General features: G+C 72.4%; 47 protein-coding genes and 3 pseudogenes. 30 read left to right on the forward strand and 20 right to left on the reverse strand.

What is annotated here, in order from left to right; genetic code table 11:
• Positions 1–44: 44 nt before the first annotated feature.
• Positions 45–1,778, reverse strand: coding sequence for a DEAD/DEAH box helicase family protein (locus A6R01_RS04760; RefSeq protein WP_292604059.1), 1,734 nt, complete (start codon positions 1,776–1,778; stop codon positions 45–47).
• Between the two features lie 110 nt (positions 1,779–1,888).
• Between A6R01_RS04760 and A6R01_RS04765 the strand changes: the two genes are divergently transcribed.
• From A6R01_RS04765 to A6R01_RS04785, 4 genes and pseudogenes are all read left to right on the forward strand, one after another.
• The gene (locus A6R01_RS04765; RefSeq protein WP_292604061.1) at positions 1,889–4,579 is read left to right on the forward strand and encodes a hypothetical protein; all 2,691 of its coding nucleotides are present in this window, start codon (positions 1,889–1,891) and stop codon (positions 4,577–4,579) included.
• Positions 4,576–6,093, forward strand: a complete 1,518-nt coding sequence (locus tag A6R01_RS04770; RefSeq protein ID WP_292604063.1) for a hypothetical protein — start codon at positions 4,576–4,578, stop codon at positions 6,091–6,093. The genes A6R01_RS04765 and A6R01_RS04770 overlap by 4 nt, the downstream gene beginning before the upstream one ends.
• Before the next feature lie 74 nt (positions 6,094–6,167).
• Complete coding sequence (locus tag A6R01_RS04775; protein WP_292604065.1) at positions 6,168–6,659, forward strand: hypothetical protein; 492 nt, start codon at positions 6,168–6,170, stop codon at positions 6,657–6,659.
• Between the two features lie 9 nt (positions 6,660–6,668).
• A pseudogene (locus A6R01_RS04785) lies at positions 6,669–7,538 on the forward strand (hypothetical protein); the annotation flags it as partial.
• 106 nt (positions 7,539–7,644) lie between these two features.
• On the opposite strand, the gene A6R01_RS18245 reads toward A6R01_RS04785, so the two are convergent.
• From A6R01_RS18245 to A6R01_RS04795, 3 genes are all read right to left on the reverse strand, one after another.
• Complete coding sequence (locus A6R01_RS18245) at positions 7,645–7,818, reverse strand: DUF429 domain-containing protein (RefSeq protein ID WP_366925089.1); 174 nt, start codon at positions 7,816–7,818, stop codon at positions 7,645–7,647.
• 114 nt (positions 7,819–7,932) lie between these two features.
• Positions 7,933–8,313: a PIN domain-containing protein gene (locus A6R01_RS04790; protein WP_292604067.1), complete on the reverse strand. Its 381-nt coding sequence runs from the start codon at positions 8,311–8,313 to the stop codon at positions 7,933–7,935.
• Positions 8,310–8,579: a hypothetical protein gene (locus tag A6R01_RS04795; RefSeq protein WP_292604069.1), complete on the reverse strand. Its 270-nt coding sequence runs from the start codon at positions 8,577–8,579 to the stop codon at positions 8,310–8,312. The genes A6R01_RS04790 and A6R01_RS04795 overlap by 4 nt, the downstream gene beginning before the upstream one ends.
• A gap of 282 nt (positions 8,580–8,861) precedes the next feature.
• Between A6R01_RS04795 and paaA the strand changes: the two genes are divergently transcribed.
• Genes paaA through paaE form a run of 5 tightly spaced genes read left to right on the forward strand, consistent with a single transcriptional unit; the run spans position 8,862 to position 12,640 of the window.
• A complete protein-coding gene (paaA, locus tag A6R01_RS04800; protein WP_292604071.1) occupies positions 8,862–9,836 on the forward strand; it encodes a 1,2-phenylacetyl-CoA epoxidase subunit PaaA in 975 nt (324 codons plus the stop codon).
• Complete coding sequence (gene paaB, locus A6R01_RS04805) at positions 9,833–10,126, forward strand: 1,2-phenylacetyl-CoA epoxidase subunit PaaB (protein WP_292604073.1); 294 nt, start codon at positions 9,833–9,835, stop codon at positions 10,124–10,126. The genes paaA and paaB overlap by 4 nt, the downstream gene beginning before the upstream one ends.
• An 8-nt stretch (positions 10,127–10,134) precedes the next feature.
• On the forward strand, positions 10,135–11,046 hold the full coding sequence (gene paaC / locus A6R01_RS04810) for a 1,2-phenylacetyl-CoA epoxidase subunit PaaC (RefSeq protein ID WP_292604075.1): 912 nt from the start codon (positions 10,135–10,137) through the stop codon (positions 11,044–11,046).
• Positions 11,047–11,051: 5 nt separating this feature from the next.
• Complete coding sequence (gene paaD / locus A6R01_RS04815) at positions 11,052–11,552, forward strand: 1,2-phenylacetyl-CoA epoxidase subunit PaaD (RefSeq protein WP_292604076.1); 501 nt, start codon at positions 11,052–11,054, stop codon at positions 11,550–11,552.
• Positions 11,552–12,640 carry a 1,2-phenylacetyl-CoA epoxidase subunit PaaE gene (gene paaE / locus A6R01_RS04820; protein ID WP_292604078.1) on the forward strand — a complete coding sequence of 363 codons (1,089 nt, stop codon included), beginning with the start codon at positions 11,552–11,554 and terminating at the stop codon, positions 12,638–12,640. Before paaD ends, paaE begins: the two co-directional genes overlap by 1 nt.
• 10 nt (positions 12,641–12,650) lie before the next feature.
• On the opposite strand, the gene A6R01_RS04825 is transcribed toward paaE, so the two are convergent.
• Together A6R01_RS04825 and A6R01_RS04830 are read right to left on the reverse strand one after the other, a co-directional pair.
• Positions 12,651–13,493 (reverse strand): TIGR03617 family F420-dependent LLM class oxidoreductase, encoded by an 843-nt coding sequence (locus tag A6R01_RS04825; RefSeq protein ID WP_292604080.1) that lies wholly within the window; start codon positions 13,491–13,493, stop codon positions 12,651–12,653.
• A gap of 72 nt (positions 13,494–13,565) precedes the next feature.
• A complete protein-coding gene (locus A6R01_RS04830; protein WP_292604082.1) occupies positions 13,566–14,147 on the reverse strand; it encodes a TetR/AcrR family transcriptional regulator in 582 nt (193 codons plus the stop codon).
• 39 nt (positions 14,148–14,186) lie between these two features.
• Between A6R01_RS04830 and A6R01_RS04835 the strand changes: the two genes are divergently transcribed.
• The 6 genes and pseudogenes from A6R01_RS04835 to A6R01_RS04855 all read left to right on the forward strand — a co-directional run bounded on the left by A6R01_RS04835 (position 14,187) and on the right by A6R01_RS04855 (position 17,965).
• Complete coding sequence (locus A6R01_RS04835; RefSeq protein ID WP_292604084.1) at positions 14,187–14,453, forward strand: PEP/pyruvate-binding domain-containing protein; 267 nt, start codon at positions 14,187–14,189, stop codon at positions 14,451–14,453.
• 38 nt (positions 14,454–14,491) lie between these two features.
• Positions 14,492–14,566, forward strand: a pseudogene (locus A6R01_RS18250) (hypothetical protein); the annotation flags it as partial.
• Positions 14,567–14,596: 30 nt separating this feature from the next.
• Entirely contained in the window at positions 14,597–14,719 is a 123-nt protein-coding gene (locus A6R01_RS04840) for a hypothetical protein (protein ID WP_292604086.1), read from the forward strand.
• Between the two features lie 47 nt (positions 14,720–14,766).
• Positions 14,767–16,218, forward strand: a complete 1,452-nt coding sequence (locus A6R01_RS04845; RefSeq protein WP_292604088.1) for a hypothetical protein — start codon at positions 14,767–14,769, stop codon at positions 16,216–16,218.
• A gap of 16 nt (positions 16,219–16,234) precedes the next feature.
• On the forward strand, positions 16,235–17,572 hold the full coding sequence (locus tag A6R01_RS04850) for a molybdopterin-dependent oxidoreductase (protein ID WP_292604090.1): 1,338 nt from the start codon (positions 16,235–16,237) through the stop codon (positions 17,570–17,572).
• Positions 17,573–17,581: 9 nt separating this feature from the next.
• Positions 17,582–17,965 carry a nuclear transport factor 2 family protein gene (locus A6R01_RS04855; RefSeq protein ID WP_292604091.1) on the forward strand — a complete coding sequence of 128 codons (384 nt, stop codon included), beginning with the start codon at positions 17,582–17,584 and terminating at the stop codon, positions 17,963–17,965.
• 21 nt (positions 17,966–17,986) lie between these two features.
• On the opposite strand, the gene A6R01_RS04860 is transcribed toward A6R01_RS04855, so the two are convergent.
• Entirely contained in the window at positions 17,987–19,447 is a 1,461-nt protein-coding gene (locus A6R01_RS04860) for a HAMP domain-containing sensor histidine kinase (protein WP_292604093.1), read from the reverse strand.
• A gap of 252 nt (positions 19,448–19,699) precedes the next feature.
• Here A6R01_RS04860 and A6R01_RS04865 point away from each other — a divergent pair, with 252 nt between their 5' ends.
• From A6R01_RS04865 to A6R01_RS04885, 5 genes are all read left to right on the forward strand, one after another.
• Positions 19,700–20,074, forward strand: coding sequence for a hypothetical protein (locus A6R01_RS04865; RefSeq protein ID WP_292604095.1), 375 nt, complete (start codon positions 19,700–19,702; stop codon positions 20,072–20,074).
• Positions 20,071–20,469 (forward strand): response regulator, encoded by a 399-nt coding sequence (locus tag A6R01_RS04870; protein WP_292604097.1) that lies wholly within the window; start codon positions 20,071–20,073, stop codon positions 20,467–20,469. The genes A6R01_RS04865 and A6R01_RS04870 overlap by 4 nt, the downstream gene beginning before the upstream one ends.
• A 144-nt stretch (positions 20,470–20,613) precedes the next feature.
• Positions 20,614–21,222, forward strand: a complete 609-nt coding sequence (locus A6R01_RS04875; RefSeq protein WP_292604099.1) for a DUF4956 domain-containing protein — start codon at positions 20,614–20,616, stop codon at positions 21,220–21,222.
• Entirely contained in the window at positions 21,219–21,992 is a 774-nt protein-coding gene (locus A6R01_RS04880; protein WP_292604101.1) for a polyphosphate polymerase domain-containing protein, read from the forward strand. Before A6R01_RS04875 ends, A6R01_RS04880 begins: the two co-directional genes overlap by 4 nt.
• Positions 21,989–23,545, forward strand: a complete 1,557-nt coding sequence (locus A6R01_RS04885; protein ID WP_292604103.1) for a carbohydrate-binding domain-containing protein — start codon at positions 21,989–21,991, stop codon at positions 23,543–23,545. Before A6R01_RS04880 ends, A6R01_RS04885 begins: the two co-directional genes overlap by 4 nt.
• A gap of 30 nt (positions 23,546–23,575) precedes the next feature.
• Here A6R01_RS04885 and A6R01_RS04890 read toward each other — a convergent pair whose 3' ends face one another.
• Entirely contained in the window at positions 23,576–24,337 is a 762-nt protein-coding gene (locus tag A6R01_RS04890) for an SDR family oxidoreductase (protein WP_292604105.1), read from the reverse strand.
• Positions 24,338–24,398: 61 nt separating this feature from the next.
• Between A6R01_RS04890 and A6R01_RS04895 the strand changes: the two genes are divergently transcribed.
• Positions 24,399–25,490: a diacylglycerol kinase gene (locus A6R01_RS04895; RefSeq protein ID WP_292604107.1), complete on the forward strand. Its 1,092-nt coding sequence runs from the start codon at positions 24,399–24,401 to the stop codon at positions 25,488–25,490.
• 54 nt (positions 25,491–25,544) lie between these two features.
• Here the strand turns inward: A6R01_RS04895 and A6R01_RS04900 are convergent, their stop codons facing one another.
• Positions 25,545–26,714, reverse strand: a complete 1,170-nt coding sequence (locus tag A6R01_RS04900) for an acyl-CoA dehydrogenase family protein (protein WP_292604109.1) — start codon at positions 26,712–26,714, stop codon at positions 25,545–25,547.
• A gap of 58 nt (positions 26,715–26,772) precedes the next feature.
• Here A6R01_RS04900 and A6R01_RS04905 point away from each other — a divergent pair, with 58 nt between their 5' ends.
• Entirely contained in the window at positions 26,773–27,324 is a 552-nt protein-coding gene (locus A6R01_RS04905; protein ID WP_292604111.1) for a TetR/AcrR family transcriptional regulator, read from the forward strand.
• 15 nt (positions 27,325–27,339) lie between these two features.
• Here A6R01_RS04905 and A6R01_RS04910 read toward each other — a convergent pair whose 3' ends face one another.
• Together A6R01_RS04910 and A6R01_RS04915 are read right to left on the reverse strand one after the other, a co-directional pair.
• Positions 27,340–28,131, reverse strand: coding sequence for a siderophore-interacting protein (locus A6R01_RS04910; protein WP_292604113.1), 792 nt, complete (start codon positions 28,129–28,131; stop codon positions 27,340–27,342).
• A gap of 89 nt (positions 28,132–28,220) precedes the next feature.
• The gene (locus tag A6R01_RS04915) at positions 28,221–28,883 is read right to left on the reverse strand and encodes a hypothetical protein (protein ID WP_292604115.1); all 663 of its coding nucleotides are present in this window, start codon (positions 28,881–28,883) and stop codon (positions 28,221–28,223) included.
• A gap of 168 nt (positions 28,884–29,051) precedes the next feature.
• Between A6R01_RS04915 and A6R01_RS04920 the strand changes: the two genes are divergently transcribed.
• Genes A6R01_RS04920 through A6R01_RS04930 form a run of 3 tightly spaced genes read left to right on the forward strand, consistent with a single transcriptional unit; the run spans position 29,052 to position 32,007 of the window.
• Positions 29,052–30,758, forward strand: a complete 1,707-nt coding sequence (locus tag A6R01_RS04920; protein ID WP_292604117.1) for a carbon starvation protein A — start codon at positions 29,052–29,054, stop codon at positions 30,756–30,758.
• On the forward strand, positions 30,755–31,027 hold the full coding sequence (locus A6R01_RS04925) for a cory-CC-star protein (RefSeq protein WP_292604119.1): 273 nt from the start codon (positions 30,755–30,757) through the stop codon (positions 31,025–31,027). Before A6R01_RS04920 ends, A6R01_RS04925 begins: the two co-directional genes overlap by 4 nt.
• Positions 31,018–32,007, forward strand: coding sequence for an ArsA family ATPase (locus A6R01_RS04930; protein ID WP_292604121.1), 990 nt, complete (start codon positions 31,018–31,020; stop codon positions 32,005–32,007). The genes A6R01_RS04925 and A6R01_RS04930 overlap by 10 nt, the downstream gene beginning before the upstream one ends.
• Before the next feature lie 46 nt (positions 32,008–32,053).
• On the opposite strand, the gene A6R01_RS04935 is transcribed toward A6R01_RS04930, so the two are convergent.
• The gene (locus A6R01_RS04935) at positions 32,054–34,219 is read right to left on the reverse strand and encodes an MMPL family transporter (protein WP_292604123.1); all 2,166 of its coding nucleotides are present in this window, start codon (positions 34,217–34,219) and stop codon (positions 32,054–32,056) included.
• Between the two features lie 106 nt (positions 34,220–34,325).
• On the opposite strand from A6R01_RS04935, the gene A6R01_RS04940 reads away from it, so the two are divergent.
• Entirely contained in the window at positions 34,326–34,778 is a 453-nt protein-coding gene (locus A6R01_RS04940) for a DUF302 domain-containing protein (RefSeq protein WP_292604125.1), read from the forward strand.
• Positions 34,778–35,041: a metal-sensitive transcriptional regulator gene (locus A6R01_RS04945; protein WP_292604126.1), complete on the forward strand. Its 264-nt coding sequence runs from the start codon at positions 34,778–34,780 to the stop codon at positions 35,039–35,041. The genes A6R01_RS04940 and A6R01_RS04945 overlap by 1 nt, the downstream gene beginning before the upstream one ends.
• An 81-nt stretch (positions 35,042–35,122) precedes the next feature.
• Here the strand turns inward: A6R01_RS04945 and A6R01_RS04950 are convergent, their stop codons facing one another.
• Positions 35,123–36,634 (reverse strand): aldehyde dehydrogenase family protein, encoded by a 1,512-nt coding sequence (locus tag A6R01_RS04950; protein ID WP_292604128.1) that lies wholly within the window; start codon positions 36,632–36,634, stop codon positions 35,123–35,125.
• The gene (locus A6R01_RS04955; RefSeq protein ID WP_292604130.1) at positions 36,631–38,274 is read right to left on the reverse strand and encodes a GMC family oxidoreductase N-terminal domain-containing protein; all 1,644 of its coding nucleotides are present in this window, start codon (positions 38,272–38,274) and stop codon (positions 36,631–36,633) included. The genes A6R01_RS04950 and A6R01_RS04955 overlap by 4 nt, the downstream gene beginning before the upstream one ends.
• Before the next feature lie 173 nt (positions 38,275–38,447).
• On the opposite strand from A6R01_RS04955, the gene A6R01_RS04960 reads away from it, so the two are divergent.
• Positions 38,448–39,707: a helix-turn-helix domain-containing protein gene (locus tag A6R01_RS04960; protein ID WP_292604132.1), complete on the forward strand. Its 1,260-nt coding sequence runs from the start codon at positions 38,448–38,450 to the stop codon at positions 39,705–39,707.
• A 5-nt stretch (positions 39,708–39,712) separates the two neighbouring features.
• On the opposite strand, the gene A6R01_RS04965 is transcribed toward A6R01_RS04960, so the two are convergent.
• The 5 genes and pseudogenes from A6R01_RS04965 to A6R01_RS04985 form a co-directional block, all read right to left on the reverse strand.
• Positions 39,713–39,853 carry a hypothetical protein gene (locus A6R01_RS04965; RefSeq protein ID WP_292604134.1) on the reverse strand — a complete coding sequence of 47 codons (141 nt, stop codon included), beginning with the start codon at positions 39,851–39,853 and terminating at the stop codon, positions 39,713–39,715.
• Positions 39,854–39,877: 24 nt separating this feature from the next.
• Entirely contained in the window at positions 39,878–40,273 is a 396-nt protein-coding gene (locus A6R01_RS04970; protein WP_292604136.1) for a Fur family transcriptional regulator, read from the reverse strand.
• A 21-nt stretch (positions 40,274–40,294) separates the two neighbouring features.
• The gene (locus A6R01_RS04975; protein ID WP_292604138.1) at positions 40,295–41,035 is read right to left on the reverse strand and encodes a TIGR03943 family protein; all 741 of its coding nucleotides are present in this window, start codon (positions 41,033–41,035) and stop codon (positions 40,295–40,297) included.
• On the reverse strand, positions 41,032–41,175 hold the full coding sequence (locus tag A6R01_RS04980; RefSeq protein WP_292604140.1) for a hypothetical protein: 144 nt from the start codon (positions 41,173–41,175) through the stop codon (positions 41,032–41,034). Before A6R01_RS04980 ends, A6R01_RS04975 begins: the two co-directional genes overlap by 4 nt.
• Before the next feature lie 50 nt (positions 41,176–41,225).
• Positions 41,226–41,309, reverse strand: a pseudogene (locus A6R01_RS04985) (50S ribosomal protein L31); the annotation flags it as partial.
• An 85-nt stretch (positions 41,310–41,394) separates the two neighbouring features.
• On the opposite strand from A6R01_RS04985, the gene A6R01_RS04990 reads away from it, so the two are divergent.
• On the forward strand, positions 41,395–41,688 hold the full coding sequence (locus A6R01_RS04990; protein ID WP_292604142.1) for an HU family DNA-binding protein: 294 nt from the start codon (positions 41,395–41,397) through the stop codon (positions 41,686–41,688).
• A gap of 57 nt (positions 41,689–41,745) precedes the next feature.
• Here the strand turns inward: A6R01_RS04990 and A6R01_RS04995 are convergent, their stop codons facing one another.
• Positions 41,746–42,717 carry a bile acid:sodium symporter gene (locus A6R01_RS04995; RefSeq protein ID WP_292604144.1) on the reverse strand — a complete coding sequence of 324 codons (972 nt, stop codon included), beginning with the start codon at positions 42,715–42,717 and terminating at the stop codon, positions 41,746–41,748.
• Positions 42,718–42,798: 81 nt separating this feature from the next.
• Here A6R01_RS04995 and A6R01_RS05000 point away from each other — a divergent pair, with 81 nt between their 5' ends.
• Positions 42,799–44,034 (forward strand): cytochrome P450, encoded by a 1,236-nt coding sequence (locus A6R01_RS05000; RefSeq protein ID WP_292604146.1) that lies wholly within the window; start codon positions 42,799–42,801, stop codon positions 44,032–44,034.
• The last annotated feature ends 35 nt before the right edge of the window (positions 44,035–44,069 follow it).

Consider the following 44,069-nt stretch of genomic DNA (forward strand, 5'->3'; position numbering starts at 1 on the left):
GTTCCTAGACAGCTCCACTCCACACCGGGGAGGCCTTCGTCCATCTACAGATCAGACCGTGTCGTCGCAGGATCTCGACCAACGTGCCTGGGCATCACATCTAGGGACGGCACGTCCACGCCCTCGGAGAGGCAGCGGGCGTTGGTGAGGATGCGACACGACCCCTCCGCAGGCTCCTCGCGCAGCCAGTCGAGCTTGGTGTTGCGCTCGAGGGCGTTGAACGTGCCGTCGACGTGCTGCACGGTGCACGAGAGCGGCAGCTTCCCGCGGTCGTCCTCCAAACCGGTGCTGCGGGCGTAGTGGCTGGTGATGTCTGTGAACAGCGCCTCGACCCGCTTGGAGTCGGCGATGTTGCCCGCGAACGCCACCGCCCGCCGCATCGGGGCGCTGTCAGGGGCGAAGGAGTGCTCTGCCTTGCCGACCTTGGCCAGACCGTTGTAGCAACCGACCAGCTTGGCGGCGTCGTCCAGCTGGATCTCGCTGCTGGAGATCTGCTGCTGGAACGTCCGCGCCACCGACTCCTCGTCCACGGCCAGGACCAGGACCTTGTAGTCGGTCAGCAGGTCACGCTGGACGGCCTCGCCGAACCCGAGGCGGTGCAGCTCGGGGCCGTAGACCTCCTCGTCATCCATCGAGGCCACGACCGCGTTGAGCTCGCCGGCCTTGGTGCGAGACGCGTCGGTGTAGATCCGCGGAGTCGCGGTCATGTAAAGCCGCCGCGCGGCCGGGAGGAACGCGTTGTCGTGGACCTTCACGAACGCCGACTCATCCGCACCCGCCAGCGTGACGCCGGTGGTGCGGTGCGCCTCGTCGCACACGATCAGGTCGAACGGGTCCCGGCCCTGCATCGCCTTCGCGACGACCTCGATGGACTGGTACGTCGAGAACACCACCGTCATCGCGGTCGTCTCAGCCCGAGCCGCATCGAGACGCTCGCGGATGGTGGCGACGTCGGTGGTCGCGGGCAGCGCCAGGTCGACGGTCGCGATGTCCTCGTCGTTGCTCGACCTCCTAGTCGACTTCGCATCCGAGCACACCGCCAGCGGCCGGATCGGAACCTCGGCCTGGGCCACCCACTCCCGCACCGTCTGCGACAGCAGCGAGATCGAGGGGACCAGGAACAGCACCGCCCCACCCGCGCCGACGTTCTGCTCCGCCAGGCGCAGGGAGGTGAAGGTCTTGCCGGTGCCGCACGCCATGATCAGCCGGCCGCGCTCGTGCGCGCCGAAGCCGGCCACGACCTTCTCGATCGCCGTCACCTGGTGGGGGCGCAGCGGGTTCTTCTCTCGCAGCTCCAGCTCGATGGTGGGCTGGGTGGGGTCGAGGAAGTGCCAGTCGACCCGGGAGTGCTCCAGCTCCGAGAGCCCCAGACGACGTACGGGTTTGGCCTGGTCCTTCAACGCCTGCTCGGCGTTGGCGTTCCACTTCTCCGTGGTCGACACGATGATCCGCTCCGCGAACGCGGTCGTGCCCGACGCGGCCAGGAAGCTGTCGATCATCGGCTTGGAGACCGACGTCGTCGGCGCGAAGAACTTGCACTGGATCGCCACCAAGTCACCGGTCGTCCGGTTCTCCGCCACCAGGTCGATGCCGGTGTCGTGCTTGCCCTGGTTGCCCGGCCACTCACCCCACAACCACACGTGGGAGAACTGGTCGGCCCACAACGGGTCCGTGCGCAGGTAGGACTGCACCAACCGCTCGAACTTCGCGCCCTTGTCAGCCTCCGAGAGCGCCGACGCCCTCAAATGGTCGAGCACCTGGTAGATCGACGTCGTCACCGGTCTGTTTCTACCAGTGGCCAGCGTTCGGTAAAGACATTCGGCCGAAGGCGGGGCGCCTGGGCGTGGCGCGACCTAGGCTGCCGCCCAGGAGTCACGGAGGTGCGGCCATGGGTGCCCTGATCGCGGGTGGCGGCAGCGGTGCCGTGGCCTCCTCGGCGCACGCCGGCTGCACCCGCTTCCGGATGACCGACCCGCTGCTGACGGGTCGGAGCCGGCGTACCCTCGCGTCGGCGCTGGGCCACCCCGACGTCGGCGGGAAGATCCCCGACGCGCGCTGGGTGCGGGCGCTGGCCTTCGAGCGGATGGTCCACGACCAGGCATTCGTCTCCGAGCTCCTGACCCGAGCCGTCGGCCTGCTAGAGCTGGAACGCCCCGCAGCCGTGCGGATCCGCTCGGGCGGCGACTCCGTCGACACGACGGCGACGGAGCTCGCCTCCGCACACTTAGCGGCGAAGCACGCGGGCGAGGCGACCATGCTCTTCGGCCTGCGGGTGCCCTTCGTCGAGCTCGCCGACCAGCGCGCCACCGACGTGCGCCCCGACTTCGCGATCGTCGCCTCGCGCACCGACGCCGCCGGTAACCGGGTCGGGTCGTGGCTGGTGATGGGCGACGCTAAGGACTACGAGCGGGTCCGCTCGCGCATCGACGACGGACGGATGCTCAAGGGCTTCCTCCAGGTCGCACTCGGGGCGGAGTCGGCCGCGGAGTGGAGCCGGCTGCCGGCCGGCATGCAGGTCCACCGGTACGGGGCGCTCGCCGTGCCCCGCAACGCCTACCTGCGACCCGAAGCGGTCGTGGAGGACCTGGCCGACCACCGCCGGGAGGTGCGGGCGCGCGTCCACGAGCGCGTGACGGCCTACCGCGCCGCCGGGGAGCAGGCGTTGACGGATGCGGAGCTCGCCGCCCACGTGGCACACCTCGAGGCGGCGTACGACCCGGGGACCTGCTCGACGTGCTCGCTCTTCCGCTACTGCCGCGCCGAGCTGCGCGGGTCCAGCGACCCGACCGCCGTGCTGGTCGAGATCGGGGTGCCGCCCGCCCAGCGCGCAGCCGTGGCCGGCCTCGTCGACGGGACGGGTGTGGCCCCGCCGGCCTCGACTCCGGCCAGTCTCGTCGCCCGGGTCGAGGCGACCATCACGGGGCTGCCGCAGGACACCGGTCGCGCCCGGGTCGACCCCGTCGGGCTGCCGGGGTGCGTCCATGTCGTCGTGGTCAAGTCCGACGCCGCGGCCCTGGGTGTGCACGGGATCGCGGTCCAGCGGCTCGACGGCAGCGGGACCGAGCCGTGGGAGCACCGCGTCTTCGCCCGGACCAACGCCACCGAGACCAGGCACGAGGTCATGCGCCTGCTCGGAGCGCAGGTGCGGGCCGTCCACGCCGCCGGCCACGGGCCGGTGCACCTGGTCGTCCCCGACGCCGCGACCGCCGACGTGCTGGTCTCAATGGCCGACTCCCTGGCGGGCGTCGAGCTCAGCCGGCTGGGGTGGGAGCGGGACCTGGCCGAGGGTCGCGAGGTGCTGACCTTCGACGGTGAGCCGGCGACCATCCCGGCCCCGCTGGACGAGGACGCGAGGACCGCGGTGAGCCTCCTGCTCGAGGATGACCGGGCCCGGGCCTTCGGGCTGCGCCAGGTCACCGTCGACCTGCGCGCGGTGCTGGCCTGCCACGTGGTGCCGGGTGGGCCGGCGTACGACGCGGGGCGTCTGGACTACCTTGTCGCCTGGGCCGAAGCGGACTCGCCGTTGGACCACCGGGCGGTCTCGGACGCGATCGCCGACGGCGAGCACACGCCTGGGGCGCGGCTGTCGAACGCCGTCTCCGACGAGGTGCACGCGGCCGGTCGCCCGGGGGAGAAGGGTGACCCCGCGACGTACGAGAAGCGGGTGTTGGACGCCCTCGAGTACCGCGTCGATGTGCTGCTGCGCGCCGCCGCCGTGCTCGAACGGCTGCCGGTCTCGCGGCTGCGCGACGCCTACCGCTCGCTGGAGTCCGACGCCCAGGAGGTCTGGGGGCGACGGCTGGCTCTGCAGGCTTCGGACCTGGTCCGCTTCTCGCGGACCTACCGCTACTGGCGCAACGCGCAGGTGGAGATGCTCGAGGCTGACCGCAGGTGCCGGGACCAGCTGGGCGCGCTGCTGGACCGGCAGGTGGCGATGGACCGTGCGGTCGACGCGGGGGTCAAGGAGCTCGCCGTCGCGCGCGTCGTGGCCACCGGACCCCTGCGGCTCGAGGTCGCGTCGCGCCGACTGGTCCACGGTTCGAAGGTCGTGCTGCTGCATGGTCCGGCCGGTGCCGCGGTCGAGCAGCCCGGTGTCTCGCTCACCGTCCAGGCGGGCAGCTTCAAGCTGAGCGGCATGTCCCTGGGCGTGCTGTCCGACTCCGAGGACGGACAGCCGGGGCTGGTGTGGTCGTGCACCGTCGAACCGACTCTGTCGGTCGGGGACACGATCGTGGTGGCCGAGGCGGAGTGGCTCGGCGGGACCTACCGGTCCGGTCATGAGATCGCGGTCAAGCGGCCCGGCCGGGACGCGCTCGCTGCACCCAAGAAGGACTGCGACGCGACCTCCTACGCCGCCGACCCGGCGGGTCACGCGTGGTGCTGCCGACCGCACGAGGCAGCCGAGGCCGAGTGGTCCGACTCCATCGCCGAACGGCGGGCGAAGGGCGAGCTGAACCCTCAGGTGTGGCCGCCGGTCGTCGACGAGGAGCGCTTCGACCCTGCGTCCGGGAACGACGGCACGGCGGACCTCGACCCGCCCGCGGTCCCGGACGGACTGACGATGGACGACCTCGAGTGAGCGCCCCCGTCGTGTTCCGGCCCGGAGCGCCGGTACCTGACGACGCCCGCCACCACGGCCAGGCCGTCGCCGCTAACGTCATCGCCTCGGCCGAGGCGACCGCCGCGCTCATGGGCGTGCTCAACGGGGTCGAGTCCTACGACAAGATCCTGCTGCGAGCGGCCGCCGGCGCGGGGAAGTCGGTGGCCCTGGTGCAGATGGTGGGCGAGGCGTTGGCCAACCCCAACTGTCTGCGGGTGGCCGTCACCGCCTTCGCCAACAAGCAGGTCATCCCGCTCGCGCGACGGCTCGGGGCGACGTACGGCGAGGAGAAGGTGTGCCTCTTCGTCTCCGAGAAGTGGTTGCCGAAGCTGCCCGACGGCATCGACGACGATTGCACCGTCGTCACCAAGTCCAAGAACATCCCCGAGAGCGCGCGTGTCGTGCTCGGCGTCTCGCACAAGTTCAAGGTCTTCAACGAGATGAACCGGATGCTCGAGCGACTGGGGGTGGGCGCCAACGGGGAGCGGATCTTCGACGTGCTCTTCGTCGACGAGGCGTGGCAGCTGCCGCTCCACCTCTTCAGCGGGGTCGAGGGATATGCGCCGGTCGCGGTCGGTGTCGGCGACGTCGGGCAGCTGCCGCCGATCGACCCCTCGGAGAACCCGTGGCGCGGCGACCCCGGGTACAACCCGTACCGAGCCTGGCCGACGGCGTACGAGGGACTTCCGACCACCTGCGCCCGCGACCTGCCCGCCGTGTGGCGGCCGACCGCCGAGCAGCTGCCGCTGTGGCGGGCGTTCTACGGCGACTGGGACCGGCTCGACTGCGTGGCCGGCCCCGGCGACCGGACGATCGAGCTGCCCGACCTCCGCGAACCGGCACGCTCTGTCTGGAGCGCCGTCGCCGGTGGTCATGCCACGCTGCTGGAGGTCGAGGGGTTGGCCGAAGCCGAGGCCCCGGACATCGACCAGCCGTTGCTGGACCACCTCGAGACACTGCTCCTCCCGCTGCTGGAGGAGGGCTTCACCGTCGTCGAGCAGACCTACGACAACGACGGCGAGCCGGAGGGGGAGCGCCGCATGCCGTCCGACGCCCCGACCGGCGACCCCCTCATCGTCATCCTGGCCACGCGAAACCAGGCCGTCGACGACGCCACCGACCTCGTGGAGCGTCTCACCGACAAGCTCGGCCTTCCCGAGGGCGTGCTCGTCGCCTCGACCGTCGACTCCTGGCAGGGGCAGACCAACCGCATCACCATCGCCCTGCATCCGCTCTCTGGCGCCGACAAGCTCGACGACTTCAACTCCGCGTTCGGGCGGCTGGCCGTCACCTGCACCCGTGCCACCCACGGCCTGCTCGTGCTCGCCAGGGCTGGTCTCGACGAGCTACTCGACGGCGCGGCGGCTCGCCCAGGTACGCCCGTCGGGGAGCCGGGCACGAGGGCGCTTCCGCGGCAGACGCATCAGCGGATCCTCTCCGCTTTTCAGCGCGGCTGCGTCAGCGTCCGTCAGGAAGCCGGCCCGCCATCATGACGGGGCGTGAGCGAGAACCTGCTCCAGCCCCAACAAGGCGCGTCGCCAGTTGGAGATTCCGGCTTCTTGCGTGGATGAGCTTGTTGGTCGGAGGCGCGCTCCTCTTGGCAGTGGTGGCGCCTGTCGGTCTCCTGGGAGTACCGGGGTGGATCAGGCCAGACTCCGATTCAACGGTCGACGGTTTACCCGACTCGACAAGCATCGACACGGACGGTGACGGCCTTTCGGACGCTGTTGAGGAAGCTGGCTGGACCACGTCGGCCGGAAGGATTCATCGGACGGATCCGACGCTTGGCGATACCGACGGTGACAGGCTGAGCGACGGGGATGAGGCCGGTCTTTGGGTCGAGGACCGGAACGGGCTCCCCGTTCATGTGGGCCTGTCGGACCCCCAAGCTGCCGACACCGACGGCGATGGGCTGAACGACGCTGTCGAGACCGGATGGCCGCCCGCTGCAGGGACGATGCGACTAGTCGCATTCGAGGTCTCGAACCCTCAGGTAGAAGACTCCGACGGTGACGGGATCTGGGACGGCGACGAGCTCTTCCTGGACATGGATCCGTAGGCTGTCGATACAGATGCGGACGGCTTGACTGACGTCGAGGAGCTCGAATTCGGCTCGGATCCGACGTTGTCAGACGCGGACGAGGACGGCCTTGAGGACGCGGTTGAGCGCGACCGGGGTTCCAATCCGCTGTCGTATGACCTAGATGCGAACGAACAGCTGGCGGCGGGCGAGGCGGGGTTCAGGTATGGCGATTGCGTCGAGTGTGCCCTGGACACCGGCCTGCGGCTGGAACAGATCGAGTCACCCGAGTATCTAGCGGGACACCTTGCTAGCGGCGTCGCAGTGTTCGGGGACGTGAGGGACGTCGCTCTCAACTTGTGGAAGCGGGAGTTCGTCTCGGCTGGCATCGCCTCGTTGGGCCTGCTGCCGGCGGTGGGGGATGGGACCAAGGCGGCGTCGCTGCTCACCAAGTTCGCTCAGCGAAGTGATCGAGCTGCAGAGGCTGTTCGTCTGGTCGCCGAGCGGCTCCCTCTGCCCGACTCGGTGAAGAAGAAGGTGTTGGCCGCGCTCCCCACCCGTGTGGGCAGGCTGCCCATGGGGCTGGTCGGCGGGCCAGCGACGTACGTGGTGTACCGGGGGGACGACCACATCGGTATCACCAGCGACTTCGTGCGTCGCCAAGCGCAGCACGCGCGAGCTGGCCGCACGTTCATCCCGGAGCAGTTGCCGGGAGCCAGTGGTCTGTCTCGAGGTGAGGCTCGAGCGATCGAGCAGGCGTGCATCGTCGAAGGAGGGCTCGCCTCCCTGGGTGGGGGCCTACAGAACCGGATCAACAGCATCAGCCCCACCAGGGCCTACTACTCGGCGGCATTGGAGGCTGGCAGAGCGTTGCTGTTCGAGCTCGGGGCCGAGTGCCCCATGACATCAGTGCCATGAGGTGCGCTGCTCGCCTGGCCGAGCACGCGGCAATTCAGGGTCGAACCAGGAGGGCTGTCTGAACCAACTGCCCCGCTGAGCGCCGGCGGAGGGAGGCGCCGTGGAACTAGGTCCAAATCGCGGCCGGCCACCCGTCACCCAGGTCCTCCGGAGGATCCGGGTAGGCGAGCGCGACCCCCGCCGCGTACCGGCTGGCGCTCCAGCACGCAACAGCCGCATCGAGCACGTCATCGACTCCAGCGCTCCTACCCGCCGGGCCGAGGTCGTAGAGAAGTTCCACACCTGCAGACGCCAATCGCGCGCCTCTCTTCCGCGCCGGCCCAGGTCGACTTGGCTGACAGGAGATTCCCTCAGGTGGTTCGCTGATCTTTCCAGCAAGCCGGACGTAACGACCTCAGACGACTCCTAGCCCAAGGGAACGAGCCGCCATCTTCAATCCCTCGTCGAAAGTGGCAATGCGAGCCGAGGTCTGCTCGGCGGTCAGCAACACACAACAGTCGGGCATCTTCGCCCGCGTGTGTGCACGAAGTCGGGCCAGCCGGGTAGCGGCATCGTCGGGTAGAGGTGTGGTCTCAATGCCGAGCGCACGGAGGTCGGCCGACATCTCCTGGTCACGGTTCTCCCGAGCCGCCCGGACGAGTACTTCGGCGGCGTTGATCGGACCGATGGTCATGGGCTCAGTCGGGTGAGTGGCGAATAGGTCCTCTGCCGCCGCGTGGTGGGCGTCGTTCGCATCGAACAGGGCGATCAGCACTGCGGCGTCGAGAGCGATCATTCGGGCCACTCAGCCCGCAGGTCGTCGAGATAGCCGGGCTCGTAGAGGCCGGTGTAGGAGCCGCTGATCCGCTGCATGGCGGTGAGACGGTCGCTACGGCGTTCGGCGATCTCGGGGTCGATGCTCTTGTGGCCTTCTGCGATGAGGCGGCGAAGGAGGCGTGCGGGTTTGTTGCGGTCAGCGGGCCACCTGCGAGCGGCAGCGTGCAGCGCCTCGGAAACCTCAGGTGTTTCGGTGACGGGGTACCGGCGCTTCGTAGTCGGCATGCTCAAAGTGTAACACCTAGCCGTGGTGTCACACCCTGTTCGGCAGCCTTGCCCCGACCGCGAATGCGTCGTGCGAAGCCGTGGCAGTGCCGACGGATGGGGGTCCGCCTTGCGGCGGCGGAAGGACGCGGCGGCAGCGAACACCGCGCTGATACGCGCCGACATCGGCTGGGGCGATCGCCGGACCGTCCCCGTTGCGTCGGGCGAAGGGACATGTCAACATGCATTCCAGACCGTGCGGTCAGTAATTGTCGTCGCGGTCCCCCTTCCCTGGAGGAGCGCATGGCGGGCACGGCGACGGACGAGGAGCTGGAGCGGCACTTCGAGGCGGTGATCGCGCGGCACGACCGGATCGAGCCGCGCGACTGGATGCCCGAGGGCTACCGGAGGACGCTGGTGCGCCAGATCGCCCAGCACGCGCACTCGGAGATCATCGGCATGCAGCCGGAGGGCAACTGGCTGACCCGGGCGCCCTCGCTGCGCCGCAAGGCGGTGCTGCTGGCCAAGGTGCAGGACGAGGCCGGGCACGGGCTCTACCTCTACTCCGCCGCCGAGACGCTCGGGGTCTCCCGGGCCGAGCTGGTCGAGAAGCTGCTCACCGGCCAGCAGAAGTACTCCTCGATCTTCAACTACCCGACGCTCTCGTACGCCGACGTCGGCACGATCGGCTGGCTGGTCGACGGGGCGGCGATCTGCAACCAGGTGCCGCTGTGCCGCACCTCCTACGGTCCCTACGGGCGGGCGATGATCCGCGTCTGCAAGGAGGAGTCCTTCCACCAGCGGCAGGGCTTCGAGCTTCTGATGACGATGATGCGCGGCACCGACGAGCAGCGCGCGATGGTGCAGGAGTCGGTCGACCGCTTCTGGTGGCCGGCGCTGATGATGTTCGGCCCGCCCGACGACGACTCGCCCAACACCGCCCAGTCGATGGCGTGGGGCATCAAGCGCGACACCAACGACGAGCTGCGGCAGAAGTTCGTCGACATGACCGTGCCCCAGGCCGAGGTGCTCGGCGTGACGCTGCCCGACCCGGGGCTCGTCTGGAACGAGGAGCGCGGACACCACGACTTCACCCAGCCCGACTGGGAGGAGCTCCGCGCCGTCATCGGCGGCGAGGGTCCGTGCAACGCCCAGCGGCTGACGCACCGGCAGCGCGCCAACGACGAGGGAGCCTGGGTCAGGGAGGCCGCGACGGCGTACGCCGCCAAGCAGCGGCACGAGCAGCAGGAGCGGCACGAGCAGGAGGCGACGGCATGACCGCACCGCAGGGCGAGTGGCCGCTGTACGAGGTGTTCGTGCGCGGCAAGCGCGGGCTCAACCACGTCCACGTCGGCTCGTTGCACGCGGCCGACGACGCCTCGGCCGTGCGCAACGCCCGCGACGTCTACACCCGCCGCAACGAGGGCGTGAGCATCTGGGTCGTGCGCGCGGACGCGATCACCGCCTCGAGCCCGGACGAGAAGGACCCGCTCTTCGCGCCGGCCGGCGACAAGGTCTACCGGCACCCCACGTTCTACTCCCTGCCCGACGACGTCCCCCACATGTGAGACCGACGATGAGCCACGACGACTCCGTCTACGACGGACTGCTGACAGAGAGCGAGGGCTGGGCCTTCGGGACCTCCTTCGAGGACCCCCTGGCCGGGGTCGACCTCACCGTCCCCGACGGTGTCGACCCCCGCGAGCTCGGTGCCTACGCGCTGCTGCTCGGCGACGACGCCCTGGTGCTGAGCCAGCGGCTGATCGAGTGGTGCAGCAACGCGCCCGACCTCGAGGACGACATCGCGCTGGCCAACATCGCCCTCGACCTCCTCGGTCAGGCCCGGCTGCTGCTGGCCCGCGCCGCGGCCGCCGACCCCGGCCTGGTGCCGGTGCTGCCCGCAGGGTCGCCGGTGCCGCCGGAGGACGCGCTCGCGTTCTTCCGAGACGACCGCGACTTCCGCAACGTGCGGATGGTCGAGGTGCCACCCGGCGACTTCGGCGAGACCATCGCGCGGCTGCTGGTCTTCTCCTGCCACCGACTCGCGCTGCTGCAGCGACTCACCGCCAGCCGCGACCAGGTGCTCGCCGCGATCGCCGCCAAGGGCGTCAAGGAGGTGACCTACCACCGCGACTACGCCGCCCGCTGGTTCGTGACCCTCGCGCAGGGCACCGAGGAGTCCCGTCGCCGGGTGGTCGCCGGGCTGGAGGCCGTGATGGCCTTCCACGACGAGCTCTTCGAGGGGAGTGCCGAGGAGCTGGCTGCCGAGCGCCAGGGCCTCGGCCCCGACCCGCAGTCGCTCGCGGGGGAGGTCGGTGCCGTCGTCGACCAGGTGCTGGCCGTGGCGGAGGTCGAGCGGCCGGTCGTCACGCAGGTCGGTCGCGCGGCAGGCTGCGCCGGCCGCGAGGGTCGGCACACCGAGGCCCTGTCGCGGATGCTCGCCGAGATGCAGGTGGTCGCCCGAGCACACCCCCTGGGGCTGTGGTGAGCGCCGTGGCGCTGCTCGACGCGCGCGAGGTCGCGGCGCAGGTCACCGACCCCGAGATGCCGATGCTCACCCTCGCCGACCTCGGCGTCCTGCGCGAGGTCGACCGGGACGGCGACCGGGTCACGGTGACGATCACCCCGACGTACTCCGGCTGCCCGGCGATGGCCACCATGCGCGACGACCTCGAGCGGGCCCTGCTGCGCGCCGGGTACGCCGAGGTCCACGTCCGGGTGAGCCTGAGCCCCGCGTGGTCCAGCGAATGGATCTCCGAGGCCGGGCGCGAGGCGCTGCGGGCGCACGGACTGTCGGCCCCCGGGCCCGTGGAGCGTGCGGAGGCCGGAGCGCCGGTCGCGCTGACGCTGCTGCACACCCGACGCGCGCTCTGCTGCCCGCGGTGCGGATCCTCCGCGACGGAGCTCGTCTCGGAGTTCGGCGCGACGGCGTGCAAGGCGATGTACCGCTGCACCGCCTGCGCCGAGCCGTTCGAGCACGTCAAGGAGATCTGATGACCGCGCTCGAGGACGAGACCGTCGCCCCTCGCGCCCGCGCCTTCTACCCGTTGACCGTCGCGGCCGTCGAGGCGCTCACCGACGACTCGGTCGCGGTCACCTTCGACGTGCCCGAGGAGCTGCGTGAGCGGTTCGACTTCGCGGCGGGCCAGTCGCTGACGCTGCGACGGATGATCGACGGCCGCGAGCACCGTCGTACCTACTCCATCTGCGCCGCGGTCGGGCAGCCGCCGCGGGTCGGCGTGCGCGAGGTTCCCGGCGGGCTCTTCTCCTCCTGGCTGGTGCGCGAGGTGCGGCCCGGTGACGTCGTCGAGGTCCAGCCGCCCTCGGGCCGCTTCCGCGCCGACCCGGCCGCGGGTGGCCGGCACCTCTGCATCGCAGCCGGGTCCGGGATCACCCCGATGCTGTCGATCGCCTCGTCGGTGCTGGCCCGTCCCGACGCGCGGGTCACGCTGCTCTACGGCAACCGGACGGCGGGCTCGGTGATGTTCGCCGAGGAGCTGGCCGACCTGAAGGACCGGCACCCGACGCAGCTGGAGCTCGTCCACGTCCTGTCGCGGGAGCCGCGGGCCGTCGACCTCTTCTCCGGACGGCTCGACGCCGAGCGGCTGCGTCGCTTGCTGACGGCGCTAGTGCCCCTGGCCGCCGTGGACCACGTCTGGCTGTGCGGCCCGTTCGGCATGGTCGTCGACGCCCGCGCGGTCCTCGCCGACCTGGGGGTCCCCGAGGAGCGGGTGCACGCGGAGCTCTTCTTCGTCGACGAGCCCCCGCCCGAGGTGCGCCACCACGACGAAGTCATCGAGGGCGACGTCAGCCAGGTGACGGTGGTCCTCGACGGCAGGTCGACGACCACACCCATGCCGCGAGGACGCGACCTGCTCGACTCCGCCGCGGCGGCACGCGGCGACGTCCCGTACGCCTGCAAGGGCGGGGTGTGCGGCACCTGCCGCGCCAGGGTCACCGCCGGCGAGGCAGACATGCGCCGCAACTATGCCCTGGACCCCGACGAGGTCGCCCGCGGCTTCGTCCTGACCTGCCAGACCTTCCCGGTCTCCGACGAGCTCACCGTCGACTTCGACGCCTGAGCGCGGAGGATCACGAGCGCAGGGCCTCGGCCAGCGCGCGGATCGTGGAAGTGGGGTGCTGCGTGCCCGGGAAGTAGGCGCACACCCGGTCCGCGACGTCGCCGAAGCGGCGCTTGATCTCCGCGGCGCACTCCTCGGGGGTGCCGACGACCGCGAGCGTGCGCAGCAGGTCGTCGTCGACGAGGTCGATCATCGTCATGATGTCGCCGGTCTTGGACAGGGCGTTCAGCTCGGGCTGCAGGTCGCCCCGGCCCTCGATCTCGAGCACCGAGCGGTACGCCGGCGTCGAGCCGTAGAACGCGAGCAGCCCGCGCACCCCGACGCTGGCCGCCTCGACCTCCTCGGGCGTGGTCCCCATCGCGACGATCGCCTGCGGGAAGATGTCGATGCGCTCGCGACCGGAGATCTCGAGACCCTCCGCCACGGCGACGAGGGTCCGCTCCCGGAAGTGTCGCTCGCTGTGGAACGGCATCACCAGCAGCCCGTCGGCGACCTCCGCGGCGGTTCGGGTCATCAGCGGACCGAGGGCGCCGAGCAGCACCGGGGGGATGCCGTGCGGGTTCGGGCCCGGGACGAACGTGGGTGGCATCAGGGTGTGCTTGGTGAACTCGCCGCGGAAGTCGAGGCGGGTCCCGTCCTGCCAGGCCTGGAGGATCGCCTTCACCGCGAGCACGGTCTCGCGCATGCGCGCGGCCGGGCGGCTCCACTCCGCGCCGTACCTGTTCTCGATGTGCGGCTTGATCTGCGAGCCGAGCCCGAGGCGGAACCGGCCGCCGCTGAGCAGGTGCAGGTCGTAGGCCAGGTTGGCCAGGTGCATCGGGCTGCGCGGCAGCGCGATCGCCACGTTGGTCATCAGGTCGGTCGGCGGTGATCGGTCGTGGTCGCAGCCGTGGACGTGGTCCCGGTCGCAGCGTCGCAGCGGGGGTCATCGCCGGCGCACGCCCTCGACGATGAGGCGGGTCGTGGACTCGACCCAGTCGTCGTCCAAGGCTTCCGGGCCGCGGATGAGGGTCGCCGCCAGGCAGGCGCCGATGGCGAGCTCGAGCAGGTGGAGGACGTCCACGTGGGCGTCGAGCTCGCCGCGGGCCACGGCCCCGGCGACGGTCTCCTGCAGGCCGCGCCACCCGGTGCCCTCGAACCGCTCGAGCACCCGGCGGTTGAGGTCGGGGTCGCCGGCGGCCTCGCCGACCAGGCCGGGGACGGCCAGCCGCGCCAGCGGCGAGGTCAGCATCCGGGCGGTGCGCCGCACCAGCCCCGAGACGTCGGTGGCCAGGTCGCCCGACGCGACCGGGGCCTCGGTGTCCTCGCCCCGGAACACGGCCTCGTGGACCAGGTGCGCCTTGGTCGGCCACCGGCGGTAGACGGCCGGGCGCGACGTCCCCGCCCGGGTCGCCACCGCGGCGAGCGTCAGGTCGGCGTACCCGACCTCGAGCAGCAGCGCTGCCGCGGCGTCGAGCGCTGCGGCGTCGATGCGCGCGTCGCGCGGTCGTCCCTGCTCGTTGGTCATGGCTCTTCCCATCAACGTGACAAGCGTAACGTAAGTGGTATGACGCACGTCACGAGTCGACTGGTCGAGCTCGGCAGCATCGAGGACGCACGGTACGGCGGCAAGGCCTGGGGCCTGGCCCGACTCGAGCGCGCGGGCTTCCGGGTCCCACCCGCCTTCGTCCTCGCTGACGTCGACCCCGACGACCTGCCGGCAGGCCTGCGCGAACGGCTCGACGCCATGCCGGGGCGGGTCGCCGTCCGGTCCTCGGCGACGGGTGAGGACGGTGCGGCAGCGTCGTTTGCCGGACAGTACGAGTTGAGCTGATCCAGCCGGTCGCCGGGGAGTCGCTGTACGCCGAGTTCCTGGCCGAGCACCCGGCCGGCGCGCTGCACCACGTCGCCTTCGAGACCGAGAACCTGGCCGCCTCGGTCGCGGACGCCGGGCTGCCCGTGCTGTCGGAGGGGTCGATGAGCGGCGGGCTGATGCGCTTCGCGTACCTCGACGGGTCGGCGCACGGGGTGCCGTTCGTCGAGCTGCTGTGGCTGTCGGAGGAGATGCGGGAGATCTTCGCGGCGATGCGCCGCGGATGAGCGCGGGATCGAGCCCGGGTGACGACCGTCACCGCTAGTCTCCAGCGATGCAGACCGTCTCCCGTCCCGCCGTACGCCGACTGCTGCTCGCCGCCGCGTCCTTGGCGCTGGCAGCGGGGACGCTCAGCGTCGCCGGCCTCGGCACCGCCGCCGACGTCGAGCCGCGCCCCACGCCGCAGGCGCGGTGCCAGGGCGCGAGGGACCTGCCCGAGACCGACATCCAGGGCAGGGTCCCGCTGGCCGACTACGTGTCGGGGCGGGCGGCGCAGGGCTACCGGTGCAACGCGGCGCAGGTCGCCCACCACGGCACCTCGGGCGGCTTCAAGGTCGAGCGCTACACCGACCGGCAGGGCCGCACGTGTGCCTACTACGACTCCACCCTGCTCTTCCCGCGCGACGTCCTGTTCAACGCGGTCGAGGGGTTGGGCGTGATCGCCCTCGACATGACAGACCCGCGCAACCCCGTGCAGACAGCCACGCTGACCTCGCCGGCGATGCTGAGCCCCCACGAGTCGCTGCTGGTCAACAAGAAGCGCGGCATCCTCGCCGCCGTGCTCGGCAACCCGGCCACCAACCTCGGCATCGTCGACCTCTACGACGTCGGCACCGACTGCCGCTCGCCCGAGCTGCTCTCCTCGACCCGCTCGGCCGCCTTCGGTCACGAGAGCGGCTTCGCCCGCGACGGCCGCACCTTCTGGGTCGCCGGCACCACGGGCGGCAACCTCACCGCCGTCGACATCAGCGACCCGCGCGAGCCGGTGCAGGTCTTCGAGCAGACCGGCGTCCGCTACCACGGGCTGCGGCTCTCCCGGGACGGTCGCACGATGTACGTCGCGGTGACGGGCGGGTCGGAAGGAGCGATGAGCACCGCCGGGCTGAGGGTCCTCGACGTCTCCCAGGTGCAGGACCGTCGGCCCGAACCCGACGTCGAGGTCGTCTCCGACCTCACGTGGAAGACGGTCTCGATCCCGCAGTCGGCCGAGCCGTTCACCCGGCGCGGCCGCGACTACCTCCTGGAGACCGACGAGTACGCCGACTACCAGGGTGACCGGGAGATCGGCGCCGCGCGGATCATCGACATCGAGGACCCGAAGCGGCCGAAGGTCGTCTCCGACATCCGCCTGGCCGTGCACGAGGCCGGCTTCGGCAGCGGCGAGCAGGCGCTCGACCCCGGCGCACTGATCCCCGTGCAGGGCTACGCCTCGCACTACTGCTCGGTGCCCTACGTCAAGAACCCCAAGATCGTCGCCTGCTCGATGATCCTGTCCGGCCTGCGCATCTTCGACATCTCCGACCTGAAGCGACCGCGCGAGATCGCCTACTTCAACCGGCCGGTCCTGCCCGGCAGTGGGACGCTGCAGCCGACCGCGCTCGGGGCGTTCGCGATGGCGCGGCCGGCCTGGGACGTCAAGCGCCGTCATGTCTGGTACTCCGACGGCAACTCCGGCTTCTACGTCGTCGCGCTGCGCGGGCCGGCTCGGAAGCTGCTGCGCCGCTGACCGCTAGCGTCACGGCATGCGACCCCTCCCTCTCGCGCACGCCGCCCGGTCCCTGGCTGCCGTCGGGCTGGTCGAGCTGGCGCTGGCCGCCCGCGGCCGCAGCGTGCTGGACGACCTGGGCGAGGTCGTCATCGACCACTCGCCGCTGCCGCTGGTCGAGCTGGGCGTGCAACTGATGGGCACCACCGACAAGCCGCTGCTGCGGCTGCAGTCGCTCGCTGCCCTCGTCGCGAGCGGCACCGTGCTGGGGGCCCGGGCCGCCCCCGGCCACGGTCGCGTGAGTCGGCGTACGACGACGCTGGGCGTGGCCGGCGTCGCCGCCCTGGCCGCGGCGCGGGTCGTGCTCGCCCGGCAGCAGCCGCAGGTCCGCGCCGAGCTGGCGCGACCTTCCGCCGCGGTGTCCGACGGCGCCGATGCCTGGGACGCTTCACCAATGGTCACGCCGGTGGAGGACTTCTACGTCACCGACGTGACGATGCGTGCGCCCGTCGTCGACGCCGCCGCGTGGCGGCTGGAGGTGGAGGCGGCCGACGGGGCCCGCGCGGTGGTGGACGCCGACCGGCTGGCCGGGCTGGACCTCCAGGAGCGCCAGGCGCTCCTCGCGTGCGTCCACAACCGTCCCGGCTGGGACCGGCTGGGGCAGCAGTCCTGGACCGGTCTCCCCCTGCCCGACCTGCTGGCGGCCCTCGGGCTGCCGGTGCCCGACGCCGAGGACGAGTCGCTCGACCTGGTGATGGAGGGAGCCGACGGGCTGGTGATGACACTGCCGTGGCCCGAGGTCGTGGTGCGGCGCTCCTGGCTCGTGACCGGCATGGGCGGACGCCCGCTCACGGCCTCCCACGGGCACCCGGCGCGCGTGCTGACCGCCGGCCTCCCGGGGCAGTACGGCGGGCCCAAGTGGGTCACCGCGTTGCGGCTGCGCCCCGCGGGGTCGGTCACCGCCTCCTGGGTCGCCCGGGGCTGGCCGCGCGGACCGGTCGTGGTGCCGCTCATGGCGCGCATCGACTCCCTCGGCACGGTCGGCATGCCGCCGCGGCTGCCCCTGCGCGCGGTGCGGGTGGGGTCGCGCGACGGGGTGAGCGGCGTCGCCTGGGCCCCCGCCCACGGCGGTGTCGCCGGTGTCGACCTGCGCGTCGACGACGGCCCCTGGGTGGCCGCCGAGCTGGCCGGCGACCTCGGTCCGGACTCCTGGCGCCGGTGGCGCGCACCGCTGGACCTGCCGCCCGGCACCCACGAGCTCGCCGTCCGGTGCCGCGCGGGCGACGGGACCGTCCAGGCCGGCACCGGCCGACCGCCGTACCCCTCCGGTGCCGACGGGTTCCACCGGGTGCAGGTGAAGGTCGCTCGGGCCTAGGGTCGCTCCGTGGAGACTCCCCGCACCGTCCAGGCCTGGCACGCCCTCGCCGACACCCGCGACCCTGCCGGGCTCGACGCCCTCCTGCACGAGGACTGCGTCTTCCGCTCGCCCGCGGTGCACGCCCCGCAGGTCGGCAAGGAGCTGACCACGGCCTACCTCTCGGCCGCACTGGTCGTGCTCGGCCCGACGCTGGCCTACCAGCGTGAGTGGTACGCCGAGGACTCGGCGGTCCTGCAGTTCACCGCCGACCTCGACGGCGTCGTGGTCGAGGGCGTCGACATGATGACCTGGGCCGAGGACGGGCGGATCACCGAGTTCACCGTGATGGTGCGTCCGGTCAAGGGGCTCCACACACTCATGGAGAAGATGGCCGCCCAGCTGTTCGGGTGACGGGGTCCGTGTCGGGACGTCTCAGTCGCCCGGTGCCTGCAGCACCAGCTCGAAGCAGCTCCCGCTGGGGGAGTCGGACAGTCGCAGGTCCCCGCCGTTGGCCAGCGCGAGGGCGCGGCTGATGTGCAGGCCCAGGCCGCGGCCGGAGACCGCGTCGGCGGTGTCGGGGTGGCGGGTACGCCGGCGGAACACCTGGTCGCGGAAGTCCTCGGGGATCCCCGGGCCGTCGTCCTGGACGGCGATCACGACCTGGCGTGCACCGTCGGGGGTCGCGACGACGCGGGTCGCGCCTCCGGCGTACTTCGTGGCGTTGCCGAGCAGGTTGGCCAGCACCTGGTCGAGGTGACCCGGCTGGATGAGCGCGACCAGCTCCTCGGGACAGTGGACGTCGGGCTGGGCACCGCCGGGCTGTGCCGCAGCGGCCGCGCGCAGGTGGGGGAGGAGCGCCGTGGGCTCGGGTCGGGCGGTGAGGCCGCCGGGGTTGGTTTCGACGAGCGAGACGATGTCACGCAGCACGCCACCGATCTGGTCGGCGTTGCGCTGCACGACCCGGACCGCCGGCAGTGCCTCGTCGAGGTCGCCCTCCTCGAGGGCGTCGGTGGCGATCTCGGCGTACCCGGTCACCGACGCCAGCGGGTTGCCCACCTCGTGCGCGAGCATGCCCATCAGGTCGCTCTTGAACTCGCTGACCGCCTCGAGCTGGCGGTTGGTCTCGACGAGCTCGGCGGCCATCGCGGCGTTCTCCCGCAGTGGCTCCACGAGCACCGCGCGCTGCATCAGCGCGTAGAGCGGACCGAAGAGCAGCACGAACCACGGTCCGGCCGTCCACACCGCCGCCATCAGGCCGCCGGTGAGCACGACCCCGGCCTCGCCGACGTGGTAGCCCCGGCTGGTGAGCTGGGCCCGCAGCCACTGCTCGTCCTCCGCGTGGTTGAGCCAGGCGGACCCGGCGAACAGCAGGTGCTCGACCACGAGGAACACCAGTGCCGCGAGGACGAGCGTCGCCAGGCCCTCGCCACCGTCGCCGGCCATCCAGTTCGGCAGCCCGCCGAGCACCCAGCGCGGCACCAGCGAGGCGGCGCACCCGGCGAGGACCAGGAACCCCGCCGAGCCCAACCACTTCCACAGCGGCACCCGCAGCCCACGCCAGCGCGCGTGCGCGTAGGTGAGGGGTACGACGACGAGCAGCCATGCCGTGGGCAGCACCATCGCGCAGGCGAACGCCCACGCCGACAGCGCCTTGTGCGGCTGCTGCGCCACCGACAGCCCGCCGACCAGGACCCGGCCGATCTCCACGTTGAGCGCCGACATCGCGATCAGCACCAGGCAGGTGAACCAGTCCGGGGGTGTCATGTCGACCAGGCGGGCCTCCGCCCAGGGGCCCGTCAGCAGCAGCGGCAACGCCAGGGCCACCACGCCGGCTGCGACCAGGTAGACCTGCTCGCGGCGCGGGGCATCGCCGAACGAGAGGGGCGTCGTCACGGCGGCCCCCTTCCCTGGCGGTGGACACCCGTCCGTGGCGTCGCGGCGACCGCGTCCTCAGGTTAGGTGCTGCCGAGGCGGCCGCGCGGCAGAACGGTCGGCCAGGGCCGCCGCGGGAGCGGGGCCGGGACCTCCGACCCATGAAGGGGTACGGGCGTCAAGGTTCGATGGAATTGCGCTGGACCAGATGGCGAGGACGACGGTCACGGCGGATGATGGAGAGTCCCACCCGTCCCGAGCCCAGGAGCACCGATGATCCTCGCCGACATCCCGATCCCTGACCTCGAGCTCGAGGCGCACGACGGGATCGACGTGCCGCACGACCTGGTGGCGCTCTCCGAACCGCTGGAGCCGGGGCAGATGCTGCTGCTGCGCACGCTGGACGGCGTGCACCGCTGCGCCGAGGTGGTGGGGTTGGACTTCACCGAGAACGAGACGATCTACCAGCTGACCTACGGCGCCCCGATGACGCCGGAGATCGCCGCCGCCGTGGCCCGGCCCCCGCGCTCGGCCCTGCGGCACTGGGTCGACGACATCGATGTCGAGGTGCTCCTCGGCGAGCTGGCCGCCGCGGCCCGCCGCACGGCCACGACGTCACAGGTCGCCGGTCCCGAGTCGTCATGGTGAGCACCGGACGCCTCCTGGTCGCCGAGCGGGATCCTGAGCTGCTCCAGCTGATGGTCCCGGTCCTGCGCCTGGCAGGGCACCGCGTCACCGCCGCCCGCGACGGTCTCCAGGCGCTCGGTCTGTGGCGCAACCAACCCTTCGACCTGGTGATCCTCGACATGGTGCTGCCGCGACTGACCGGCCTCGAGGTCCTGCACGAGATGCGCGCCGACACCGGGCGCACGCAATCGGCGGTCGTCATGCTCTCCTCGCTGACCTCCCGCGAGGAGGTGCGCACAGGCCTCATGGCCGGGGCCGACGAGGTGCTGGCCGTGCCCTTCACGGTGCAAGCCCTGCGCACGCGGGTCGAGGAGCTGCTGGCCGAGCGGGCCCTGGTGGGAGCCGCTCCCTCCTGATCGGCGGATCGCTCGCGGCCGCGACCCTGTGCACGTGGGCGCGCTGAGGTCACAGACGGCTCACAGCCTGTGCCCGGGGCCGGCACATGCTGACCCGGCTAGATGGTGCGTGTTCACCTGCCGTCCATCCGGGAGCCACTCCTCATGCCGTCCTACGTCGCCCACCTGGCCGACCTCGTCGCCGTCAGCGTCCTGGTCTTCGGCCTCTTCCTACCCCGCCACCGTCGTCCCGAGCTCGTCGTCGCCTACCTCACCACCAACGTCGGGGTCCTCGCCGTCGCCTCGGCCTTGACCACCAGCACCGTCGGCGCCGGCCTCGGGCTCGGCCTGTTCGGCATCCTGTCGATCATCCGACTCCGCTCCGAGGAGCTGGCCCAGCACGAGATCGCCTACTACTTCGCGGCCCTGACCCTCGGCCTGCTCGGCGGTCTCGGCACCGGGACCGAGGCCCTGGACCTGGGCCTGATGGCCGCGGTCGTCGCCGTGGTCGCGATCGGCGACCACCACCGCATCGCGCCCCGCTCTCGCAGCCAGCACGTGCTGCTCGATCGGGCGCACCCACGCGAGACCACGCTGCGCGCCCACCTCGCCGGGCTGCTCGAGGGCGAGGTCGTGGCGGTGCGCGTGATCAAGCTCGACCTCGTCAACGACACCACGCTGGTCGACGTCCGGTGGCGACCCTCCGAAGCCCCCGGCACCGACCCGAACGGGCCTGGCAGCCCGCGCGCCGCGGCCCTGGAGGCCGTCCGATGAGCGCGCTCGCGATGGAGCCGCTGGCCGACCTGGCGCCGGTCGCTCTCGCCGACCTCGTCGAGGAGGCTGCGCTGCTGGCGCGGGTCGACCGGAAGTACGTCGTGCCCGTCGCCGCGCTCGACGAGCTGCTGACCGCCCTGCCGCAGGGAACGCGGGTGCTGGAGATCGAGGGGCGGCGCCGGTTCGGGTACCGCTCGACGTACCTCGACACCCCCGACCTGGCCAGCTTTCACAGCTCCGGCCGGTCCCAGCGCACCCGCTGGAAGGTGCGGACCCGCGACTACCTCGACACCGGGGGTCGCTGGCTCGAGGTCAAGACCCGCGGTGCACGCGGCGCCACGCTGAAGCAGCGCGTGGCGATCGCCGGGGACGGCCTCACCGACGACGCGGCCGCCCTGGTCGACGCCGCCGTCGGCGACGGGACCGCACGCGCACTGCGATCGGTGCTGACCACGACGTACGGCCGGACCACGCTGCTGCTCCCGGGAGCCGCCGCCCGCGTCACGATCGACACCGACCTGACCTGGACCTCCCCGGCAGGGGGCTCCATGCGACCCCCGGGCCTGGCCGTCGTCGAGACCAAGACCGGCTCGACCCCCTCGGCCGTCGACCGGTTGCTGTGGCAGCGCGGCTTCCGCCCCGTCCGGCTCTCCAAGTACGGCGCCGGGCTGGCCGCCCTGGACCCGACCCTCCCGCGGCGCAAGTGGCACGACGCCCTGGCCCGCCACCTCCACCTCCCGACCACCTCCGACCACAGGAGCACCCGATGACCATGACCACCGCACCCCTGCGCCGCCGGATCGCCGCGGCCGCCTCGACCCTGCTGCTCGTCGGCCTCGGCGCCTGCTCGGCGACCGACGCGACCAGCGACACCGAGGCTGCCACCACCGTCTCCGGCTCGACCGGCACTACGGCCGTCGACACCTCGTCGGTCGCCAGCGGCGTACCGACCCTCGACGACACCCACGCCGACGACAACGACCTCGAGTGGGACGCCGCGGACGCGACGGTCGTCTCGCTCGAGGACGGCGGCAGCGCCGTCGACGGCTCCGGAGCGGAGGTCGACGGCGACGTCGTCTCGATCAGCGCGCCCGGGACCTACCTGCTGTCGGGAACGCTGACCGACGGCCAGGTCGTCGTGGACAGCGACGCCGACGGCAAGGTCGTGCTCGTCCTCGACGGCGTCGACCTCACCTCCGCCTCCAGCTCGCCCCTCGTGATCACCGCGGCCGACGAGGCCGTGGTCGTGCTCGCCGACGGGTCGGACAACACCCTCTCCGACGCCGCGGCGTCGGCCGCCGACGACGAGGAGGAGGACGCCCCCAACGCCACGTTGTTCTCGATGGCCGACCTCACCATCGGCGGCGAGGGATCCCTGACCGTGCACGGCCTGAGCAACGACGCCATCACCAGCAAGGACGGACTGGTGATCCTCGGCGGCGTCCTCACCGTCGACGCGGTCGACGACGGGATCCGCGGCAAGGACTACCTCGTCGTCGAGGACGGCACGATCGACGTCGAGGCCGGTGGCGACGGGCTCAAGGCCGACAACGAGGACGTCAACGAGCCCGGCTGGATCCTCGTCGACGGCGGCGACCTGACCGTGACCGCCGGCTCGGACGGCGCCGACGCGGTCGGGGCGGTCTACGTCGTCGACGGCGAGCTCGACGTCCCCGCGTCCGAGGAGGGCCTCGAGGCCATGCTGATCCGCATCACCGGCGGCTCGGTCTCGATCACCGCCTCCGACGACGGGCTCAACGCGACCGCCGGGACCGCCGACGGCGGGACCGAGCAGGTCGAGGACGGGGTGCTGCTCGACGTCACCGGCGGGACGGTCCAAGTGTGGGCCGGCTCCGACGGCATCGACTCCAACGGCCAGGCCAGCATCACCGGCGGCACCGTGGTGGTCTCCAGCGCCGCGGCCATGGGCGGCAACGGGGTCTTCGACGTCAACGGTGCCTTCGAGTCGCCGGGCGTCGTCGCGCTGACGAGTGCTGTCAGCGCCGGCGAGCGTGTCAGCCTCGTGGACGACTCCGGCACGGTCGTGGCCACGTTCGTCGCCACCGCCGACGGCACCCCGACCGTCGCGGCCGCGGACCTGGTCAGCGGGTCGGCGTACGAGGTGTGGACCGGGGCAGCCGACGGCGCCGCCGACTCCACCGACGGGCTGACGCAGGTCGGCAGTGTCACCGCGAGCGATGCGTCCGTGGCCGGTGGCCCGGGTGGCTTCGGTGGTGGCCCCGGCGGTGGCTCCGGCGGCCCCGGTGGTGAGCGCGGGGGTCCGCCGCCGAGCGTCGAGGCCTCGCAGGGCACCCAGAGCTGAGCGACCGTCGGCACTGCCGGAGAGGATGGCTCAGGGGTTGGTCGGGATGTGCATGACAGTGCCGCCGTCGACGGTGAACTCCGAGCCGGTGCAGAAGGTCGACTCGTCGCTGGCCAGGAAGACGACCACGCCCGCGACCTCCTCGACGGTGCCGGGGCGACCCAGTGGGATCGGGATCAGGTCGGGCGGCATCTGGTCGGTGGCCGGGGTGCTGATCCGTCCGGGGTGGACGGAGTTGGCACGGATGCCGTGCGGGGCGAGCTCCATCGCCACCGATTTGGTGAGCCCGGTCAGGCCCCACTTCGAGGCGACGTACCCGTGCGCCCAGGGCGTCCCCCGCAAGCCCTCGATGGAGGAGGTGTTGATGATCGAGCCGCCGCCCGAGGCGATCATCGCGTCGGCCGCCGCGCGGCAGCCGAGGAAGGCGCCGGTCAGGTTGACGTCGAGCATCTGCTGCCACAGCTCGCGCTTGTAGCGCTGCAGCTGGCCGCCGTTGAAGATGCCGGCGTTGTTGAACAGCACGGTGAGCGAGCCGTAGGTCGCGGTCGTGGTCTCGACCGCCGCCCGCCACTGGTCGTCGTCGGTGACGTCGAGGTGGACGTACGACGCCGAGCCGACGCGCGTGGCGTTCAGCTCGTCGGCGAGGGCCTGCCCCTCCTCGTCGAGCACGTCACCGATGACGACCGAGGCGCCCTCGGCGACCAGCATCCTCGCGGTGGCGCCACCGATGTTGCGCGCGCCGCCACTGATCAGCGCGACCTTGCCCTGTACTCGACCCTCGGCACGTCCCATGGGAGCGAAAGTAGCGTAGGTTGACCGTGAAATAGAACACGTTCTACCGATCGGATCTCCCATGGCCCCCACCCCGACCCGGGTCGTCCAGGTCGCCACCGGCAACGCAGGGCGGCTCACCCTGCGCCAGCTCATCGTCGACGAGCGCTTCGAGCTCGTCGGTGTCAGCACCTCCACGGCCGACCGGGTCGGCGTCGACGCGGGAGCGCTCGCGGGCCTCGACGTCACCACCGGCATCACCGCGGTGGGCAGCCTCGACGAGCTCATCGCGCTGCGTCCCGACGTCGCCGTCTACTGCGCCATGGGCGACACCCGCCCGGTCGAGGCCACCAAGGACGTCTGCCGCCTGCTCGAGGCCGGCATCGACGTGGTCGGCTCGGCGCCGGGGACGCTGCAGTACCCCTGGGGCACCGCCCCGGACCGGGTCATCGAGAAGGTCGAGGCCGCCGCGCAGGCCGGCGGCGCCAGCCTCTACATCACCGGGGTCGACCCGGGTTTCGCCAGCGACCTGCTGCCGCTCGCGCTGGCCAGCACCTGCCAGCGGATCGAGCAGGTCCGCTGCTACGAGCTCGCCGACTACGCGACGTACGACGGCGCCGAGGTGATGTTCGACCTGATGGGCTTCGGAAAGCCGATCGACACCGTGCCGATGCTGTTCCTGCCCGGCGTGCTCGCGCTGGCGTGGGGCACCGCGATCCGGATGATGGCCGCCGGTCTCGGCATCGAGGTCGACGAGATCGTCGAGCACTGGGAGGTCGAGCCGGCGCCGGAGTCCTACGACATCGCCGCGGGGCGGATCGAGCAGGGCACGATCGCGGCGATGAAGTTCTCCATCTCCGGGATGGTCGCCGGGCACCCGGCGGTCGTCGTCGAGCACGTCACCCGCACCCGCGATGACCTGCGCCCCGACTGGGCCCACCCCGCGGCCGGCGGTGGCGCCTACCGGGTCGAGATCGTCGGGGAGCCGTCGTACACCGTCGACATCGTGCCCAGCAGTGAGCACGGCGACCACAACCACGCCGCGATCGTGGCCGCCTGCGGGCGCATCGTGAACGCCATCCCCGACGTCGTCGCCGCTCCGCCCGGCATCCGCACGACGCTCGACCTGCCGCTGCCCACCGGCCGCGGCACCTACGTCGGCAAGCGCACCTGACCGAGTCGTGCCCCTGAGCGGGCGCCATAGCGCCCGCTCAGGGGCACGACTCCCTCAGGACAGGTGCGTGATGGAGTCGTCGGGCTGGCGGTCCAGCGAGCGGGCGATGACCATCCGCTGGATCTGGTTGGTGCCCTCGAAGATCTGGGTCACCTTGGCCTCGCGCATGTAGCGCTCGACCGGGAAGTCGCGGGTGTAGCCGTAGCCGCCGAGGACCTGCACGGCGTCGGTGGTGACCTTCATGGCGTGGTCGGTGGCGACCAGCTTGGCGATGCTGGCCTCGCGGCCGTAGGGGAGGCCGGCGTCCTTGAGGCGCGCGGCGTGCAGGGTGGCGGCGCGGGCGGTCTGGATCGCGGCCTCCATGTCGGCCAGCAGGAAGCCGAGCCCCTGGTGGTCGAGGATCCGCTGCCCGAACGCCTCGCGCTCGCGGGCGTAGGCCAGCGCGTGGTCCAGGGCCCCCTGGGCCAGGCCGGTGGCGACGGCGGCGATGCCGAGGCGGCCGGCGTCGAGGCCGGCGAGTGCGATCTTCAGGCCCTCACCCTCGTCACCGACGAGGTGGTCGGCGGGGATGCAGGCACCGTCGAGGCGCATGGTCGCGGTCGCGGAGCCGGTGAGCCCCATCTTCTTCTCCGGGGCGTCCGCGGACAGGCCGGGGGTGTCGGCGGGCACGAGGAAGCAGGAGATGTCGCCGCGGCCCTCACCGGTGCGGGCCATCACGGTGTAGAAGTCGGCGTGGCCGCCGTGGGTGGTCCAGGCCTTGGCGCCGGTGAGCACCCAGGAGTCGCCGTCGCGGACCGCCTTGGTGCGCATCGCGGCCGGGTCGGAGCCGGCGTGCGGCTCGGAGAGGCAGTAGGCGCCGAGCAGGTCGCCGGCCAGGAACTCCGGCAGCCAGCGCTGCTGCTGCTCGGGGGTGCCCCGGGTGGCGAGGGCGAAGCAGGACAGGGCGTGCACCGACGTACCGACGCCGACCGAGGCCCACACGGTGCCGATCTCCTCCAGCACCTGGAGGTAGACCTCGTAGGGGACGCCGCCGCCCCCGAGGTCCTCGGCGTAGGGCAGCCCGAGCAGGCCCGCGCGGCCCAGGGTGCGGAACGCCTCACGGGGGAAGACCTCGTCACGCTCGGCGTCGGCGACCAGCGGAGCGAGCTCGGTGGTGACGATCTCGCGGGCGAGACGGAGCAGGTCGGCGTGCTCCTCGAGGGCGAGGACGCGGCGGGCGGGCATGGCGACTCCTTCGGCGCTTTCGGCGTGCGGCGCCAACCTACGTCGCTAGCCTGGTGGGGTGCCCACCGCCCGCGCGACCCGCTCGGACGCCCAGCGCAACCGCGCGGCGATCCTCGACGCGGCCGCGCGGCTCTTCGCGTCGACCGACAACGTCAGCCTCGCCGACGTGGCCCAGGAGGCCGGGGTCACCCGGACCACGCTCTACCGCCACTTCTCCGACCGCGACGCCCTGGTCGACGCGCTCATCATCCACGTCGCCTCGGGGGTGGTGCCCGGGCTGCTGGACGAGATCGAGCGGCTGCCGCTCGTCGAGGCGCTCTCGGTCCTCTCGCACGCGGTCGTGACGCTCGCGCACGAGCACCGGTTCCTCATCGCCGCCACCGCGCACCGCTTCGACCAGGCGCTGCGCAGCGCCATCACAGACGAGCCGGTCACTCATCTGCTGCGTCGAAACGAGCAGCTGGTCACACCGGACGTCGACCTCGACTGGTTGGCGCGCTGCGTCCGCTCGCTCTGCCTGACCGCGATCTCCGACACGCGACCGAGCGGGCAGGTGGCGGCCGACCTCGCGGGGAGCCTGCAGCGTCTGGTGCTGGTCGACCGCGCCTGAGGGACGGCCCCCGGTCTAGGCGTCGCCCTCCATCGAGGCGATGAAGTCGCGCTTGACCGCGCGCCAGTCCTCGTCGGTCATCGTGCGCCGCCAGTACGGCGAGCACGACATCTGGCCTCGGGCCAGCCCCCGCTCGGTGAGCAGGTGCCGCCGGATCGCGCGGATCTCGTCGGCCTCGCCGTGCACGAAGGCGTGCACCCGACCCTCGGGGAAGGTCGCGGCCTCCACGGCGGCGGGCAGGGGCGCCGGGTCGGCCGCGGAGCGGTGCACCCAGCGCAGGTCCAGGTCGGCCTCCGTGGTCAGGGGCAGCTCGTGCTCGGGCCCGTCGCAGACCAGCACCGCGACCGCGGTCGCGCCCGCCGGCAGGGACTCCAGGGCCACCGCGATCGCCGGGAGCGCCGACTCGTCGCCGACCAGCAGGTGCCAGTCGGCGGTCGGGTCGGGGTGGTAGCCCGAGCTGGGACCGGTCATCACCAGTGCGTCGCCCGGTCGAGCGCGCAGCGCCCAGGCGCCGGCCACCCCGACGTCGCCGTGCGCGACGAAGTCCAGCGTCAGCTCCCGCGCCTCGGCGTCCCAGTGGCGGACGGTCAGGCGGCGCCGCGCCGGCCACCAGTCCTTGGCCAGCGTCTCCTTGACCTCGTCGGGGTCGAAGACCGGGCCGTAGGCCGCCCCCGCCGGCGGGAAGGCGAGGTTGACGTAGCTGTCGGCCTCGCTGCTGGGGCGGAAGTCGGCCAGTCCGGGACCGCCGAGCACCACCCGGACCATCGACGGGGACAGATGTGCGGTGCGGAGCACCTCGCCGTGCATGCGGGACCTCCAGGGTCGGGTCGGCTGGCCGTGCCGAGCCTATGTCGCGGCCGGTGGGGGCTCCTGGGGGTGCCCAGCGAAGGGGGTGATCAGCCGGCGGCGGCCAGCCGGCGGGCGGCGTGCGCGGCGACCTCGGCGGTCTCGGGGTCGGCTGCCGCCTCGGCGGGCACCTGCCCGCCCAGCAGCGCGGCCGGCTGGGTCAACCAGCCCCAGACCCGCCAGGGGTCCGTGCCGGCGGCCAGCAGCGGCTCGACGAGCGGCGCGAGGTCGGCGCGGGGCTCCCCGGCGTCGTCGAGCTGGAAGGCCGGGACCAGCAGCGCGAGCTCGGTGGGTACGGCGAGGAGTCGGTGCTCGTTGACCGCCCGCGTCACGGCGAAGCGCGTCGCCTCCACGCTCGCGCCGCGCCGCTCGGCCAGCGTCTCGTAGGTGCACCACTCCGAGTCGAGCAGCCGGCGGCGTACCCGGGCCAGGTGCGCGGCCTGCACCAGCGGCACCGGCACCGCGTGCGCGGGTTCCTCCCCGTGCTGGCGCAGCTGTCGCTCGAGGTCACCCAGACGCACCGCGTCGAGGACGTCGCCGGTGGCCGGGTCGACCCACCGCGCCCGGCCGTCGTCGTCGCGCTCGAGCCGCAGCATGCCCGCCTCGGCGAGGTAGTCGACCAGGCCCAGGCTCCCCAGCCACTGCGCCATCCGCTCGGCGGGGTCCGCGGCAGGATCCCCGGCAGGGTCGACGGAGGGGTCATGGGTGTCCACGGCTCCAGGGTGCCGCACCGCACCGGCCGGGCACGAGCCGGGCGCCTCCCGGGCGCGCGCCACCCGGACGGGCGAGGCAGGTGTGGTGAGGACGGTCACAGGGCACACCTAGGGTGATGCCGGCCCGGTGGACGCCGGGTGCGGACGTGTCTACTCGGAGGCCGACCCATGTCGTCGTTGTGGTTGTTGTTCATCGGGCTCGCCATGCTGGCGGGCGGCTACCTGCTCTACGCGAAGTTCCTCGGCGAGCGGATCTACCGCCTCGACCCGGCCTACGCGACACCGGCGCACGAGATGAACGACGGCGTCGACTTCGTGCCGACCAACAAGTTCGTGCTGTGGGGCCACCACTTCACCTCGGTCGCCGGTGCCGCCCCGATCGTGGGTCCGGCCGTTGCGGTGATCTGGGGCTGGCTGCCGGCGTTCCTGTGGGTTACCCTCGGCACCGTCTTCTTCGCCGGCATGCACGACATGGGCGCGCTGTGGGCCTCCATCCGCAACCGCGGCCGCTCGATGGGCATGCTGTCGGGCCGCTACATCGGCGCCCGCGGGCGCAACCTCTTCCTCGTCGTGATCTTCCTGCTGCTGCTCATGGTGGTCGCGGCCTTCGCGGTGGTCATCAAGAACCTGCTGATCTCGACCCCGAGCGCGGTCATCCCGGCCTGGGGCGCGATCGTCGTGGCCCTGGTAGTCGGGCAGATGATCTACCGCTGGCGGGTGAACCTGCTGCTGACCACGGTCATCGGCGTCACCGCGCTCTACTCCCTGATCCTGCTCGGCGACGCCTACCCCGTCGAGCTGCCCGACCCGGTGCTGGGCATGTCGCCGGCGACGTTCTGGATCGTCGCGCTCTTCGTGTACGCCGGCATCGCCTCGCTCCTGCCGGTGTGGGTGCTCCTGCAGCCGCGCGACTACATCAACGGCGTGCAGCTCTTCATCGGTCTGGGGCTGCTCTACGGCGCCACCCTGTTCTCCGCGCCCGACCTCGCGGCCCCGGCGCTCAACGACAACGTCCCCGAGGACACCCCGAGCCTGGTGCCGCTGCTGTTCGTGACGATCGCGTGCGGGGCCATCTCCGGCTTCCACGGGATGGTCTCCTCCGGCACCAGCTCCAAGCAGCTGGACAAGGAGACCGACGCCCGGTTCGTCGGGTACTTCGGAGCGGTCGGCGAGGGCCTGCTCGCGCTCGGCGCGATCATCGCCGCCACCGCCGGCTACGCCACCCTCGCGGACTGGGAGGCGGTCTACACCGAGTTCAACGCCGGCGGCGTCACTGCCTTCGTGCAGGGCGGCGGCAGCATCCTCAACGCCGGCCTCGGCATCCCGACCTCGCTCTCGGCCACGATCCTGGCCACCATGGCGGTCCTCTTCGCCGCCACCACGATGGACACCGGCGTGCGCCTGCAGCGCTTCGTGGTCCAGGAGATCGGCGAGGTGCTCGGCACCCAGGTCAGCAAGTACGTCGGCACCGCGATCGTGCTCGCCGTCGCGATGGGGCTGACGTTCTCGGCCGGCGCCGGTGGCGAGGGCGGCATGCGGATCTGGCCGCTGTTCGGCACCACCAACCAGCTGCTGGCCTCGCTGACGCTCTCGATCGTGGCGGTCATCCTGCTGCGCAAGAAGCGCAACCCGCTGCCGGCGCTGGTGCCGCTGGTGTTCGTCTTCGTGATGTCGTTCTACGCCGCGATCGTCCAGCTCGGCACCCTGCGCGACGACGAGGACTGGCTGCTGCTCGGTCTCGACGTGGTCATCATCGTCGCCGCGGTCTGGGTCGCCGTGGAGGCCCTGCTCGCCATGCGTGCGGCGCGGGCGATGCCGGAGGAGACCGACGAGCAGGACCGCGAGGTCGCGGCCTCGGAGACGGTCGGGAGATGACCCGGGGCCGCTGGGCCGCGACGCGGGAGGCGCTGCGTGCGGGGCTCGAGGAGCTCTACGCCGGGCCCTACCGCGCCACCATGCGCCGAGCCCGCCGCGAGGAGGACGACCTGTTCATGCTGGTCGTGCTCGCCGAGGCGCTCGGGGTGCCCGACCCGGCGGCCTACTGGTCGGCCGAGCTGCTGCCCGCGACCTACGAGGAGTTCCACGCCTGGCACCGGCGGATCGGCATGGAGCGCTCGCCGCTGGACCACGTGGGGTGCTGTTGAGCGGCGCCGGGGGAGGCCTGTCGGACGGGGTGGACCGCGACCCGCGGCTGGTGCTCGTCTCCGGCAAGGGCGGCGTGGGCAAGACCTCGGTGTCCTGCGCCCTGGCGCTGCGCGAGGCGCGGGCCGGTCGCCGCGTGCTCCTGGTCTCCACCGACCCCGCGCACAACCTCGGGCACGCGTGGGGCACCGCCCTCGGGGACGACCCGCGGCGGGTGCTGGTCGACGCCGGGCACGTGGACGCCGTGGAGATCGACCCCGCGCGGACGGTCCAGCGGCACCTGCGCACCGTGGGGGAGTCGCTGCGCCGGCTGCTCCCCGAGCGGATGCACGGCCCGGCCGAGCAGCACCTCGAGCTGGCCCGGGACGCACCCGGCACCCACGAGTCGGCGGTCCTGGAACGGCTGGCCGAGCTGGTCGTGGGGGCGTGCCACCCCTCCTCGGCGTACGACGTCGTGGTGGTGGACACCGCACCCACCGGTCACACGCTGCGGCTGCTGGCGCTGCCCGAGCGGCTGACGACGTGGACCGAGTCGCTGCTGGCCAACCGCGACCGGTCCGAGCGGTTCGGGGCCGCGCTGCGCGGGCTCGGCGGCGGGGAGGAGCACGTCGACCGCGACGCCGAGCTGCGCCGGGTGCTGGTGCGGCGACGAGACCGGTTCGCCGGGCTGCGCGACCTGCTGGTCGACCCCGAGCGGGCGGGCTTCTGGCTGGTCGCCACGGCCGAGCGGCTCCCCGTCGCCGAGACCCAGGCCCTGCACACCCAGCTGCGGGCGCTCGGCATCCCGGTCCGGCGGTTGGTGGTCAACCGTCGCTCGCCCGCGGACGGTGCGGTGCTCACCGCCCGCCGGGCCGTCGAGGACCAGCACCTCGCCGTCCTGGCCGACGCCGTCCCCGGCGTGCCCCTCACCGAGGTGCCGCTCCTCCCCGGCGACCTGACGGGGGAGCTGGCCCTCGCCGCCCTGGCCGAGCACCTGGCCTGAGCCGGCCAGCTGCTCGGCCAGGTGTTCGGCCGTCCTCAGTCGTCCTTCAGTCGTGGGCGAAGGAGATGGTGGGCAGCACCCGCTTCAGCCAGGCCGGCGACCACCAGGCGGCGTCACCGGTCAGGCGCAGCAGCACCGGCAGCAGCACCAGTCGCACCAAGAAGGCGTCGAGCAGCACGGCCACGCCCAGCACGATGCCCATCTCCTTGGGCGGGATCGGGCCGGAGAGGGAGAAGGTGAAGAACACCGCCACCATCACCGCGCCGGCCGCGAAGATCACCCGGCCCGAGTGGGCCAGCGAGCCGACCATCGCCTCGTGCGGGTCGCCGGAGCGCTCGTAGTGCTCCTTGGCCGAGGCCAGGAGGAACACGGTGTAGTCCATCGCGATCGCGAAGATCATCGCGAAGAAGAACACCGGGGCCCAGGCGTCGAGGAAGCCCTGGGACTCGAAGCCGAGCAGGTCGGCGCCGTACCCCTCCTGGAACACCAGCCGGGCCACGCCGAACGCCGCGGCCGTGGACAGCAGGCTGACCAGCGTGCCGAGCAGCGAGATGAGCGGCGCCTGCAGCGCGACGAGCAGCAGCAGGAAGCCCAGCGCCAGCACGACGGCGACCACGATCGGGGTCGACTCGTCGAGCTGCGTCTTGAGGTCGAGGTTCTCCACGGCGGCGCCGCCGACGAGGGCCGAGGACGGCAGGTCGGCGCGCAGCCGGTCGACGGTCTCGGCCAGCTCCGGGTCGGAGGGGTCGACGGTCGGGACGGCGGTGAACATCTCCAGGCCGGACCCGTCCTGCGCCTCCACGCCGGGGAGTACGCCGGCGAGCCCCGGGTCGTCGGCCAGCACCTTGAGCGTGGCGGCGGCCTGGTCGGAGTCGACGACGACCCCGATGGCGCCGGGGGCACCCTCGCCCAGCTCGGCCTGCACGACGTCGTACCCCACGCGCGCGGACGCGTCCTCGGGCAGCACCTTGATCGAGGGCATGGCGGTCTTGAGGCCGAGGATGGGTGCGGCCAGGGCGAGGAGCACCAGCAGCGAGGCCAGGCCCCAGGTCCAGGGGCGTGCCCACAGGCGCTCGCCCCAGGCGGCGAACTTCGGCGAGCGGTGCTCGCCGGACCGCGACCAGGGCAGCGCGAACGTGTTGATGCGGTCGTCGAGCCAGCCGAGCACCAGTGGCAGCAGGGTCAGCGTGGCTCCGAGCACGAAGACGACCGAGAGCATGATCCCGCCGGCCATCGAGCGGAAGGCCGGTGAGGGCACGAGCATCACCGCGGAGAGCGAGATGAGCACGGTGAGGCCGGAGAGCAGCACGGCCTTGCCGGCGGTGTCCATGGTCTGGGCGACGGCCCAGACGACGCCGTCGGGGCCGGGTCGGGCGGCGCGCGCGGCGCGGTAGCGGACGACGATGAAGAGGGCGTAGTCGATGCCGAGGGCCAGCGCGAACATCATCGCGAAGTTCATCGCCCAGATGGAGACGGGCACGAGCTCGTTGATGAGCACCAGCGACCCGGCGGAGGCCACCAGGCCGGCGAGGGTGAGGATGAGGGGGAGGCCGGCGGCGACGAGGGCGCCGAAGGCCAGGACGAGGATGGCCAGCGTCACCGGCCACGACATCAGCTCGCTCTTGAGCATCGCCTCGAGGTTGGCCTCGTTGAAGTCGCTCCACAGCAGCGAGGAGCCGGTGGGCGTGACCTCGACGGTGTCGGTCGAGAGCGCGGCCAGCTCCTCCTTCAGGTCGGTCGCGGCGCGCACCATCTCGTTGGTGTCGGCACCGGCACCGGCCAGCACCACGCCGGTGTCGGTGTCCTGCGACAGCGTCGCGCCGGGCTGCGGGGGCACGATGGTCGCGATGCGCGGGTCGTCCTCGAGCAGCGCGGTGACCTCGGCGATCACCTCGGCCCCCTCGCCCTCGAGGACCGAGCCCTCGCTGGAGCGGACCACGACCTGGATCGCGGAGGAGGCGTTGCCGCCGAAGTGCTCGACGGCGAGGTCGCGGGCGGCGACGGAGTCCGAGCCGTCGGCCTGCCAGCCCGCACCGGACAGGTCGTGCTCGACCCGCGGGGCGAAGATGCCCAGGCCGACGATGAGCAGGGCCCACACGCCCGCGACGAGCCGGCGGTGGTCGAGCACCCAGGTGCCCAGGCGGCCGAGCGGCCCCGGGCCGTGGGCGACCCCCGACCTCGTCGAGGGTGGGTGGGGGGCGGTGCTGGTCATGGAGCTCCTCCTCGGGAGATCGCTTGGCTCAGAACCCCTAGGGGGGTTACGATCGAGAGGTATGGAACCAACCCCTAGGGGGGTTAGGCAAGTCCGAGGAGGGACCATGTCCGACGTCACACCCGGCTACACGCTCAGCGCCCGCTCGCCGCAGGGCTACGACGACACCGTCGAGCGCGTCCGCGCGCTGCTCGCCGACGCCGGCTTCGGCGTGCTCACCGAGATCGACCTCAAGGCGACGCTCAAGGCCAAGCTCGACGTGGACGTCGCGCCCCAGGTCATCCTGGGCGCCTGCCGTCCGCAGCTGGCCCACCAGGCCCTGGCGGCCGACCCGTCGGTCGCCGCGCTGCTGCCCTGCAACGTCGTGGTGCGCGAGGACGCCGACGGCGTGGTCGTCGAGGCCTTCGACCCCCGGGCCATGATCACCATGACCGACGCCGGCGACGCGGTGTGCGAGGTCGCGAACGACGCCCGCGCCCGGCTGCAGGGGATGCTCGCGGCGCTCGCGGACGGCCAGACGGACGGCCAGACGGACGGCCAGACGGACGGACAGGGCTGATGCAGCTCGAGGCCGAGGCGACCAAGCCCCTCGTCACCCGCATGAAGCGGGCCCACGGCCACCTGGCCACCGTGATCCGGATGCTCGAGGAGGGCGCGGACTGCGAGGACGTGCTGACCCAGCTGGCCGCCGTCAACAAGGCGCTCTCCCGCGCCGGCTTCGCGCTGGTCGCCACCGGCATGGAGCAGTGTCTGCTCGAGGGCGCCGACCTCGACGGCACCCAGCGGGCCCGGATGGAGAAGCTCTTCCTCTCCCTGGCCTGACCGACGCCGAACCGGCGCATCCTGCGTACACCTTGCACGCAGGATGCGCCGGTTCGGCACGCTCGGGGCTCGAGCGGGGGGCTACTTGCCGCCGTGGACCAGGGCGACGATCTTGCCGAGCATCTCCTCGTGCTTGGCGGTGCGGGCGAAGGACGTCAGCGGCAGCGGCGCCTTCCAGCGCTGGCGCACCACGGAGTGGGAGTAGCAGAACTCCTTGAGGCCCTCCTCGCCGTGGATGCGGCCGAAGCCGGAGTCGCCGACGCCGCCGAAGGGCACCGTCGGCACGACCGCGAACGCCAGCACCGAGTTCACCGACACCATGCCGGAGCGGATCCGGCGGGCCACGTGCTCGGCGTTCGCCTTCCCGTAGACCGAGGCGCCGAGGTGGTAGCGCGAGGCGTTGGTCAGCGCGACCGCCTCGTCCATGTCGCGCACCGAGCGCAGCACCAGCGTGGGGCCGAAGGTCTCCTCGGCGACCGCCGCGCTGTCCTCGGGTACGTCGGTGAGCAGTGTCGGCTGGACGACCTGTCCCTGCGTGGCGCCTCCGCCGGCCAGCACGCGGCCACCGGCGGCCTTGGCGTCGGCGACGTGCCGGTCGATGATCGTGACCTGGGAGGGCATCGTGATCGGGCCGACCGCGGCGTCCGCGTCGGTCCCGGCGCGCAGGTCGTCGAAGCGCTCGACGAGCAGTCGGGCGAAGTCGGCCGCGACGTCCTGGTGGACGTAGATGCGCTCGACGCCGATGCAGGTCTGGCCGGCGTTGGCGATGCCGCCCCAGACCGCCCCGTCGGCGGCGGCCGCGAGGTCGGCGTCCTTGTCGACGATGAGCGCGTCCTTGCCGCCGCACTCGGCGACGATCGGGGTCAGGGTCTCGGCGCAGGTGGCCATCACCCGCTTGGCGGTGGCGGTCGACCCGGTGAAGGCGACCTTGTCGACCCCCGCGCGGCACAGTGCGGCGCCGGTCGAGCCGTCACCGGTCACGAGCTGGAGCACGGGGTGCTCGGGCACGACCTCGGCGAAGGCGTTGACCAGCCACGCGCCCACGCCGGGGGTGAACTCGCTGGGCTTGAAGACCACGGCGTTGCCGCCGGCGAGCGCGTAGACGATCGAGCCCATCGGCGTGAAGACCGGGTAGTTCCACGGGCCGATCACGCCCACGACACCGAGCGGGTGGTGCTCGACGGTCGCCTTGAGGTTGGCGTTGATCAGGCCGGTGGGCCTCTTCTGCGGGCCGAGCACCTTGGGAGCGTGCTTGCCTGCCCAGGCCAGGTGGTCCAGCACGAGGGCCACCTCGAGGAAGGCGTCGCCGTGCGGCTTGCCCATCTCGTCGTGGACCAGGTGGGCCAGCTGGTGGATGCGACGCGCGATGACGCCGCGGAAGGCGTCGAGACGCTTGCGGCGCTCGGCGTACCCGATGCCCTGCCACCACTCGGCCGCCAGGCGCGCCCGGGCGACGGTGTCCTCGACCTCGGCGGCCGACTGCACCGGCCAGGTGCCGACGAGGTCCCCGGTGCCGGGGTGGTGCACGTCGAAGGTGGGGCGGTCCTGCGGGGCCTGCCCGGCCTCGGGGCGGGGGTCCTGGACGGTGGTCATCGGATCGTCTCCTTCGTGCGGGTGGCGGTGCGGGATGCGGTGACGGTGGCGGCGGGCAGCGAGGTGCCGCGCAGCAGGTCGGCGGCCTTCTCGCCGATCATGATCGTGGGGGCGTTGGTGTTGCCGCGGCTGATGCGCGGCATGACCGAGGCGTCCGCGACGCGCAGGCCCTCGAGGCCCCGCACCCGCAGCTCGGGGTCGACGACCGCCTCCTCGTGCGTGCCCATCGCGCAGGTGCCGACGGGGTGGTAGAGCGTCTGGGTCCACCGGCTGATGAACTCCTGCAACGAGGCCTCGTCCTCGCCGTGGTGCAGGCGCGCCCCGGTGATGATCGAGGCGACCGGTCCCTGGCGGGCGATGTCGATGGCCTGGCGGACGCCCGCGAGGACGGCCGTCCGGTCGGCCGGGTCGGCGTAGTAGGCCGGGTCCATCACCGGCTTCCACCGCGGGTCGCTGCCGCGCAGTCCGAGCCGGCCGCGGCTGGCGACGTCGACGAGGACCACGCCGGCGGTGAGGGAACGGGCGGTCGCCTCGTGCATCCCGTTGTCGTAGAAGCCCGTCGGCGCGGCGATGAGCTGGATGTCCGGGCCCTCGAGGCCGGAGCGGGTCGTGACGAAGGCGCCGGTCTCGCCGACGTTGGAGGTGAGGGGACCGCGGCCGGTGGCCTGCCACTGCAGCAGCCGGGCGGGGTTGACGTGGTCGACGGCAAGGTCCTTGGCCGTCGTCGACCACACCAGCGGCGCGACGACGTGGTCGTGCAGGTTGCCGCCCACCGTCGAGGCGTCGAGCACGACGTCGATGCCGTGCTCGCGCAGGTGCTCGGCCGGACCGATGCCGGAGAGCATCAACAGCTGCGGGGTGTTGATGGCCCCGCCGCTGAGCACGACCTCGGCGTCGGCCCAGGCGGTCTCGACCCCGCCGGCGACCAGGTGCTCGACGCCTGCCGCGCGGGTGCCGTCCAGGAGCACCCGGGTGGCCAGCGCGCCGGTGCGGATCGTCAGGTTGGGCCGGCGGCGGACCTCGGTGCCGAGGTAGGCCTCCGCGGTCGACCAGCGCCGGCCGCGGTGGCAGGTGACCTGGTACTCGCCGGCGCCGAGCTGGGTCTCGCCGTTGAAGTCGTCGTTGGCCGCGAGGCCGGACTGGCGCGCCGACTCCAACCAGGCCCGCGTGTTCTCGTGGGTGTAGCGCCGGTCCTCGACGTGCAGCGGGCCGTCGGCGCCGTGGAAGGCGTCGGCGCCGCGCGAGTTGGCCTCGCCGCGCATGAAGTAGGGCAGCACGTCGGCGTAGGACCAGCCGACGGCACCGAAGTCGCGCTGCCAGCCGTCGAAGTCGGCGCGGGCGCCGCGGACGTACATCATCGCGTTCATCGACGAGCAGCCGCCGAGCGCCTTCATCCGCGGCCAGTAGGCGCGCTGTCCGCCCAGGCCGGGCTGCGGGGTGGTGGTGTAGTCCCAGTCCCAGCGGGTCTTGAAGAGGTTGGCGAAGGCCGCCGGCATGGCGATCTCGAGCGCGTCGTTGTCGGGGCCGGCCTCGAGCAGCAGGACCGAGGTGCTCGGGTCCTCGCTCAGGCGCGAGGCGACGACGGCGCCGGCGCTGCCGGCCCCGACCACGATGTAGTCGTACGAGGGGTGCTGGGCCACGGGGACCTCCGGTGAGTGGGGCGAGAGTGTGACCGCAGCCACATGCCTGGACGTGGATGAGAGTCCAGCACAGTCGGAGTGGTGGATCTTGGCGCGCCCGGCCAGACTTCAGGGCAGTCTTTGGACCTGGGCACAGTCGAGGTGCCGGCGGGATCGGGCACGAGAGGGAGCACGTGAGCGGCGAGACGGATGCACGGCCGGAGATCGTGGCGTGGGTGCAGGCGTACGCCGCCCGGACCGCCCGCCAGAGCGAGCTCGACGCCTTCGTCACCCGTGTCGACGACACGATCATGGCCGCGATCCCCGAGATCGCCCGCGACCCGGCGCTGGTCCGCGACCTGCACGCGAGCACCCGCTCGCAGTTCCAGATCTTCCTCAGCCTGCTGGAGCGGCCGGCCCAGGAGGTGCTGCTCCCGCCCCAGGCCGTCGACCTCGCGCTCTCGCTGGCGCGTCGCCAGCTCGACCTCGGGGTGCTGCTGCAGGTCTACCGCAGCGCCTCGTCGGCGGTCTGGGAGTACTTCACCGAGGTGGTGCGCACCGCCGACACCGGGGACCTGGACCGCACCGACCTGCTCGTCTACCTCTGGGGGCACGGCGGTGCCTGGATCAACGGCGCCGTGGAGCAGCTGATCCAGGTCTTCTCCGCCGAGCGCGAGGCCACGCTCCAGGGGGCCATCGCCCGCCGCAGCGAGGTCGTGCACGCGGTCCTGCGCGGGGAGCAGGTGAGCCTCGCGGAGGCCACGGCGGCGCTGGGGCACCCGGTCCGCGAGCACCACACCGCCGTCGTGCTGTGGGAGGACGGCGAGGTCGTCCCCGACGTCCTCAGCAGGCTCGCCGGGGTGGTCGGTGCGCTGGGCGCGGCGCTGGAGGCCAGCGCGCTCAGCATCCCCGCGGGGCGGGCGGAGGCCTGGGCCTGGCTGACGTCGCGCACGCCGATCGACGCGGCCGCCGTGCGAGACGCGGTGGACGGCGTGGTCGCCGAGCAGGGCGACCCGCCGTGGCGGGTCGCGGTCGGCTGCCCGGCGAGCGGCGTCCGCGGGCTGCAGCACTCCCACCGCGAGGCGGTGGACGCCCAGCGCCACGCCCTGGGGGTGGCGTCGACGTCGCGCTGCACGGCGTACGCCGACGTCGAGCTCGCCGCGCTGGTGGCCGGCAACGAGGCGGGTGCCCGTCGGCTGGTCGAGCGCGAGCTCGGCGCGCTGGCCGACCCGGACCCGTCCCTGGACCGGCTGCGGGAGACCGTCGCCGCGTTCCTGGCGCACGGGGCCTCGGTCGAGGCCACGGCCGCCGAGCTCTTCGTGCACAAGAACACCGTGCGCTACCGCGTCGCCCAGGCCGAGGACCTCCTCGGCCACCCCCTGTCGCAGCGCCGCACCGAGGTGGCGGTGGCACTGGCCTGCCTCGAGAGGTTCGGTCCCGGCCGGTTCTCCTGAACAGGTCAGCCGGCGGCCAGGCTGACCACGAACCGTGGGCCCTCGCCGTCCGCCGGCGGCAGGTAGGTCAGGTCGCCGCCCACGCCGGCTCGATCCGATCCCACCAGCCCGGGGCGCTCACCGAGCGCAAGATCACGCTCGGCCACGCCCCCCCCCGGCGGTAGGCCCCACTAGCCGCAGTCCGCGCAGAGACCGAAGATCTCCAGGGTGTGGGAGACGTCGGTGAACCCGTGCTTGTCGGCGGAGTCCTTCGCCCACTTCTCGACCGTGGGGCCGGTCAGCTCGACGGCCTTGCCGCAGGAGCGGCACACGAGGTGGTGGTGGTGCTTGGGGCTGCACTGGCGGTAGAGCACCTCGCCGGCCTCGTTGCGGACGCTGTCGACCTCGCCGTCCTCGGTGAGCGCCTGGAGGTTGCGGTAGACCGTGGAGAGACCGACGCTCTCCCCGCGGGAGCGCAGGAGCTGGTGGATGTCCTGCGCGCTGCTGAGGGTGTCGAGCTCGGCCACGAGCTCGCGGACGACCGTCCGCTGGCGGGTGGAACGTCGCACGACGCCGGTCTGAGCCATGGCCACGATGCTATCGAGTGGTCACTCGTAGGTCTGGCGCGGCGCGTCGATCTCCACGACCTCGGTGGCGTCGAGCTCGACCTCGTACGGCGGCTCCACGCCGGTGCCGGTGACGTGCACGCCGGTCACCTCCACCCACTGGTCGCGCGGAGGCCGCTCGGCCCCGTTGACGAGCACCCGGTAGGCCATGGCGTCGGCGGCGCAGCAGCCGATCTGCATCCGGGTGACGTACCAGTCGTCACCGGCGCCCCAGCTGACGAAGCCGGTCATGACGACCGGCTGGCCCTCGAGGGCCGGCTCGCCGGACTGCGCGAGGTAGGGCATCTCCTCGAGCGCGAGGTCGACCGGACCGTCCCCGTCCAGCGTCGTGACCGACGTCGGGGCGCTCACGGTGACCAGGTCGTTGGCGCGTCGCTCGGCGAGGTAGGAGCCCAGCTCGGGCGGGCTGATCACGAACGCGATGACGCCCGGGAGCGCGAGCAGCCAGGTCACCCTGGGCACGCCGTGCCCGTGGCCGTCATGGCCAGTGTCGTGCCCGGTGTCGTGCACGTGGTCGTCCTCGACGTGCTCGACGTGGTCAGGGGAGTGCCGCTCCTCGCGGAACAGCGGGCCGAGGGCCATCAGGATCAGCAGGACCCCGCTGGCGAGCAGCGGCCACTTCATCCACGGGACGACGTAGCGCAGGTAGGCGTCGCTCGCGGCCAGGCGCAGCAGGACCGCGCCGAGGAACATCAGCAGCAGGCCCTGGGTCGGGATCCTCACAGCAGCCACCATCCCGCGACGCTGGCGCTGGCCACCGCCGTACCGATCACGACGGGCACGAACGGGCGGGCGAAGGCGTCGCCGAAGGTGCCGGCCTCCATGCTGGCCAGCTTCACGTCCATCGCCGGGCCGACCACCATGAAGACGAGCTTGGCGGTGTCGGAGAAGGCGGTGAAGCTCGGCCGACCAGCGTCGAGCGCGTCAGGAACAGCCGCCCGGTGCTGCGGTCCCTGAAGGCCACCGGGCCGTACTCGGGGTGGATCCCCTGCTTCACGTCGTCCTCCTAAGGTCAATAACGAGAATCGTTCTCACTATGACACAGTGGTGGTCCCGGGTCCATCCGGCCCCGGGCCACTCGAGTGAGGAGCACGTGCATGAACCGCAAGGACCTGGTCGAGACCATCGCGCAGCAGGCAGGGCTGTCCGCCGCGCAGGCCGACGCGGCGCTGACCGCCTTCGTCGCCGGGGTCACCGACGCGGTGGCCTCCGGTGACCGGGTCGCCGTCGCCGGCTTCGGGACCTTCGAGCCGCGCGAGCGCTCGGCCCGCACCGGCCGCAACCCGCAGACCGGTCAGCCGATCGAGATCGCGGCCTCGGTCGCCCCGGCCTTCAAGCCGGCCACCGCGTTCAAGCAGGCGGTCGCCAAGGGCTGAGGCGACGCCCTCGGGAGCCGGCGGTGGGTGGTCGACCCGTCCGGGGGGCCGGACGGTTCAGGACCCACCGCCGGCGGCGTCCCGACGGCGCCACCAGGCCGCCAGGGCGAACCCGGTGGCCACGTCCCAGACGCCCCAGAGGCCGCAGACCAGCGCCACGCCGCCGTACTCGGGGAAGAATGCCAGCGCCAGCACCAGCGCCAGGGCGGTGTTGCGGACGCCGGTCTCGAGGGTGATCGCGCGGCGCGCCCGCGCCGGCACCCGGCACAGCACGGCGACGCCCGCGCCGACGAGCAGAGACAGGGCGTTCTGGGCGACGACCGCGGGGCCCACGTCGAGCAGGTACGGCGCCCCCACCCGCAGGTTGGAGGCCAGACCGCCGACCACGATCAGCAGCAGCATCACCAGCACCGTCGGCTCGACCGCGGGGCGGATGCGGGCGGCGAGGGCGGGCCTGGTCCGGGCGAGCAGGATGCCGAGGGCGAAGGGCGCGACGATGAGCAGCAGCACCTCCACGAGCACCTCGACGGGGCTCAGGTCGACCGCGTCGAGCACCTGGCTGGCCTGGGGCGACAGGCCCGCCCAGAAGGCCAGGGCGAGCGGTGTCACGAGCGCCGCCATCGAGCTGGACACGGTCGTGAGCGAGACCGACAGCGCGACGTCGCCGCGGGCCCGGTGGGTCAGCAGGTTCGACATGCTGCCGGCCGGGCCCGACACCACGAGCAGCATCCCCAGCGCCACCGACGGGGGCAGGTCGAGGGTCGCGACCAGGCCGAGGGTGAGCAGCGGGACCAGCACGAACTGGGCCGCCGTCACCGCGACGAAGACCCGCGGGTGACGCAGCGCCGCGCGCAGGTCCTCGACCCGCACGTCCAGGGCGATGCCGAGCAGCAGCAGGCCGATCATCAGCTTCACTGCGAGGTTGAAGCCGCCGCCGACGTCGAGGCTGAAGTCGTCGATGTCGCGGGCCGTCGCGACCAGCCCGACCCCCAGGTCGACCAGCGCGGGCGCGACGCTCAGGGTCGGCACCGCGCCAGGCTAGGGGGCCGGGGCTCCGCCGGGGGTGTCAACACTGTTGACCGCGCGCCGTCGGGCCGCGATCCTGTCGGGGTGCCGAACGCTGCCGTCACCCCCTCGTCGACCGTCGACCCCACCTCGGAGGAGGCCTCGGGTTCGTCCTCCGGTGTCGAGTACGACCCGATGGATCCCGTCCTTGACGAGTCCCCCTACGAGGTGTGGCGGGCGATGCGCGACCAACAGCCGGTCTACTTCAACCCGCGACGGAACTTCTGGGCGCTGTCGCGATACGAGGACGTCGCCGCCGCGTTGAAGGACACGACCCGGTTCAGCTCCGCGCACGGCAACGTCCTGGAGCTGATGAGCCCCGAGCCGGTCGACAGCGGGATGATGATCCTCAACGACCCGCCGAGCCACACCCGGTTGCGCCGCCTGGTCTCGCGCGCGTTCACCCTGCGTCGTACGGCTGCGCTGGAGGAGGACGTCCGCGCCATCTGCCGCGAGCTGCTCGACGCGCTCGACCCGGGGCCGGGCGGCGGCGAGGTCGACCTGATGCAGGAGTACGCCGCGCAGATCCCTTCCCGCGTCATCTCCCGCCTCCTCGGCGTGCCCGGCGAGGACCGTGAGCGGATCCGGCTGCTCATCGACGAGTGCTTCCACCTCGACGAGGAGCACGGCTTCGTCAACGACGTCGCCCTGACCGCGATGGGCGAGCTCGGCACCTACCTCGACCGGCGGCTCAAGCACCTGGCCGAGGAGCCCGGCGACGACCTGCTCTCGGCGCTCACCGGCGCCGGCCTGACGCGCCGGGAGACCATCGACTTCGCGATGCTGCTGGTGATGGCCGGCACCGAGACCGTCGGCCGGCTGCTGGGGTGGGCGGCGCTGCTGCTCGACGAGCACCCCGACCAGCGTGCCGACCTCGTCGCCGACCCCTCGCTGATCCCGCAGGCCGTCGAGGAGGTGCTGCGCTTCGAGGGGCCCTCGCCGGTGCAGGCGCGCTTCACCACCGAGGACGTCACCCTCCACGACGTCACCATCCCGGCCCGCTCGATCGTGCTGCTCCTGACCTCCTCGGCCGGCCGCGACGAGCGGCAGTACGGCCCCGACGCCGGCGTCTTCGACATCCACCGCGAGCAGCGCCACCACGTCTCCTTCGGGTACGGCGTGCACTTCTGCCTCGGCGCCTCGCTGGCCCGCCTGGAGTCCAGGATCGCCCTGGAGGAGCTGCTCGCCCGCTTCCCCTCCTGGACCGTCGACCGGGACCGCAGCGTCCGCGCCCACACCTCCACCGTCCGCGGCTGGTCGCGCCTCCTCGTCCGCCTCTGAGGCGCCCGCCCCACCCCCCACCCCCACGCCCACCC

Origin of the sequence: Nocardioides sp. REDSEA-S30_B4, from assembly GCF_001627265.1 — a bacterium.
GTDB lineage: Bacteria > Actinomycetota > Actinomycetes > Propionibacteriales > Nocardioidaceae > Nocardioides.

Coding starts and splice junctions, on each gene's coding strand:
- A6R01_RS04945 (WP_292604126.1), top strand. CDS start 34,778: ATGCAGCTCGAGGCCGAGGCGACCAAGCCCCTCGTCACCCGCATGAAG.
- A6R01_RS04890 (WP_292604105.1), bottom strand. CDS start 24,337: ATGGGACGTGCCGAGGGTCGAGTACAGGGCAAGGTCGCGCTGATCAGT.
- A6R01_RS04830 (WP_292604082.1), bottom strand. CDS start 14,147: ATGACCAACGAGCAGGGACGACCGCGCGACGCGCGCATCGACGCCGCA.
- A6R01_RS04825 (WP_292604080.1), bottom strand. CDS start 13,493: ATGACCAACGTGGCGATCGCGCTGCCGCGCAGCCCGATGCACCTGGCC.
- A6R01_RS04910 (WP_292604113.1), bottom strand. CDS start 28,131: ATGCACGGCGAGGTGCTCCGCACCGCACATCTGTCCCCGTCGATGGTC.
- A6R01_RS04885 (WP_292604103.1), top strand. CDS start 21,989: ATGACCATGACCACCGCACCCCTGCGCCGCCGGATCGCCGCGGCCGCC.
- A6R01_RS04925 (WP_292604119.1), top strand. CDS start 30,755: ATGACCCGGGGCCGCTGGGCCGCGACGCGGGAGGCGCTGCGTGCGGGG.
- A6R01_RS04875 (WP_292604099.1), top strand. CDS start 20,614: ATGCCGTCCTACGTCGCCCACCTGGCCGACCTCGTCGCCGTCAGCGTC.
- A6R01_RS04895 (WP_292604107.1), top strand. CDS start 24,399: ATGGCCCCCACCCCGACCCGGGTCGTCCAGGTCGCCACCGGCAACGCA.
- A6R01_RS04970 (WP_292604136.1), bottom strand. CDS start 40,273: ATGGCTCAGACCGGCGTCGTGCGACGTTCCACCCGCCAGCGGACGGTC.
- A6R01_RS04775 (WP_292604065.1), top strand. CDS start 6,168: ATGAGCTTGTTGGTCGGAGGCGCGCTCCTCTTGGCAGTGGTGGCGCCT.
- paaE (WP_292604078.1), top strand. CDS start 11,552: ATGACCGCGCTCGAGGACGAGACCGTCGCCCCTCGCGCCCGCGCCTTC.
- A6R01_RS04935 (WP_292604123.1), bottom strand. CDS start 34,219: ATGACCAGCACCGCCCCCCACCCACCCTCGACGAGGTCGGGGGTCGCC.
- A6R01_RS04880 (WP_292604101.1), top strand. CDS start 21,219: ATGAGCGCGCTCGCGATGGAGCCGCTGGCCGACCTGGCGCCGGTCGCT.
- A6R01_RS04845 (WP_292604088.1), top strand. CDS start 14,767: ATGCAGACCGTCTCCCGTCCCGCCGTACGCCGACTGCTGCTCGCCGCC.
- paaB (WP_292604073.1), top strand. CDS start 9,833: ATGACCGCACCGCAGGGCGAGTGGCCGCTGTACGAGGTGTTCGTGCGC.
- A6R01_RS04840 (WP_292604086.1), top strand. CDS start 14,597: ATGAGCGGCGGGCTGATGCGCTTCGCGTACCTCGACGGGTCGGCGCAC.
- A6R01_RS04865 (WP_292604095.1), top strand. CDS start 19,700: ATGATCCTCGCCGACATCCCGATCCCTGACCTCGAGCTCGAGGCGCAC.
- paaA (WP_292604071.1), top strand. CDS start 8,862: ATGGCGGGCACGGCGACGGACGAGGAGCTGGAGCGGCACTTCGAGGCG.
- A6R01_RS04835 (WP_292604084.1), top strand. CDS start 14,187: ATGACGCACGTCACGAGTCGACTGGTCGAGCTCGGCAGCATCGAGGAC.
- A6R01_RS04950 (WP_292604128.1), bottom strand. CDS start 36,634: ATGACCACCGTCCAGGACCCCCGCCCCGAGGCCGGGCAGGCCCCGCAG.
- A6R01_RS04795 (WP_292604069.1), bottom strand. CDS start 8,579: ATGCCGACTACGAAGCGCCGGTACCCCGTCACCGAAACACCTGAGGTT.
- A6R01_RS04850 (WP_292604090.1), top strand. CDS start 16,235: ATGCGACCCCTCCCTCTCGCGCACGCCGCCCGGTCCCTGGCTGCCGTC.
- A6R01_RS04920 (WP_292604117.1), top strand. CDS start 29,052: ATGTCGTCGTTGTGGTTGTTGTTCATCGGGCTCGCCATGCTGGCGGGC.
- A6R01_RS04790 (WP_292604067.1), bottom strand. CDS start 8,313: ATGATCGCTCTCGACGCCGCAGTGCTGATCGCCCTGTTCGATGCGAAC.
- A6R01_RS04765 (WP_292604061.1), top strand. CDS start 1,889: ATGGGTGCCCTGATCGCGGGTGGCGGCAGCGGTGCCGTGGCCTCCTCG.
- A6R01_RS04900 (WP_292604109.1), bottom strand. CDS start 26,714: ATGCCCGCCCGCCGCGTCCTCGCCCTCGAGGAGCACGCCGACCTGCTC.
- paaC (WP_292604075.1), top strand. CDS start 10,135: ATGAGCCACGACGACTCCGTCTACGACGGACTGCTGACAGAGAGCGAG.
- A6R01_RS04980 (WP_292604140.1), bottom strand. CDS start 41,175: ATGGTGGTCGGCCCGGCGATGGACGTGAAGCTGGCCAGCATGGAGGCC.
- A6R01_RS04940 (WP_292604125.1), top strand. CDS start 34,326: ATGTCCGACGTCACACCCGGCTACACGCTCAGCGCCCGCTCGCCGCAG.